Source organism: Psychrobacter sp. CAM01 (genome assembly GCF_032842965.1).
Lineage (GTDB): Bacteria > Pseudomonadota > Gammaproteobacteria > Pseudomonadales > Moraxellaceae > Psychrobacter > Psychrobacter celer.
The window spans coordinates 1-55103 of record NZ_JAWJBL010000007.1 but is presented as its reverse complement, the minus strand read 5'-3'; the positions used below and the strand labels follow the sequence as shown (position 1 = coordinate 55103).

General features: G+C 47.3%; 44 protein-coding genes and 1 tRNA gene. 17 read left to right on the top strand and 28 right to left on the bottom strand.

Annotation, left to right across the window (positions count from 1 at the left end; genetic code table 11):
* Positions 1-216: 216 nt before the first annotated feature.
* Positions 217-1323, top strand: a complete 1107-nt coding sequence (locus R0I52_RS03690; RefSeq protein WP_317053211.1) for a metallophosphoesterase — start codon at positions 217-219, stop codon at positions 1321-1323.
* 12 nt (positions 1324-1335) lie between these two features.
* Here the strand turns inward: R0I52_RS03690 and R0I52_RS03685 are convergent, their stop codons facing one another.
* On the bottom strand, positions 1336-2736 hold the full coding sequence (locus R0I52_RS03685) for an alpha/beta hydrolase (RefSeq protein WP_317053210.1): 1401 nt from the start codon (positions 2734-2736) through the stop codon (positions 1336-1338).
* 529 nt (positions 2737-3265) lie between these two features.
* Here R0I52_RS03685 and grpE point away from each other — a divergent pair.
* Positions 3266-3865, top strand: a complete 600-nt coding sequence (gene grpE / locus R0I52_RS03680; RefSeq protein ID WP_317053209.1) for a nucleotide exchange factor GrpE — start codon at positions 3266-3268, stop codon at positions 3863-3865.
* 197 nt (positions 3866-4062) lie between these two features.
* A complete protein-coding gene (gene dnaK / locus R0I52_RS03675; RefSeq protein WP_317053208.1) occupies positions 4063-6000 on the top strand; it encodes a molecular chaperone DnaK in 1938 nt (645 codons plus the stop codon).
* 85 nt (positions 6001-6085) lie between these two features.
* On the opposite strand, the gene bioC is transcribed toward dnaK, so the two are convergent.
* Positions 6086-6910 (bottom strand): malonyl-ACP O-methyltransferase BioC, encoded by an 825-nt coding sequence (bioC, locus tag R0I52_RS03670; protein WP_317053207.1) that lies wholly within the window; start codon positions 6908-6910, stop codon positions 6086-6088.
* Between the two features lie 130 nt (positions 6911-7040).
* Positions 7041-8291, bottom strand: coding sequence for an 8-amino-7-oxononanoate synthase (locus tag R0I52_RS03665; RefSeq protein ID WP_410524031.1), 1251 nt, complete (start codon positions 8289-8291; stop codon positions 7041-7043).
* A 415-nt stretch (positions 8292-8706) separates the two neighbouring features.
* Here R0I52_RS03665 and R0I52_RS03660 point away from each other — a divergent pair, with 415 nt between their 5' ends.
* From R0I52_RS03660 to R0I52_RS03645, 4 genes are all read left to right on the top strand, one after another.
* Complete coding sequence (locus R0I52_RS03660) at positions 8707-9252, top strand: porin family protein (RefSeq protein ID WP_207969947.1); 546 nt, start codon at positions 8707-8709, stop codon at positions 9250-9252.
* A 144-nt stretch (positions 9253-9396) separates the two neighbouring features.
* Positions 9397-9939: a porin family protein gene (locus R0I52_RS03655; protein ID WP_317053205.1), complete on the top strand. Its 543-nt coding sequence runs from the start codon at positions 9397-9399 to the stop codon at positions 9937-9939.
* Positions 9940-10172: 233 nt separating this feature from the next.
* Positions 10173-10670, top strand: a complete 498-nt coding sequence (locus R0I52_RS03650) for an NfeD family protein (RefSeq protein ID WP_317053204.1) — start codon at positions 10173-10175, stop codon at positions 10668-10670.
* 39 nt (positions 10671-10709) lie between these two features.
* Positions 10710-11570, top strand: coding sequence for an SPFH domain-containing protein (locus R0I52_RS03645; RefSeq protein ID WP_075101278.1), 861 nt, complete (start codon positions 10710-10712; stop codon positions 11568-11570).
* A gap of 87 nt (positions 11571-11657) precedes the next feature.
* Here the strand turns inward: R0I52_RS03645 and hemN are convergent, their stop codons facing one another.
* Positions 11658-13121 (bottom strand): oxygen-independent coproporphyrinogen III oxidase, encoded by a 1464-nt coding sequence (gene hemN, locus R0I52_RS03640; protein WP_410524030.1) that lies wholly within the window; start codon positions 13119-13121, stop codon positions 11658-11660.
* Positions 13122-13474: 353 nt separating this feature from the next.
* A complete protein-coding gene (locus tag R0I52_RS03635; RefSeq protein WP_317053202.1) occupies positions 13475-16012 on the bottom strand; it encodes a penicillin acylase family protein in 2538 nt (845 codons plus the stop codon).
* A 294-nt stretch (positions 16013-16306) separates the two neighbouring features.
* Here R0I52_RS03635 and R0I52_RS03630 point away from each other — a divergent pair, with 294 nt between their 5' ends.
* Positions 16307-17905: a YifB family Mg chelatase-like AAA ATPase gene (locus R0I52_RS03630; protein ID WP_317053201.1), complete on the top strand. Its 1599-nt coding sequence runs from the start codon at positions 16307-16309 to the stop codon at positions 17903-17905.
* A gap of 71 nt (positions 17906-17976) precedes the next feature.
* On the opposite strand, the gene R0I52_RS03625 is transcribed toward R0I52_RS03630, so the two are convergent.
* Both R0I52_RS03625 and R0I52_RS03620 read right to left on the bottom strand, forming a co-directional pair.
* Positions 17977-18660: a phosphoglycolate phosphatase gene (locus R0I52_RS03625; RefSeq protein ID WP_317053200.1), complete on the bottom strand. Its 684-nt coding sequence runs from the start codon at positions 18658-18660 to the stop codon at positions 17977-17979.
* A 228-nt stretch (positions 18661-18888) separates the two neighbouring features.
* On the bottom strand, positions 18889-19389 hold the full coding sequence (locus R0I52_RS03620) for a DUF4385 domain-containing protein (RefSeq protein WP_317053199.1): 501 nt from the start codon (positions 19387-19389) through the stop codon (positions 18889-18891).
* Between the two features lie 190 nt (positions 19390-19579).
* Here R0I52_RS03620 and R0I52_RS03615 point away from each other — a divergent pair, with 190 nt between their 5' ends.
* Positions 19580-19936 (top strand): hypothetical protein, encoded by a 357-nt coding sequence (locus R0I52_RS03615; protein WP_317053198.1) that lies wholly within the window; start codon positions 19580-19582, stop codon positions 19934-19936.
* Positions 19937-20019: 83 nt separating this feature from the next.
* On the opposite strand, the gene R0I52_RS03610 is transcribed toward R0I52_RS03615, so the two are convergent.
* Positions 20020-20095, bottom strand: a tRNA-Phe gene (locus tag R0I52_RS03610).
* 134 nt (positions 20096-20229) lie between these two features.
* The gene (locus R0I52_RS03605) at positions 20230-20652 is read right to left on the bottom strand and encodes a hypothetical protein (protein WP_207969955.1); all 423 of its coding nucleotides are present in this window, start codon (positions 20650-20652) and stop codon (positions 20230-20232) included.
* Positions 20653-21024: 372 nt separating this feature from the next.
* Between R0I52_RS03605 and hisB the strand changes: the two genes are divergently transcribed.
* From hisB to R0I52_RS03585, 4 genes are all read left to right on the top strand, one after another.
* Positions 21025-21684 (top strand): imidazoleglycerol-phosphate dehydratase HisB, encoded by a 660-nt coding sequence (gene hisB, locus R0I52_RS03600; RefSeq protein WP_317053197.1) that lies wholly within the window; start codon positions 21025-21027, stop codon positions 21682-21684.
* Between the two features lie 145 nt (positions 21685-21829).
* A complete protein-coding gene (gene hisH / locus R0I52_RS03595; protein WP_317053196.1) occupies positions 21830-22465 on the top strand; it encodes an imidazole glycerol phosphate synthase subunit HisH in 636 nt (211 codons plus the stop codon).
* Between the two features lie 127 nt (positions 22466-22592).
* Entirely contained in the window at positions 22593-22982 is a 390-nt protein-coding gene (locus R0I52_RS03590) for a hypothetical protein (RefSeq protein WP_317053195.1), read from the top strand.
* Positions 22983-23258: 276 nt separating this feature from the next.
* A complete protein-coding gene (locus R0I52_RS03585) occupies positions 23259-24197 on the top strand; it encodes a DJ-1/PfpI family protein (RefSeq protein ID WP_317053194.1) in 939 nt (312 codons plus the stop codon).
* A 74-nt stretch (positions 24198-24271) separates the two neighbouring features.
* Here R0I52_RS03585 and R0I52_RS03580 read toward each other — a convergent pair whose 3' ends face one another.
* Positions 24272-25594 carry a valine--pyruvate transaminase gene (locus R0I52_RS03580; protein WP_317053193.1) on the bottom strand — a complete coding sequence of 441 codons (1323 nt, stop codon included), beginning with the start codon at positions 25592-25594 and terminating at the stop codon, positions 24272-24274.
* A 242-nt stretch (positions 25595-25836) separates the two neighbouring features.
* Between R0I52_RS03580 and R0I52_RS03575 the strand changes: the two genes are divergently transcribed.
* Positions 25837-26784 carry an NAD(P)-dependent oxidoreductase gene (locus R0I52_RS03575; RefSeq protein WP_317053192.1) on the top strand — a complete coding sequence of 316 codons (948 nt, stop codon included), beginning with the start codon at positions 25837-25839 and terminating at the stop codon, positions 26782-26784.
* A 297-nt stretch (positions 26785-27081) separates the two neighbouring features.
* On the opposite strand, the gene R0I52_RS03570 is transcribed toward R0I52_RS03575, so the two are convergent.
* The 14 genes from R0I52_RS03570 to R0I52_RS03505 all read right to left on the bottom strand — a co-directional run bounded on the left by R0I52_RS03570 (position 27082) and on the right by R0I52_RS03505 (position 43343).
* Complete coding sequence (locus tag R0I52_RS03570) at positions 27082-28317, bottom strand: hypothetical protein (protein ID WP_317053191.1); 1236 nt, start codon at positions 28315-28317, stop codon at positions 27082-27084.
* Positions 28318-28321: 4 nt separating this feature from the next.
* On the bottom strand, positions 28322-29182 hold the full coding sequence (gene yhdJ, locus R0I52_RS03565) for an adenine-specific DNA-methyltransferase (RefSeq protein WP_317053190.1): 861 nt from the start codon (positions 29180-29182) through the stop codon (positions 28322-28324).
* 392 nt (positions 29183-29574) lie between these two features.
* Positions 29575-32223 (bottom strand): ABC transporter permease, encoded by a 2649-nt coding sequence (locus R0I52_RS03560; RefSeq protein ID WP_317053189.1) that lies wholly within the window; start codon positions 32221-32223, stop codon positions 29575-29577.
* Positions 32220-32906 (bottom strand): ABC transporter ATP-binding protein, encoded by a 687-nt coding sequence (locus R0I52_RS03555; protein ID WP_317053188.1) that lies wholly within the window; start codon positions 32904-32906, stop codon positions 32220-32222. Before R0I52_RS03555 ends, R0I52_RS03560 begins: the two co-directional genes overlap by 4 nt.
* 67 nt (positions 32907-32973) lie before the next feature.
* Positions 32974-33762, bottom strand: coding sequence for an arylesterase (locus R0I52_RS03550; protein WP_410524029.1), 789 nt, complete (start codon positions 33760-33762; stop codon positions 32974-32976).
* Positions 33763-33858: 96 nt separating this feature from the next.
* Entirely contained in the window at positions 33859-35109 is a 1251-nt protein-coding gene (locus R0I52_RS03545; RefSeq protein WP_192995126.1) for a CynX/NimT family MFS transporter, read from the bottom strand.
* A gap of 376 nt (positions 35110-35485) precedes the next feature.
* A complete protein-coding gene (gene nqrM / locus R0I52_RS03540) occupies positions 35486-35731 on the bottom strand; it encodes a (Na+)-NQR maturation NqrM (protein WP_075101264.1) in 246 nt (81 codons plus the stop codon).
* A gap of 121 nt (positions 35732-35852) precedes the next feature.
* Positions 35853-36938, bottom strand: a complete 1086-nt coding sequence (locus tag R0I52_RS03535; protein ID WP_317053212.1) for an FAD:protein FMN transferase — start codon at positions 36936-36938, stop codon at positions 35853-35855.
* Positions 36939-37228: 290 nt separating this feature from the next.
* A complete protein-coding gene (gene nqrF, locus R0I52_RS03530) occupies positions 37229-38464 on the bottom strand; it encodes an NADH:ubiquinone reductase (Na(+)-transporting) subunit F (RefSeq protein WP_317053185.1) in 1236 nt (411 codons plus the stop codon).
* Positions 38465-38585: 121 nt separating this feature from the next.
* Positions 38586-39194, bottom strand: coding sequence for an NADH:ubiquinone reductase (Na(+)-transporting) subunit E (nqrE, locus tag R0I52_RS03525; RefSeq protein ID WP_075101261.1), 609 nt, complete (start codon positions 39192-39194; stop codon positions 38586-38588).
* A complete protein-coding gene (locus tag R0I52_RS03520; RefSeq protein ID WP_075101260.1) occupies positions 39194-39865 on the bottom strand; it encodes an NADH:ubiquinone reductase (Na(+)-transporting) subunit D in 672 nt (223 codons plus the stop codon). The genes nqrE and R0I52_RS03520 overlap by 1 nt, the downstream gene beginning before the upstream one ends.
* 1 nt (position 39866) lies before the next feature.
* Positions 39867-40769: a Na(+)-translocating NADH-quinone reductase subunit C gene (locus R0I52_RS03515; protein ID WP_317053184.1), complete on the bottom strand. Its 903-nt coding sequence runs from the start codon at positions 40767-40769 to the stop codon at positions 39867-39869.
* A complete protein-coding gene (locus tag R0I52_RS03510) occupies positions 40750-41985 on the bottom strand; it encodes an NADH:ubiquinone reductase (Na(+)-transporting) subunit B (protein ID WP_201585297.1) in 1236 nt (411 codons plus the stop codon). The genes R0I52_RS03515 and R0I52_RS03510 overlap by 20 nt, the downstream gene beginning before the upstream one ends.
* 5 nt (positions 41986-41990) lie before the next feature.
* Positions 41991-43343 (bottom strand): Na(+)-translocating NADH-quinone reductase subunit A, encoded by a 1353-nt coding sequence (locus R0I52_RS03505; RefSeq protein WP_317053183.1) that lies wholly within the window; start codon positions 43341-43343, stop codon positions 41991-41993.
* 1131 nt (positions 43344-44474) lie between these two features.
* Here R0I52_RS03505 and hisA point away from each other — a divergent pair.
* The 3 genes from hisA (at position 44475) to R0I52_RS03490 (ending at position 47661) form a co-directional block, all read left to right on the top strand.
* Positions 44475-45212 carry a 1-(5-phosphoribosyl)-5-[(5-phosphoribosylamino)methylideneamino]imidazole-4-carboxamide isomerase gene (hisA, locus tag R0I52_RS03500; RefSeq protein ID WP_192995118.1) on the top strand — a complete coding sequence of 246 codons (738 nt, stop codon included), beginning with the start codon at positions 44475-44477 and terminating at the stop codon, positions 45210-45212.
* A 238-nt stretch (positions 45213-45450) separates the two neighbouring features.
* Positions 45451-47103: a mechanosensitive ion channel family protein gene (locus R0I52_RS03495; protein WP_317053182.1), complete on the top strand. Its 1653-nt coding sequence runs from the start codon at positions 45451-45453 to the stop codon at positions 47101-47103.
* A gap of 270 nt (positions 47104-47373) precedes the next feature.
* Positions 47374-47661: a hypothetical protein gene (locus R0I52_RS03490; protein WP_317053181.1), complete on the top strand. Its 288-nt coding sequence runs from the start codon at positions 47374-47376 to the stop codon at positions 47659-47661.
* A 79-nt stretch (positions 47662-47740) separates the two neighbouring features.
* Here R0I52_RS03490 and rnr read toward each other — a convergent pair whose 3' ends face one another.
* The 4 genes from rnr to thrS form a co-directional block, all read right to left on the bottom strand.
* A complete protein-coding gene (gene rnr, locus R0I52_RS03485) occupies positions 47741-50017 on the bottom strand; it encodes a ribonuclease R (protein ID WP_317053180.1) in 2277 nt (758 codons plus the stop codon).
* A 142-nt stretch (positions 50018-50159) separates the two neighbouring features.
* A complete protein-coding gene (locus tag R0I52_RS03480) occupies positions 50160-51404 on the bottom strand; it encodes a toxic anion resistance protein (protein ID WP_317053179.1) in 1245 nt (414 codons plus the stop codon).
* Positions 51405-51884: 480 nt separating this feature from the next.
* Positions 51885-52388, bottom strand: coding sequence for a translation initiation factor IF-3 (infC, locus tag R0I52_RS03475; protein ID WP_289055297.1), 504 nt, complete (start codon positions 52386-52388; stop codon positions 51885-51887).
* A 23-nt stretch (positions 52389-52411) separates the two neighbouring features.
* Positions 52412-54346, bottom strand: a complete 1935-nt coding sequence (gene thrS / locus R0I52_RS03470; RefSeq protein WP_317053178.1) for a threonine--tRNA ligase — start codon at positions 54344-54346, stop codon at positions 52412-52414.
* Positions 54347-55103: the final 757 nt, after the last annotated feature.

Here is a 55103-nt window from a genome sequence, read left to right as displayed (position 1 = left end):
TCTTAGTCTTGTCCAGTGTTCATCTTTGAGCATGGTGCGAGGCATAGCGAACGATATCTTTTTTGTGTGAGAACTTAAAGATTAACCGTTCGCTATTTTTTTTGCCATTAATTTGTCGCCAATGTTCAACACGCCCTAATGAAAGAGCGTCTAAAGGCCAAAATTGGCTCGCTTTTCGCGTAACATAGCTCCACTGTTATTTGATTAGATTTTATTATGTGGGCATTTATCGTTTTTACGCAGCTGCTTACCTTGTTGACCAGCGCGATACTTTATTGGTTTATAAGACCGTATCGCAAGGTTAATAAGGCTGCGGTGCTTGCCGCGGTTTTTGTTGTCAATAATGCAGCGCTGATATACGGGTTGACGGAGTTTTGGTATGAGCGCTTTCATGTATATCTGGTTATTGGTATATTGCAAGGGTTTATGCTCTATGCCGCTGCATTAACAGCGGTAGGCTGGCTGCTAAACGCCCAGCTATTTAAGTACGTATGGCAGCCAAAACAGGCACGAGGTGCGGTGAGTATAATTTATGTCTGTATCGTGGGGCTGGCGGTATTTAACGCCTACTCGCCAGTCGTCCATCACCTAACGGTTATGACCGACAAACCACTTGCTGAGCCAATGACGATTGCGCTGCTATCAGATACGCATCTGGGCAGATGGTTTGGCAGTCGCCAGCTCGATAAGCTGGTGCGCCTAGTCGATAGCGAGCAGCCAGATGTGGTGCTCATCGCTGGCGATATTATGAATGATACCACCATCGCTTACGACCATCATAATATGAATGAGCATTTATCAAAGCTCGACGCGCCGCTTGGCGTTTATGCCACGTTGGGCAATCACGACTACCGCGGCTATGATAAGCAAATCGCACAAGCAGTAACGGCTGCTGGTATCACCGTGCTTGATAACCAAAGCGTGCTATTAGATGATTTGGTGTGGCTCATCGGCCGCTCAGATGATGTGGATCAAAGCAGACTATCAGCACAGGCGCTACTGACTCAGGTAGATACCGAACAGCCTATAGTCTTTTTAGAGCATCGCCCGTCTATGATGGATGAAATCAGTTCTTTACCGATAGATTTGCATGTAGCAGGGCACACGCATGGCGGCCAGATATTTCCATTGACGTTATTGATGCGCGGGCTTGCGCCCCTACATTATGGCGCTAAGGTGGTAGGGGAGACGCAGTTTTTGGTGACATCGGGATACGGCTTTGGGCCGGTACCGTTTCGACTGGGGACGCGCTCTGAGATCTGGATGATTACCCTGACGCCCAGTGATGCCATGGCTAAGCCGTCGTCACAGTCAGCGCACTAAGGCGGTCAGTCATTAGGCTGCCAACTGCCCCTGCTCACGAATGACCTCACGGACAAAACTGGCAAAACCGTGGATGATTTTGCGGGTTTCTAGTCCTAGCCCCTGATGAATGCTCATAAAGTGAATAAAACCATGCGGCGCACCAAGTACCGTATAGTTTCTCACCGATATGCTATGTGTCTTTAGTTGCTCTGCATACGCAAACGCTTCATCACGTAAAACATCCAGCTCTGAGGTGACGATATAAGTGGGGCAGACGTGGCTGTTGTCCCCCAGCATAGGCGAGTTGAGAATGTGTTGCCGCGGTAAGGGGCTGTTTTTTAGACATGCCGCGTCAAACACCGCCACATCGTCATGATCTAACAACAAGCCTTCGCCGTATAGCTCCCAGCTTGGATAGTCTGTCTCGATATCGGTAACAGGATAAAGCGGCATTTGTGCAAGCGGCTGAGGCAGACGCTCTAACAGCGCAAACATATCTTGCCCCGCTTCGCCTAGGTCTGCCCAAGCTTGTCTGGCAGGGGCGGTGAGCTGCTGAGCAATAAGGGTCGATAAGCCGCCACCTGCGCTGTCGCCTGCCAGAACGATACGTGATGGCAGCGCGCCAAATATATGACAGTGCTCGGCCAGCCAAGCATAAGCGCTGATACAGTCTTTTAGCGCGGCTGGGGCGGGGTGCTCAGGTGCCAATCGATAGTCGACACTGACGACAGGCCAGCCCGTCTGTTGGCTCAGCGCATGACAAAACTCGTGATGCGTATCGATACCGCCGATACAAAACCCGCCACCATGAAAAAACAACAACACGGTCTCATCAGGATTGTGCACGCTGCCTTTTTTGATTGTCTTTCTATAAGTACTAGCGTCTGGCTGATAGCAGCGAATGGTCATATCGCCATCATCAGCATTTGCAATCACCTTATCAGTCCAACGAACGCTGACCTCACCTTTTTTGCGAAAGCGCTTTATATTACTCATCAGCGTATCGCCCGTCTGTTGCCATACCTTTGGAGACTGCATGGCCACGGCATCGGCAGCGAACCTCTCACGCAGCTTAGGCATCGGCGTCAGCTCAAGCGGGGTTTTTAGCTTACTATTTATCGCCAAAATCAGCCGTAGATGGGCATCGGCATGCAAGTATTGCTTAGAAGTGGGGCCGCCAAGGTAGCTGACCAAACTTTCTAATAGCGGCAATGGCAAATAGCCTAGCCCTTTTATTGCATAATGTAAGGTATGCGCTTGATGATGAACGACTTGCTGATAACCCACACACGTGCTTTTTAACGCAAAGCACTGACGCTTAGCGCTATCTTTTGGTACAGCTTCTATCTCAGGCGCTAGCTCGTTTGAGCGCTTTAGATTGATCAACGCTCTATTTAATAAGGTGTTGAGCGATACGGTTGAATGAGACATAACACCTCGGATACATGATGGTTAGTGTTTGAAACAATAGATGTTTTTGGCCATAGTAAAGTAAAAGAAAACAAAATTGAGTATATTTTGGTAATGGATTGAATGAAAACAGTAAAAATTTTGGAATAAACCAAAGGTTTGGTAGCGAGTGTGAGCTATAAAGGTAAATCAATACCAGTAGGACGGCGCCTCTTTTAAAATAGATTGGCTAGATTTGCCTGTTTTTTCCAACGTTTTATTTCAATGTTTAGCCTCATCGTTTATGCCGTTGTCATCACCATGTCTCTAGAAGTCCCACGCACGTTGGTACAGCAATTGTTGTAAATGGGAAAAAATCCTCAGCTCAAGGCTTGAAATTTGTCCTCATCACCTTTATCAATCAGCTATCAAAGCATATTCGCAAAAAATCAGTGATATCTGTTGATTATCTAATAAAAGCGCAGACTAATAAGAGCACAGCAAGACTTGCTGCCAGCAGGTTTGTCGTGCCATACCTCAATCGTCATTATTAAAATTCTAAGGAGCTATCATGAGCGAGCAAAACAATAACCACAAGTCCCCTGAACACAATGTGGCGCACGACAATGTCGAGCATAATGACAGTATTTTAGAAGAAACCATGCAAGAGTTTGATCCAAAGAAAAACTCAGGCGAAGAAGCCACAATTGAAAACGAGATCAACCTTGATACATTCAAAGCGCGCATCGCTGAATTAGAAGGCGAAGTGAAGCAGGCCCGTGAGACCACCGCCCGTGCCAATGCCGAAGCTTACAATGCGCAAAAACGCATGGAGCAAGAAGCCGATAAGAGCAAAAAATTTGCCCTACAAAAATTTGCCAAAGAGCTATTGGAAGTCGTCGATAATCTAGAGCGTGCTATTGAAAACGCTGACGCCAGCGATCCGGTTGCCGAAGGCGTGCAGCTGACGCACAAAGCTCTGCTGTCTGTTCTTAACAAAAACGGTATCGAAGTGATTGACCCACAAGGTGAAAAGTTCAATGCTGATGTCCACGAAGCGGTGGGTATCGATGCCGAAGCCGACGCTGATGTGGTCGGTACAGTGCTACAAAAAGGCTATAGCTTAAATGGTCGCCTACTACGTCCAGCGATGGTACGCGTGGGTCAGTAGGATTTTTTACTTGATTTTAAGCGTCTAAACCTTACTTATATAAAGGGTTTTGACAAAAAATCACACAAAAGACAATTTTTGCTTGATGATTGCCTTGAAAAAACCGAGAGGCAAACCGATATATAGCAACAAGTGACCAACTATGGTCTGAAGATATAAGTAGTTATATTTAAAATATACATTAGGAGCATTTGATTATGGGTAAAGTAATTGGTATTGACTTGGGTACAACCAACTCATGTGTGGCAGTGATGGAAGGTGACAAAGTCAAAGTCATCGAAAACGCTGAAGGTACCCGTACCACACCCTCTATCGTCGCTTATAAAGACGACGAAATCCTCGTTGGTCAATCGGCTAAGCGTCAAGCGGTCACCAACCCAAAAAACACTTTGTTTGCGATCAAACGTCTGATCGGTCGCCGTTTTGATGACAAAGTGGTACAAAAAGACATCGGCATGGTGCCATACAAAATCGCCAAAGCGGATAACGGTGATGCTTGGGTAGAAGTAAACGGTAAAAAACTAGCGCCACCACAGGTTTCTGCCGAAATTTTGAAAAAAATGAAAAAAACAGCAGAAGACTATTTGGGCGAAAAAGTAACAGAAGCGGTCGTAACGGTACCTGCTTATTTCAACGACTCACAGCGTCAAGCAACTAAAGACGCCGGTAAAATCGCGGGTCTTGATGTAAAACGTATCATCAACGAACCAACTGCCGCCGCTCTTGCTTATGGTATGGACAAAAGGCAAGGCGATAGCACAGTTGCTGTATATGACTTAGGCGGTGGTACATTTGACGTATCAATCATCGAAATCGCTGACGTCGATGGCGAGCAGCAGTTTGAAGTACTAGCGACCAATGGTGACACATTCCTTGGCGGTGAAGACTTTGACTCAGCATTGATTGATTACTTGGTCGATGAATTCAAAAAAGAGCAAGACGTCAACCTAAAAGGTGACTCACTTGCAATGCAGCGTCTAAAAGAAGCAGCCGAAAAAGCAAAAATCGAGCTATCAAGCGCTCAAAGCACTGAAGTGAACTTACCATACATCACCGCTGACAGCAGTGGTCCTAAGCACTTGGTCATCACTATCAGCCGCTCTAAGCTTGAGAGCCTAACCGAAGATCTGGTGCAGCGTACCATGGGTCCTTGTAAGATTGCCCTTGAAGATGCTGGCCTAAAAGTCGGCGACATCAACGACGTGATCTTGGTCGGTGGTCAGACTCGTATGCCACTTGTACAACAAAAAGTACAAGAGTTCTTCGGTCAAGAGCCACGTAAAGACGTAAACCCTGACGAAGCAGTAGCAGCGGGTGCCGCGATTCAAGGTGCGGTATTGTCTGGCGACAAAACTGACGTCTTATTGCTTGATGTGACACCATTGACCCTTGGTATTGAGACGATGGGCGGCGTAATGACTCCAATCATCGAGAAAAACACCATGATTCCTACCAAGAAATCACAAGTGTTCTCAACAGCAGAAGACAACCAGCCTGCGGTAACCATTCAGGTTTATCAAGGCGAGCGTAAAATCGCTAACCAAAACAAACTGCTTGGCCGCTTTGACTTAACAGATATTCCACCAGCGCCGCGCGGTCTGCCACAAATTGAGGTGACTTTCGATATCAACGCTGATGGTATCATGAACATCTCAGCGACTGACAAAGGTACTGGTAAAGCGCAAAGCATCCAGATTAAAGCAGATTCTGGTTTGTCGGATGAAGAAGTTGAGCAAATGGTACAAGACGCTGAAGCCAACGCAGCTGAAGATGAGAAATTTGCAAATCTGGCACAAGTTCGCAACGAAGCGGATGGTCGTATCCATGCGGTACAAAAAGCGCTAAAAGAAGCGGGTGATAAAGTCACTGAAGAAGAAAAGTCATCAGTAGAAGCAGCGATCTCTGAGCTAGAGACAGCGACTAAAGAAGATGATCATGACGACATCAAAGCCAAACTTGAAGCGCTAGACAATGCTTTCTTGCCTGTCAGCCAAAAAATCTATGCTGATAGCGGCGCAGGCGCAGAAGGTATGGATCCAAGCCAGTTCCAGCAAGGCGCGGATGCAGCAAGTAACAACCAAGCCGACGATGATGTTGTCGATGCTGAGTTTACAGAAGTAGACGACAAAAAATAAAACGGCTGATAAGCTGACCGTTGATTAATGTGATATAAAAGCGTACCTTTCGAGGTGCGTTTTTTTATGGCAGTTACTCATTTGATCAACGATCGATATTTGACCCAATAAACTGGGCACTAATAATCAGTGCCTCATAAGTGAGTACGACACAAGCGTCCCCTGCTTTGTCTATTGCCGAAAACTGCTGCCAGTAGCGCCGCTCAAACTGCTGTAAGCTCGATTTGTTCCAGATAAAAGCCACGCGCGGGCTGGCTTTTTTTTGCGTTTGATTGGTCGATACCCCAGTGAGTTTCATATGTTTGAGTACCGCATAAGGACTAGAAAACGTCACATCAAAGCGCCGTGTCGATAGTGTTATGTCGTCAAACCCAGCTTGATGCAATGCCAAGCGCCATTGCTGCATATCAGGATAGTGAAGGCCTTGACCAGTCAGGGCTTTGATTTGCAAAAAATTATTGGGCGTAAAGGTGCTAAAGGCCAGTTGGCCACCTGCTTGGAGGCGAGAGGCAGAGTGGGCAACAAAGCTGAGAGGATCATCAAACCATTGCACGGCATTGGCACTGACAATCAAGCTATACTCTCCTTTGAAGTCGATAGTTTCGGCATCGCCGATGACGATCTGAGCATTTGGCAAAATGCCTTGCAGGGTAGCTGTTTGCTCGGCGCATAGCTCATTGATCAGCCAGTGCTGGCTTTGAATGTGCTCGGCCAATAGGCGGGTCATCTGACCTGTACCTGCGCCAATCTCTAAGACGCTATCTTGCGTTTTTTGGGGGATGGTCGCCAGCAGGTCGTGACAGATCTTTTGCTGGATAGTGGCGTGCTCATCATAATGACTGGCATTGGCAAAATGGCGCGCGATGGTTTGCTTTCTGTGATCTAGCTTGAGTGCGGCTGGGTGTGTCATCTATGCTATTACATCCTGTCGGTGAGCCATTTTTCCTAAACCATATCATCGTCTTTACCTGATCGTAAGGTACCTGTACGTCAGTCATCGCCAATAGCGATTCAACCTATATTTACTATATTTAAGACAACTACAGCTGCTGAATTAACTGCTCACAGTTATCATAGGTCAGTTTGGCATTCATCACGAGACGAATGCGCGCGCTGTTGGCAGGTACGGTAGGCGGCCTAATAGGCAGTGCATAAAACCCAGCGGCCTGTAGCTGCTGAGCTTTGGCCAGTGTGCGCGCATTATCGCCCAATATATAAGGGACGATAGGCGAGGCGTAGGCGCTACTGGGTGCGTTGGTAGAGTGCTTGCGAGCAATGGCCTCGCTCAGCTCGATAGACAGTAGCGCCAAATGCGTCCGCGCCGATGTCAAGCTTGGCATTTTGGCCAACACAAAACGCGTCCAAGCATGGTTGATGGGCGGCAATGCGGTACTAAAGATAAGTGAGCGCATGTGATTGACCAGCCAGCGCTTGATGATTTCATCACACATGATATAAGCGCCAACGGAGGCAAATGCCTTGCCAAAGGTGCCAACCAAATAATCAATCTGCCCGAGTGTCTGCGTTTCCTCTGCCAGCCCAAGCCCTGTCTCCCCTAGGACCCCGATGGCATGAGCCTCGTCGACATACAGCTCAATGCGCGCATCTTGGGCTTTTATTTGTACCAGCTGTTGTAAGTCTGCGCGATCACCATCCATACTAAACACGCTTTCGGTCACGATAATGATGCGCCTAATATCGTCATCAGCTTGCTCGATAAGCCGAGCCAGATGCGTGTAGTCATTATGACGATAACGGCGATAGCCAACGGTTTTGTTTTGGCTAAGGCGCAGCCCATCGATGATACTGGCGTGTACCAGCTTATCTGCTAACACCAGCGTTTTGATGGGTAAGGCGGTCAGCGCAGGCAAAATGCCGATATTGGCATGATAGCCGCTGTTAAATACCAACACAGATTTTGGCCTACTCAGATTGCTAGGACTGCTAGGACTATTAGAGGCATCTTCTTGACCCACCGCCGTTTGATACCACGCTTGCATCTCAAGCTCTAAGGCTTGTAACTGCTTGTCGTTTCCTGTGAGTAGCCGTGAGGAGGTGGCACTCATCTTAGGGTAATGCGTGTCAGCCAATTGATCCATCTGCTCAAAAAAAGCCCTTTGCAGCGCACCATCGCTGCCCAAGCCCAGATAGTCATTACTGGCGATATTTAATAAGCGTTTACCTTGATAAACAACATAGCGCCCATCATGCGCCAGCGCCGGTATCTGCCGATACTGCTCATTTTTCTTTAGCGTCTGTAATGCTTGCTCCAGCTCATCCTTGAGGCTCATCATCTATTTTTTCCTGTCATTTTGATTAAACAAAGTGGTTTTTCGGCTTTTTCGGTCTCTTTGTCCCTTGCGGCTAGGGCATGTATTCTATCAAGCGATAATTGTCTAACTGGGTGAAACATGAGGATACGCTCGGTAAAACCTAGTGCTCAGACAAACGCGCTGCCATCGCTTTCGATGAAATAAGTAGGGATTATTGCACAAAAAAGGAGGTTGTAACAAAAGATTTCATATCTTTGCCTTTGTAACCCACACGCTGATAAATACTTGCAAATCTTAACTCTCACACCATCAAACACTGACAGAGAGTTTGAAATAGTTTGTTACTATATATTCATCGTTAGCAAACAAGGCGATAAGGCCAAAAGCCTATATAAATAAATAACTTGTTTGTCACAGTTTTAAGGAGCTTATCATGAATACTCTGCAAAAAACCCTGCTTGCGCTAGCTACTGGTTCATTGTTGACAGTCAGTGCTCAAGCCGCGACAACTTATAGCAACGGCTACACAGGTCAGCCTTATGTGGGCGTAAAAGTCGGTCAGTTCGACTTGGATATCGACAATGCTGATGACCCAACAGCTTACGGTATATATGGTGGTTATAACTTTGACCAAAACTTCGGTATCGAAGCAGAATATGTCGGCTCAGACGATGCTGACTACAGAAACGGTGACCTAGATGCCAAAACGTATGGTGCTTATGGTACGGCCCGCTACCAGTTTCCAAACACCGGCTTATACGCCAAAGGTAAACTAGGGGTAGCCAAAACTGAGGTCGAAGGTGACTACACGGTTGGTCCATTAAAAGTATCAAATTCAACCAGTGATACTGGTATCGCAGGTGGCGTGGGCCTTGGTTATTCAGTAAACCCAAACTTTGGGGTTGAAGCCGAGTATGCCATGATGGATAGCGACGTCGATGCCAAACTATTGACAGTGGGCGCTCATTTAAAATTCTAAATCGATGATGAGATGACTTAAAGTCTACCGGATTAGAAATTTATAAGAGAAATGTATTCATTGAGAAACGACAGTTGTCTATCTCGTTTCTCAAACCCATACTCTATATAAGATTAATAAATAGAACTATCTTAGGAGAATATTATGAAAACTTTACAAAAAACACTATTGGCTTTAGCCGCAGGTTCACTACTCACCGTAGGCGCGCAAGCGGCCGTCACTTATGGTAATGGTTATACAGGTCAAGCCTACGTCGGTGCCAAAGTTGGTCAGTTTGATTTAGACCATGCTGGTACTGATGATCCAACAGCTTATGGTATCTATGCAGGTTACAATTTTGACCCTAACTTTGGTATCGAAGCTGAGTATGTCGGCTCAGATGACGCTGATTATACTAGCTTGGGTCAAAAAGGCGAGGTTGATGCTAAGTCTTATGGCGCTTATGGTACATACCGCTATCAGTTCCCAAATACAGGGTTATATGCCAAAGGTAAATTAGGTATTGCTAAAACTGAAGTGGAAGGTAAAGGTACTTTGACACAGAACTTTTCAGATAGCGATACGAGCCTAGCAGGCGGTGTTGGTCTTGGTTATTCAGTAAATCCGAACTTTAGCGTTGAAGCTGAATACGACAAGTTGGGAAGTGATGCTGATCTAATGACTGTTGGTGCTCAGCTGAAGTTCTAAGATATTGATTAATCACACCTTGTATTTATATTTTAGACAAAAAACGATCGCTTTGGCGGTCGTTTTTTTCATGTAGCAAAGGTTGTTTGGCGCTTATTGGTTTCAACTAAGGTATGTGCGTTGTGTTATGAGCGTTGTCCATTGATGATTTTTAAGAAGTTATAAACGCTAAAAGTATGCTACATTGAAAGCTAAGGTAGCAAGCTAGGATGATTCAGACAGGGTAGGTGGCAATGATGGAGATGTTTTTGATGATTGAGCCTTGGCATTGGTTGGTACTGGGCTTTTTGTTGCTGATTGTTGAGATGTTTGTGCCGACATTCGCCAGCCTGTGGTTTGGTGCCGCTGCTATTATTGTCGCAGCATTGGCTTGGCTCTTGCCGATTTCTCTTTTTGTACAAGTTGTCATTTGGTTGGTGCTGTCGGCAGTGTTTTTAATCGCATGGTTTAAGTTTATCAAGCCTTTATCCGTGGACCGTACCAAAGCTGGATTGGGCGGGAGTGTGATCGTGGGCGAGACAGGAATGATTGTGCTATCACCGCAGCCCGAGCGCGCAGGTATTGTGCGCTTTAGCGTCCCTATCGTAGGCGCGGCAGAGTGGATGTGCCGCACCACAGGAGAGGAGATTGCAGTTGGTGAGCGGGTGGTGGTGACAGATATCGTGGGCAACGAGCTGATCGTCAGAAGTATGCAGTCGCCTACGCTGAGCCAAAAAAATAGGCAAGTTTGACTGCCAGTCAAATACAGTTATCAATTATAGGGATGAGTTATGGAAAGCTTTAGCATTGTGATGGTGGTGTTGATTGCGCTGGTAGTCTTTACCGTGTTTAAAGGGGTGCGTATCGTACCGCAAGGTTATAAGTGGGTGGTGCAGCGACTGGGTAAATATAGCCAAACGCTAGAGCCTGGGCTCAATCTGATTATCCCTTATGTCGATGATGTCGCGTATAAAGTCACCACCAAAGACATCGTACTTGATATTCCATCGCAAGAAGTCATCACCCGTGATAACGTGGTAATCATCGCCAACGCGGTGGCGTATATCAATATCGTCCGCCCCGATAAGGCGGTCTACGGTATCGAAGATTATGAGTATGGTATCCGTAATCTGGTACAGACTTCCCTGCGCTCGATCATCGGTGAGATGGATCTGGATAACGCACTATCTAGTCGTGAGGAAATTAAAACCAAGCTCAAGCATGCCATCTCAGAAGACATCGCTGATTGGGGAATCACACTCAAAACAGTCGAGATTCAAGATATTAACCCCTCAGATACGATGCAAGCATCAATGGAAGAGCAGGCCGCAGCAGAGCGCCTGCGCCGTGCGACAGTGACGCGTGCCGATGGACAAAAACAAGCCGCTATCTTAGAAGCAGATGGCCGCCTAGAAGCCTCACGTCGTGACGCTGAAGCGCAAGTGGTGCTGGCCAAAGGCTCTGAGGAGTCCATTCGCCTGATTACCGCCGCAATGGGCGATGAAGAGATGCCGATTGTTTATCTGCTCGGTGAGCAATACATTAAGTCGATACGTCAGCTTGCAGAGTCCGATAACTCAAAAATGGTGGTACTGCCTGCCGATATCTTAAGCACGGTCAAAGGTATGGTCGGTGATAAGTTCAAGGTGTAATAACGCTACAGTTGAGCGCTCATATTGACATAACAAAAGACCTCAAAACGAGGTCTTTTTTGTGCATAAAGCATTTTTAAAAGTCTGTTAAATTACTTTAGAAAAGCGGTTTTTGTGCTTTTTGTCCAGATACTCATCAAACACCATGGCGACGTTGCGACCGAGTAGGCGGCCTTTTGGCAGCACACGGATACCAGCGGCATCCATATCGATAAGCTTGTCCTCTTGCATCGCGCCTAACTGCGCAATCTCATCAATAAAATAGGTGATGGCGTCGATACCAAATTTTTGATTGATGTCTTTAAAGTCGATGTAGTCGTGACACAGCAAATTCATGATCACATACTCGCGCAAGCGATCTTTGATAGAGGTTTTGATAACTTTGACCGCAGGCATGATGGCCAGATTGTGCTGCGCGGCGTCGATGGTGGCATGATAGGCTTGCAGGTCGGTATCGTTTTGTAAGATATAGCGGCTATTGGCATTGGCGATCTGACTGATCGATGAGACCCCAAAGCCGAGCAAATCACAGTCGCCCATGATGGTATAGCCTTGAAAATTGCGATGCAATGTGCCCTCGCGCTGTGCCACAGCCAGCTCGTCATCGGGCTTGGCAAAGTGGTCGATGCCGATGTATTGATAGCCTGCCTCGGTGAGCGTGTTAATGGTATTGCCCAGCATGGTCAGTTTGGCCGCAGGGCTCGGTAAATCCGCCTCTTTGATTTGACGCTGGGCTTTAAAGCGCTCTGGCAGATGCGCGTAGTTAAACACCGACAGCCGATCGGGCGCCATCTCGATGATGCGGCGTACGGTTTGCTCCAATGTCTCAGGCGTTTGATGCGGCAGACCGTAGATCAGGTCGATATTGATAGAATGAAAGCCCAATTCGCGTGCTTCAGTAAGTACGTTTTCGATCAATTCCGCTGAATGCACGCGATTGACGGCGATTTGGACGCTTTCGTCTAAGTCTTGTACCCCTAAGCTGATGCGGTTAAAGCCCAGATCGCGTAGAACCTTGAGGGTGTTGCCGCTCAGCTCACGCGGATCAATCTCGATAGAGTAGTCACCTTCATCATCACTTAAAAACTCAAACTGCGTCTGTAAAAATTGCCAGAGCTGAACCATTTCCTCATCACGCAAAAAGGTTGGCGTACCGCCGCCTAGATGTAGCTGCTTGACGACAGGCTTGCTACTGCCCTCTGGCGCCGACAATAAGCGGCGCTTGTGCGTAACCTCTTTGATTAAGTACTGTAGATAGTCGCCTGAGTCGCTGTTTTTTTTGGTGATGATTTTATTGCAAGCGCAGTAATAGCAAAGGTGGCGACAGAACGGAATGTGAAAATATAAAGACAGAGGCGCCCGCGCTTCGCGATTTTTTAAAATTTTGGTCTCTAACTCTACTGCTATCGGGGCAAACTCCAGCGCTGTTGGATAAGAGGTATAACGTGGCCCTGAGCGATTGTATTTTTGGATCATCGCTTCATCAAACGCTGGCAGCTGTTTGCTGGTGATACTGCCGCGCGTACTGGCATATGGGTTGTCAGGCTGCATGACAGGGCGCGTGGTCGTCGGCTGCTCGTCAGCGCGATTGTAGGGCTGCTGAGTATCTGGTTGTGAGTATTCTGTCATACGGCATTCCTCGGGTTGACCATACAGGCTGCGGTTTTGGGTATCGCTTTTGGTTGTATAAAGATGACTGATTTGCTGCCGCTAGTATAACAAATCCCTACCAGTAGTGGGGAGACGAGTTATAGCAGTGAGGTAAGGACTGGGATGTGGAGAAGTGATAGCTGGGGTATAAAGGCTTAGAATTGCTACGCTCTTGAAACGGCGCTTGCTCAGCAGAAAAAAGACCTCAGCGGTGTGATCTAAGGTCTTTTGATAAGGTTAAACAGTACTCAGTCTTACTCGGTTAATTGTAGCGTATCACCCACTGTTTGCGTTGCAATCTCACCGGCACTAAACGGCAGGCGAATCCAGTCTTTTGCAGAGTAACGCCGCGTCTGGTCACGGTGATAAGGGCGCGTGCTATCCGCGGATTGCGAATACGCCAGTAAGGCGTTGACCACAGGGCCTTTGTCATCAAACGTCACCGCTTGCATATATGTCGGGCCGTTATTGATAAAGGCATACTCGCTGGCATCGGCGTTTGGTGCTGGGCCGCGCGCTACGTTAAAGACGCCTTCACGTCCTTGGCCGCCATGCATTGGAATACGCTCGTTGTTTTTGCTGGCATCAAGGGTGTATTGTAGCTCACCCAATGTGGCATCGAGCGCCACGCCATTGTTTTGAAAGTAGGCTATCGCATCTGCCAAAGCGGTACGGGTGCCCGCTGTGATTTTAAGATCGCGCGGTGTGTTGATAGGGTCAGACTCATCAAACGGCACATCAAAGGCTTCATCAGTGGTTTCGGTAAAGTCGACATTGCGCCAAAACTCTCTAAAGACATGAGCGCCTCTGCTGTCTAAGTTATTACGGCGGTCCCAATTGCTTAGCACTTTGCAGGCTTGGGTCGCGTCGATACTGCCACCGCTCGATAACGTCAGCACCGGGTTGGCGGCGCAGTCAGCGAGGACATCGTCAAGCACCAGCTCCGCGACATAACTGCGGTTGCCATAGACCACTTGTTGGAGGTTTTCTAGAGTAAAGGTGTCGCCGCCTAACCCATCTGAATTGTCCAAACGGTCAAATATCTGCTGAAAACCCATACGCGTGCGCATCAATAATGGTACGCCATCTGGTGGATTGGCCGAGATAAAGGGGGCTAAGCGTCGACGCAGTAGTGGCGAAAAATCAGTCAATGGCTGGTTTGGATTGCTAAACCAATAGCTGTCATTGGAGTTGGCCACATAGTCATCACGTATCAAAAAAGGTAGGTTTGATGCGCCAAAAATCCCAGCTTGCGGCGAATCTGCATCATTGCCCCATTCACAAGCGGCCTTGCTACCATTGAGCGCGGGTAAATCAAAACTGACAATGCCTTGCAAAAACGGTTGTCCTGCGATGCAGCTCTTTAGCTTGTCTGCGGTCACATGAGGGACAGTTGAGATATCAGCGTACAAGGCTTTGCCATGTCTATCCGCAGCGATGGTATTGACAAACCCAAGCCCGACGGTGTCTTGCATACGCTCTTTTAGATCTTCGACGCTATCGGCTTTATTCATACTAAGCCATTGGTTAAGTGAGCGCGGGTTTTCTGAAGCAGCATCACGAATGGTAAAGGCCAGATTGTTACTGCCCCATGCTGGCAGGAGACCATTGACGGTGTTGACCGCGAGCATCGGGCCATAGTGCGACAGATAGATGGGTTGAGTCAGGCTGCCATTGTCAGGCAGCTGGATCGTCACATCGACTTTTTTGATATCGCGCTCCTCAACAGTACCTTCAGTATTTTCATAGGTATATTTCATCGGATTGCCATCGACTAGGTTAAGCTGATAGAGCGTAAAGCGTTTGGCAGTAGAGACGGTATGGCTCCAAGCGACGTCTTTATTAAACCCAATATTGGGAAATGGCTGACCTTGCTGCGCGGCGCCCATGACGTCTAGCTCGCCCGGCAAGGTGAGATGAAATTGATAAAAACGCTGTACGCCATTCCACGGCTCGTGCGGGTTGCCATAGAGAATGCCGCGCTGGGTGCCGGTGACCTCACTGCCCAAGGCATAAGCATTACTGCCGCCATCCATCACATTGATGGTGGTCATATCAAAATCAAAGCCCGCCGCCAGCTCTGATGCTGAAGCCGATGAGGATGAAGATGAAGAAGAAGATGAGTATAGCGATGTCTCTGATGCCGCACCTGAGCTGGTAGGCAGCCTACGGCTCGTCATAGCAGCATTTACTGCAGGCGGAGCTGCTGCGACGATGGGCGCAACAAAATTGGCAAGACCGCCGCGCAAGTTGGCCTTGCCATAAAGCGCAAGCAAGTCATCGGTATCGATTTCTTGTACCCAAGGCGCGCCTGCACACTCAGGGTCGATGTTGTCCACCCCTGTATCGCGCAAGTAGCGGCTATAGCCTGCCGCATAGCCTGCTACGGCATCAAGTACTTCTGGCTGTTGGGCGGTCAAAAACTGCTGGCGTTTGGCAGGCGAGTTGTACCAGGTATAAAACACATCGCTGATGACATCACCGTCCTCGCCCAGATAGAGCATACTCTGACCACGAGCGACCACGATTTCGCGGGCCAGCGAGCAGATATTGTCTTCGGCAAAGGCATAACCAACGCCGTATCCTAGGCTTTTATAGTCTTTTGCGGTGATATGCGGGATGCCAAACTCGGTGCGCTGGATGTCCACCTCGTAGGTGGCTGTGGGCTGGGCGGTATCATCGTTATTAAAACTGTTGTCACTATCCGAACAACCGAATAGGGCTAAGGAGACGGCCACTGTCAGTAGCGTAAGGGTCGGCACACGCCGATGATTAAGCACATTGATGCTCATAACTTATCCATCCTTGGTTGGTTAAAAAAAGCGTGGTACATAAAGCTCGACTCAATCAGCTTTATGAGGCAATAACATCCTTTTATTGCTCATGCGTTTAAGACTGGGGTTGAGAGTAAGACGCATCTACTCATCATATAACAATATGGAAGCGTGATGCTAGCGCTTACGCTTTATTTAATGCATCGGTATGAAGTGACATTAAAATTGAAAATAAAGTGAGTGAGACACGACATTTGCGCACTGATAAATAATGTTTTATTATCGATTGATTCCCTATATTAGGAAGTACTGATGTCGTTTGCCCAAGTCTATACCCGCTCAGTCGTCGGGCTGCATGCCCCCAAGGTCATCATTGAAGTGCATTTATCGCAAGGCCTGCCTGCACTCACCATTGTGGGTTTGCCAGAAGCGGCTGTCCGTGAGAGTAAGGATCGCGTACGCTCCGCCATCTTAAACTCGGGCTTTCAGTTTCCCAATCGTCGTCTGACCATCAACTTAGCGCCAGCGGACCTGCCAAAAGATGGCGCGCGGCTGGATTTACCGATTGCGATTGGTATCTTAGCGGCAAGTGGTCAGCTCGAGCCTGAGGGTTTGTCCGCGTTTGAGTTTATCGGCGAGCTGGCGCTAAACGGCGAGCTGCGCCAAGTCAGCGGCAGTCTGGCAGTAGCTCGGGCGATAAAAGCAGAGGGGGTGACGGCGCGGTTAGGGCAGATGACAACGATAGCTGCCCCAAAAGGCGGCGCGCAAAAAGAAGAGCAGAAAGAAGCTAGCGCGCAAAAACTGCCGCAGTTGATCGTGCCCATGGACAATGGCACTGAGGCCAGCCGCGTCGAGAGGGTAGATGTATTGGCCGCCGAGAGCTTGCAGGCTGTGTGTGAGCACTTACAGTCACTGACTGACCCAAGCGCGACCTCTCAGCGTTTGCCTATTGTCACGCCCAGTACCGTGCAGCGGCATGTCGGCTATCAGGTAGATTTGGCTGATGTCAAAGGCCAACATCATGCCAGACGGGCATTGGAAATTGCGGCAGCAGGTGGTCATTCGTTATTGTTTACAGGGCCGCCTGGCTCTGGCAAGACGCTGATGGCATCGAGATTGCCAACCATCTTGCCAGATTTGAGTGATGAGGAAGCACTGGAGGTGGCCAGCACTTACTCGGTGGCAGACAGTGATTATAACTATGGTACACGGCCCTTTCGTCAAGTGCATCACACCATATCGGCGGTGGCACTGGTGGGCGGTGGCTCACGTCCGAAACCCGGTGAAATAACACTTGCTGATAAGGGGGTTTTATTTCTCGATGAGCTACCAGAGTTTGATCGTACTGTGCTCGAGGTCTTGCGTCAGCCGTTGGAAGCCAAGCAAATCACCATCAGCCGTGCCAACTCACAAATGACCTTTCCGGCCAGCTTTCAGCTCGTAGCGGCGATGAACCCTTGCCCATGTGGCTATGACGGCGATGGCTCGGGACGCTGCCGCTGTCGACCTGAGCAGATCAAGCGCTATCAAGACAAACTCTCAGGGCCATTACTCGATCGTATTGATTTGCACATCACCGTGCCTGCACTACCCATCGCAGACTTGCAAAGCGCGCAGACAGGCGAAACCTCCGCCCAAGTCCGCGAGCGTGTCGCCGCCGCGCATCAACGCCAAATAACGCGGCAACAAAAGGTCAATAACGCACTGAGCCCAAGCGAGATCGATAAGTATGTGCCACTGGGCGAGGGTGAGCAGCAACTGTTGCAGTTGGCGCAGCAGCGACTTAATTTATCGGCGCGCGGCTATCATAGAGTCTTACGTGTCGCCCGTACCATTGCCGATCTTGCCGCTAGTCATGATGTCACCAGCGCTCATTTGTCCGAGGCACTCAGCTACCGAGGCAAAGCATAACAGCAAATCAGGCTTGCCTAAGTTAAAGGTCTATAGGCTGTATTATCAATATATAGATTGTGTTTTATCGCTTACGCGTCGTTTTGTAGGATCCATTGCACCAAGGCGGCAAAGTCATCAAACGCGTGGGTAGGATTTAGCTTGCGAATATCTTGTCCATAGTTGTAGCCATAAGACAGCCCCAGCGTGTCCATACCGGCGTTTTGGCCGGCCAAGATATCGTTTCTAGAGTCGCCTATCATGATGGCTTGTGCTGGCGTGACGCCCAGCGTCTGGCAGACATGTAGCAGCGGCGCGGCATCTGGTTTTTTTTGCGGTAAGCTATCGCCGCCGAGCACAGCACTAAACAACTCTTGCCAGCCAAAGGACTGTAAGATTTTTGGGACAAAACCAATGGGTTTGTTGGTGACTAAAGCCAGTGTATAGCCTGCTGCCTTGAGTTGTTTGAGGCCATCATCGACGTCTGGATAGGCGACTGTTTTGCTACCGCTGATGTCTTTGTAAGCCGTAAAAAACACCGCTTCGGCGTGATCCAGAGTGTCTGTATTTAGCTCGTCTTCTAGCACCTCTATTTTGCCGACCAAGGCACGTGCCACCAGCATGCGTGAGCCGTTGCCGACCCAATTACGTATGGTAGCAATAGGGTAGGTGTCTTTGCCAAGTGTGCTCAGCATGGCGTTTACGGCATCGGCCAAGTCTGGCACGCTATCGATGAGCGTACCATCAAAATCAAAAATCAACAGTTGCTTATCCATTATTCCTCTCGGTTTTGTGTTGCTATGGCGGAGTTAAGATAGCTTCGATGCCAAGCAATACCAAACAATACAAGGCAAAGCAGGCAAGTGACAGTGTGCGATGAGTTGGAGCACTGCAAGCGAGCCGAACGCTGTATCGATTTTATACAAGGATAGCTATCTTTATCGTCTGTGCTACCATAGCACAGCTAAGCTTTTGCACCCACTTTTATGCGGACTTGAATATCGCTAGTCGACATCTTTATAGCGCTCGCGGTGCGCTTTTTTCATTTTTAGATAGGTGTTATTTTTACGGCACGCGTCCCATTTTTGCTTAAAAATACGAGCGGACTCTGCTTTGATAGGGTCCTCTTGCTGACGCGGTAACGCTTCGCGCCCATGCGCGCCGCTTTGGCCTTTTTTATCGTCAGGTACCGGCCCTTTGTATTTTTTGCCGCCTTTGTGATTGGCGTAGCGCCGCGCGCGTGTGTAGCCCATTTGGATAAACTTGCGCGCCATGTCAGCACCGACAAAATCATCCTTCGCCAAGTAATCCAAAAACATCTGATAAATCGTTTCGCTACTTTGCTTGGCAACCTCAGGGGTAGCAAAGCGCCAGTGCGGCAAAATCTCAGACTTATAAGGCTCGACCAACAGCACTCCTTGCTCGCCACGCCCGACTCGGTATAGCTCAGGCTGCGCGCGCAGGTCTAGGTTTTTATAATCTAAGTCATAATCAAACTCTCTCATCGTGTGCCCTTATCCTTTGTATGATGTTTACGGCTACTATCGAGTATACTGAGCGCAGCTGTCTAAAAAACAGCGCAAAAGTGTTATACAACCGTGACAGTGAGTGATTACTATATGAGTCACCGCTGCTGGCCTTATCGCTAAGACCAGCATTAGATAGCGTTTGATGATTATTGAGTAGGTCAAAACTATGACAATAAAACGTATAAAACCATTTGGCATCACCTCGATTTTATGTTCAAAATATAGGCTGGGTGTCGCGGCGCTACTTATCAGTGTGCTCAGTAGCGCGGCGGCATATGGCGCGTGGTTTGAGCGCTTTATCCCGCAGGGTGAGACCTATACCGTACGTGAGATAGACCGTGACCTAGCCTTTGTGATTGATGGCTTTATCTATGATGCGCGCACGTCGTGTTTTTTGGCGGTGGGGGATCGGGTGGTGTTTTTTGAGGGGCGCCATGGTATTGATTACCGCGCGACGGTGTATGATTTGGATTCGCGCGAGCGCTGTGAGCTGTTATTGCGTGGTAGGCTATACCAGCGTTAAGTTAATATTAATCCATAAAAATCAGCCATAAAAAAACCCCAAACATTTCTCAATGTTTGGGGTTTTAGAATCTAGTAAACGAATGGTGGCTCGAGGCAGGATCGAACTGCCGACACACGGATTTTCAATCCGTTGCTCTACCTACTGAGCTATCGAGCCGTCTTCGTTGAGGCGCTATTAAACTAAATATCGCCGCTGCTGTCAAGGGGTTTTTGCATTATATGTGATAAAAGTCTCTATATCCGTCAATATAAGCGAAATAATCGGGTTTTATCTTGATATAAGTGATTGGTTTAGTCTTTGACGCGCAGTAGCTCATACTCGCTCATGATACGATGAATAGCATCATCGGCAGGGACGAACTCTCGCACGCCTTTTTTGACCTCGGCATCATAGACCAGCTTGATAAACTTGGCATCAATCGCGCGTTTGCGGTTTTCTGGATGTACGGTGAGGTACTGCAGGCGTTTGGCATTGGTTTGCCCGTCGTCGAAGCAAGCCACCGCGGCGATGGGCTTATCATTAAACATACCGACGTATAGATATTGCCCACGGCTAAACCCTTGCTCAACGAGCCGAAGCACCTCTGCCCCACTAGGCTGGGTTTCATCGCTGTCATATAGTGCCGCCAAGCGCTCGGCCAGCTCATTGTCGCGTGCAGGTTTTTTGATCAGCGGGGCATCTAAGCGGTTGATGGCAATGGCTTCTAAAGGCATGGCAGTTGTTCCTATCGAAAATGGAAAGTCATAAATAGACAGTGATAAGGTCAGGTCGGTATAAACAAGATAGCACGCGGCATCACAACGTCACAGCATTGATGATTGATAAAACTCAATGCACCATTTTAGCAGAATGCGCAGATTTTGTGCGTGGTTTGGCGCTTGGCCGTGGCGGTCGTGGTTAGGGTTTGCTATGATGCAGGTAGGTCGCGTATTGTCTCTGGTAGACAGACTGCATTTAGCCCATGCGCGCCAGCCATATTTTAGTCTTTTTAATCTTTTGTAATTGACAGACTTTGTTGACACCGCTCGCAACGTACGAGTGTTTATTGGACGTTTGCCGTCCTATTTTATTGATAGAGAGTAGCCATGACCGCCAATTCGACCACCCATACCCCTGAACAATCCCTGCCACAAACCTCAAACCTACATGGCCGTCCAGCACGCACCGCCACCGTCGAGCGCAATACCGCTGAGACCCAAGTCAAATGTACGGTCAATCTCGATGGCACCGGTCAAGGCGTCGTCGATACAGGGGTGCCGTTTTTGGATCATATGATCGATCAAATCAAGCGTCATGGCTTGTTTGACTTAGATATCAAATGCACAGGCGATACCTATATCGATGACCATCACAGCGTCGAGGACACCGGTATCACCCTTGGGCAGGCATTTGCCAAAGCGCTCGGCGACAAAAAAGGCATTCGTCGTTATGGGCATTTTTATGCGCCGCTCGATGAGTCATTGACTCGCGCCGTTGTCGATCTCTCAGGGCGTCCAGGTCTGCATATGGATATTCCATTTACCCGCTCACATGTCGGCAAGTTCGATGTCGATCTGTTTAGCGAATTCTTTTACGGCTTTGTCAACCATTCATGGATGACCGTGCATTTGGACAATCTTAAAGGCAAAAACAGCCATCACCAGATCGAGTCGACCTTTAAAGCCTTTGCTCGCGCCCTGCGTATGGCCTGTGAATATGATGAGCGCGCGCTAAATACCTTGCCGTCGACCAAAGAGGCGTTTTAAGGATAGGTGCGGTGCTGCTACGGTCACAGCCGCGCTTATTGCACGGCTTGTACCGTTGGCGCTTTTGCTCGTAGCAGGATTTTATCTGTACCTCATCCGCTGTTATCAAATATAATAAAAACGATTCAAAAACGAGAACCAATCAATGACCAAAATCGCCTTATTAGATTACGGCATGGGTAATTTGCACTCAGCTGGCAAAGCATTGTCAGCGGTAGGGGCAGACGTCTCTATCACCAATGACCCAAAAGTCGTCGCCAGTGCGGACAAGATTGTCTTTCCCGGGGTCGGTGCCATGCGCGATTGCATGGCTGGTATGGCCGATGCGGGTATCGATGATGTCGTACGCGACGCGATCTTTAACAAACCTGTGATGGCCATCTGTGTCGGTATGCAAGCGCTGTTTGATCAATCGGCAGAAAATGGCGGCACAAATTGCCTAGGCATCCTAAATGGTAGCGTAGAGGCCTTTGATCCGGCGTGGACAGACGAGCAAGGCGCTACGATTAAAGTGCCGCACATGGGCTGGAATACCATTAGCGGTATGGACTTTCACCATCCATTGTGGCGCGGTATCGATGACCATGCGTATTTTTATTTTGTGCACAGTTATTACTGCGCGCCTGCCGATAGCGCACAAGTGGCTGCTGTCTGTGATTATGGTCAGCCATTTTGTGCCAGTATCATCAAAGACAACTTGTTTGCCACCCAGTTTCATCCAGAAAAAAGCCATACCGCAGGCTTGCAGCTATTAAAAAACTTTGTCGAATGGGATATATAGCCTGACAACGCTGTCTTTTTCATCAGTAGTCACGCTGAACAGATATCAGCTTGAAAGGTGAGTCGACGGCGTTGCTCACTTTTTATAGGCCGCAGCTATTGCTTGCTGTTATATACGGAAAACACCAGTGGATTTTACCGCCTTTAAAATCAATATCATCGACGTCACAGGCCTAGCCAAAGATGCGCTGCACATCTATGTCGGTGTCGGTGTCTATCTGCTGTGCCTACTGATACTGCGCCCTCTTATCAAAAACCAAAATCTCAGAGCTTTTATGGCCCTGCTGGTGGTAGTGAGCGTGGCGCTGCTCGGAGAGTATCTGGATAATCGCCATATCATCATTCCAAAAGGGGTGTTTGCGCTGGGAGTCTTGGATATCAAAGCCAGCCTACACGACCTGATAAACACCTGCCTGCTGCCCGTGGTTCTGTATGCGGCCAATAAATGGCTAAAAATATTTCAGCCTACCCCCCATACCAAAGCCTTACTCAAGCGCTATAAAAAAATGGACGGCTAGCTTCTGCTGTCGCCCGTCACGATAGTCAATCCGATATAAAAACGTTACACCGAGAAGAAACGTGGTTTTTCTTAGTCTTGAGCGGCGTAGGCACAGCACGCAAGAAAAATTTGTACCAGTTGCAGGTTTATAAGCGGCCTTATCTTTACAAAGCTTACGAAACATAAAAAGTCTCGTCTATTTCACGTCTCCTTATTTTGCTACTTTACAGGTGTCATCTTTTTTGATGAGGCCAATACAAGTCATAAAACTATAAGCAATAAAAAAGGAAGCACTATGAATATCCAAGAGCTATTAGACACAGCCAAAGATACGTTAGACAAGGCCAAAGACACCTTGGGGTTAGAGCCGCAAGAGACAGAGACAGGCGTTTTTATACCCTCCCCATCCTCGCTAAAAATAGCCGCACCGAGTAAGACCAACTACGATCATACTAATTACGATAATCCCTATACGGGCGATAAGAAAATCATGATGGTCTGTACCGAAGAGCAGTATATGACTATGGAGAACGGCAATAAATTTAAGACCGGTAATCACCCTGTAGAGATGATGGTGCCGTTATTACACTTTAAGCAAGCAGGTTTCGATGTCGATGTATTTACCCCAACCGGTGAGTCTGTAAAAGTCGAGCAGTGGGCGATGCCAGACGATGATGACGACGTCAAACAACTCTATAGCGAGTACGAGACCAAGTTTGAGAGTCCAAAAAGTATCACGGATTTTGTCAAAAATGACATGGCTGATAGCGATGCCAGTGACGACTATGCAGCGATTTTTATCCCTGGTGGTCATGGCGCGATGCTCGGCCTGCCGGAGGATAAAAATCTTGGTGAGTTGCTACGCTGGGGTCATGAAAAGGATCTCTTTACCTTAGCGATTTGTCACGGGCCTGCAGCGTTATTGGCGGCTGACCTTAATAGTCCTGACAGTTCTGATGAAGGCAATTCCGAGCGTGACTTTATTTTTAAAGGTTATAAGATGGTAGCCTTCCCGACGGTTATGGATAAGCAAATGCCAAAAATTGGTTATCTGCCGGGAACTATGCCGTGGTACTTTGCGGATAAGTTAGAGGATTTAGGCGTTACCATTGACAATAAACTGGCTTCAGGGCAAACGCATCAAGATCGTAAGCTAATCTCAGGTGATGGGCCACTCGCAGCCAATGACTTTGGTAAACTAAGTGCCAAAGCGTTGCTAAAAGCGCTTAATTAACAGGTTTTGATGCGTTTAATTCAAAAAAACGGACTATTTATTAGTCCGTTTTTTATATTCAAAAAGAGATGGTTTTACTTAGCCTCATCATATAGCTTTCGCACCACCTCACCTATCACCGCAATGCCTTTGGCCAACGTGTCCTCATCCGCCGCGATACTCATCCGAATACACTCATGTGCGTGTTGATAGTCACTGACATCGACACCAGGGAAGAAATACTGACTTGGGACGATAAGTGTGCCTTTTTCTTTGAGAATATCGTAAAGCTCAAGTGTGGTAATCGGTAAATCCTTAAACCACAACCAAAAGAATATCGCCCCCTCAGGCTTATGAATCATCAATGGATAGTCGCCCAGCTCGTTCTTTAGTAGGGCAACCGCGGTTTTCGCTTGCTGCTGATAAAACGGCTTAATCTCGTTATCGGACAAGTCTTTAATTGCATCGTTTTCGACCAGAGGCGTGGCGATAGACGCCCCAAAACGCGTGGGCGAGAGATTCACCACCGCATTCATGGCGCTGACCGCTGCGATGACCTCAGGCGCGGCCACGATAACTCCCGTACGCACCCCCGGCAAGCCGATCTTGGACAGGCTAAAACACAAAATGGTATTGTCATCCCAATTGAGCGTGACGTCTGAATAAATAATATTGGGGAAGGGCATACCATAAGCGTTATCAATGATCAGTGGTACCTCATAGCGACGCGCAATCTTGGCCAAGCGCGCCATTTCTTCATCGGTCAACACATTACCCGTTGGATTGGTCGGGCGCGAGCAGCAAATCGCGCCGATACGACCTTCGGTCAGCGCAGGCAAGCTCTCTAACGCCTCAAAGTCCACGCGATATTTAAAGAAGCCCTCTTCGCCCTCATGCGTTACTTCTCCAATATGCGGCAACACAGCGGTAAAGTGCTGACCCTCGATATGCACGTCACTATAGCCGATATATTCAGGCGTCAGCGGCAATAAAATGGATTTATCGATAGATTCGTTTTTTTCGTCAACGAAAGCGCCACCAAACAAATTAAACAAAAAGAAAAACGCATTTTGTGAGCCATTGGTCAGCGCGATATTGTCCGCCGTGAGATTCCAATCATAATGGCGATTAAAGAAGCCCACCAGTGCCTCGATAAAGGCGGCATCGCCTTGCGGGTTGGAGTAATTGGCCATGCTACTCGTCGCCGTGCTATTGGCCTCCTCACAAAAGCTACCGTCGCTGCCTAGCGCTTGATACGTCTGCAGAAATAACTCATTGACCGCATCGATCCGCGCCGGATTACCACCGCCGAGCATATTGACTGGCTGATCGCTTTTGAGCGCATTGCCTAGATCATCCATAAGCTGAGAGATGCCCGTCGGCTGGGTAAATTTCTGACCAAACTTGGAGAATTTCATAAGGTTACCGTGCTGTTTTAGAGAAGTGTAAGGGAGGATTTAATCGATAAAGTTAGGCTAGTATAACAAATGTCGACGGTAAGGGGAGTAAACAACCTGGCTTGATACAGCGCTTACTATACAAGAGCTTGTCCGAGACCCAACAAACGCTAACACACCATCAGCCGCAATCCTTATATAGTACTTGCTAAATAATGGACCACTACTAAATGGATCACTACGATTAAAAAAAGGAGTCTTTCATGAAAGCCGTATTGCTCGATGAAAAAAGATTTATCGCCGACCTTGCGCGACCTACCCCCGAAAAAATAACCGACTACGTCACCTTTGAAGAAACCCCACAAGACAACCAAACCATTATTGAGCGCTGTCAAGATGCCGACATTATGATGAATGGCTCCCTACGTATCGAGCGTGAAGTGATTGAGGCGCTCCCCAATCTCAAACTCATCCAGCTCCTCTCTGTCGGCTCCAACCATATCGACAAACAAGCCTGCGAAGACAATGGCGTCACGCTCCTTAACGCACCAGGTTTTGCCAGCGCCACCGTCGCCGAGCACTCCATGATGCTACTACTTAGCGCCATGCGTGCCAGTATCAATTACCACAACAAAGTGAAAAGTGGCGAATGGAAGCAGAAGGGGCGAGCCGATATCATCGATGCTGAGGCCATTGATCTCGAGGGCTTGACCATCGGTATGATAGGTATCGGTGACATTGGTAAGCGCATCACCAAGCTTGCCAAAGCCTATGACATGAACGTCCTATGGGCAGAGCGCCAAGGTCGCAAGCCTCGTAATGACGACTACACCGACTTTGACACCGTACTGAGTAAGTCCGATGTCATCACCATACATTGCCCACTCACTGAGGAAACCAAGCATCTCATTAACCAAGATACCCTCAGCAAAATGAGCAAAAAACCGCTACTGGTCAACGTCGCCCGTGGCAAGATTGTCGATAGCGAGTCCTTAGCGGAAGCGGTCAGACAGGAGCAAATACTCGGCTATGCTACCGACGTATTTGAACAAGAACCTGCTGGCGAAAACGACCCGATTGTCCAGCTCGCCAATGAAGGTCATCCTCGCATCATTCTAACCCCGCATATGGGTGCCGGCAGCCGAGCCTCGCAAGTCAAACTATGGAAGATAATCACTCGGCAAATCAATGATTTTATTGAAAATAACTAGAGTTAAAGTGGCTGGGGTATGAATTGAGAGGATTTTGGAACTGATGCAGCAGAAACCTGCTTTTCGCTTGTAGTTGGCAGTCTGCGGCGCACAGCACCTAAACACAGTAGCGTTCCAACGTCCGAGCGATCACTCCTGTGCGAGGTGCTGTAAGCGCCACAGCCCACCAAGCTACCGCTGCAATCAGGGCTAAAAAGCGTCTCAAGGTGACTGCTAATAACTGAACAAATAACGAATAGATGCAAGGTTTGGCGTAGGGTGCTTGACGATACTCTAGGCGTTCCTTACAACTAAAAACTAGAGATCTTCGTCAACTATTATGTCATTCTCCTCGGCTTCAACATTAAACTCTACTCTACTTTGTAAAACAATTTCATCAATTACATTTTTTGCATTACCTTCTTTAAGTATCGATTCAAAAATTTGCATTAGTTTTGGAATATTGATTACTTCTTCAACAGAAGATATATATTTATCTACTATAGCTTTTACAGGATATTGAGATTCGGCTTGTGCTTTAATTTTATCTTTAATATCATTATTAGATTCATTTGTTTTAACAACAAATGTCACAGGATATCTTTGGACTTTATCTATGTCTAAAAAGTATTTACCAGCATCCACTGTTTCTGTCACTTGAAAAAAGCGACCAAGTGGTCTCATCACAAAATCAATACCTCCATCATTTGCATTAGTTCTCCCAGTTTTATACAGTGTTAGTGGTTCTTTAAGTAATTTTTCTGGTTCCCAACCCCAATATATTGATTGATCTGAGTAATAGTGTTTCAATACAGCAAAACTTGCAATTTCAAAAATTCTTGCGTCAACATTTGGCTCAAATAAACCTTTAATGAATTCAACAGCTTTTTGTGGAGATTCCTCTTGTATATCAATTATCTCTTTACAGTAAGCCATAAACTCAGTAAATGAACTTTGTCTCACCTTTACATATTCATCAATTATTTTAAGTATTGGTATAGCTAGATTATGGTTTTTAACTATTAATAGATTCTCGTTAAACCAATATCTACTCGTGGTAGCATCTCGCAAAACAGGAATGTAATTAGAATTTGGAAAGTATTTAGCAAACTCTTGATTTAACCGATGGTTGAGAGCGTGGTTTTGTAGCTTACTACCAAAAGGTAAGCTGCGTTGGCGCTGAAGAAGATTGCTATAAATAGCACCCTCATACTCTGAATATAATTTACTAGAGTCAAAAATAAACAGATATGGCAAGTGATAGTTTATCGAAGTTGTTTTAAAAATTAAGTTGGATATATTCCGATTGCTACTTAAATTTAAGAGCTTTAAATTATCGAAGCCATTATTTAAATAGTCTTCTACGAGTACATAGATCGCATATAAATTAGCAAAACTCCCCCTTGATTTGGAACCTCGATTAGCAGCCTTTGTTTTAGTATTAATATATTGTAATATTTCGCTATTTCTCAATAAGACTTTCCCATTATCTTGCGAGTACTTATCAAGTATCGAAACTATTTTTCTAGTAAATCCATGGTTGTTTATTGCCATTAAACTAATTCCTCGTATCAGTAGCTTTTATCTTTTTATTCTTGTGCTTTGTGTTTTTTACAACTGAAGCTAGGGCTTCACCTTTAAAACTTTCCCAACCTAAAACTCTACGTAATCCGATTTTCAAATATTCTTCTTGTAATTCAATGCTTATACTTCTACGGTTTAATGCTTTTGCAACTGAAGCTGTAGTAAATGTACCTGAGAAAGGGTCTAGAATCGTATCTTCTTCGTTGCTGCTGGCACGTATTATTCTTTCAAGTAAAGCTCTAGGCTTTTGAGAAGGATGTTTTTCATATTCTGGCATCCTATATCGAACTCTGGGAAACTCCCAGACATTGCCGGGTACTTTTTTAGTATTATAAGGTTTTGGTGTATCACCACGATAATCGATCAGTTTGCGTTTCGCACCTGTTTTTGCTTCAACAAGAATATCATCGGAATTAAAGCAATAGTCTTTAGAGTTTTTGACACAATATAATATAGGTTCATATAAGGAACCGTAAAAATTCTTGGCTTGCATTCCTGAGCTATCATATGACCATACAATTCTGCTTAATACTTTAAGCTTATTTCTAATATACAAGTCTAAATAAGGCATAGCTTGAGTACTAGTCATTAGATACATAGAACCGTTAGGTTTGAGAACTCTAATACATTCATCAATCCATTGATAAGCCCATTCAGCATACTCTATGTCTGAGGACCATTTATCATCAAAGCCTGCAAAGTTTTTACCAATATTATAAGGAGGGTCGAGGAAGATTAAATCTATACTTTCATCACTAATTTCCTTTTTTATAACATCTAAAGCGTTACCATGATATATAGTATGTTCATTATCTTTATCTTGATATACTTCCATTTCTTTACCTTTTAAGTGTCATGACAATTTATTTCTAAGCATGAAAATTATAACAATAATCTAAATAGGTTAGGAATAAACATGAGTTTGAAATAAGATTTAGCAGTTTAACTCGGCTCATACTACAAAAGCGGTTTAGCCCTGATAGCAGCGGATATCCTGACGGGCTAGGCGAGTTGCGGACGTATCGTTTTGAGATGGTCTCGAGGTAACAGGAACGGCTCAAACGATAACGACCGCCTTGCCTAGACTGGCAGATAATAGCGGATAGCAGGATTAGCTACAACTAACACGTTATTTACCTTTACTAAATCAACAATCAAAAAATTCCCTTTAAGGAATTTTTCCTTGCGAAGCTAAAATTGCACTGCAATTTTTTAACGCTTTTCACCTCAAATCATAGCCCGAACCCTTGCCATAATCCCACGTCCAATCACCAATCGCACATAGATAATAGCAATACCAAATAACAAGACAACCAATGCTGCACCGCCAATGCTTAAGCTCATCCACGGCACACTATAGCGTAAGTCAAACCACTGAGTAATCACAAACCACGCACCAACACTAGCGATAGTCATCGCAAACACCGCCGCGCTCACCCCTAGTACACCAATCTCCAAGATATTAAGCATATATAAATCGCGCTTTTGCATCCCCAGCAAGCGAAATGAGGCGCTCTCGGTCATACGGTCCTGTGAGGTTGAGAGGAGCGAGCTGATCAATACCATGACGCCTGTTAGCAATGCCAGTAGGGTGAAGACATAGACCAAGCGGCTCATTTGCACGACCAAATCTTGGACTTGCTCGGCGATAGCGGTACCGTCAATGGTGGTGACAGCAGGGAACTTGCGTACCAGCTGACCTTGTACCTCGGCGATACGGTCCTCAGGGATATGCGCGGTGGCAAACTGGATTTGCGGCGCGCTGGACAGCACCGATGGCTCAAACAAAAAATAAAAATACGGACTGGGCCCACGCTCAAAGCGAGAGCGAATACTGGTGATCTCACCGGTCAGCTCGATACCCTGAATATTAAAGACGATCTCATCACCCATACCGACATTTAGCAGATCGGCAGCCGTATCCAAGATAGAGAGCGGCTTTGTTTGCTGTAATGGCGATACCCCCTTATCTTGGTCCGCATCTTGAGGGGTGTTTTGATCAGCGATCGGTGTGTAGAGCGTGTCTTCGGTTACCGCATCGACGATATACTCAGTATCCATGACACTATCGGCATAGCTTAAGTTGAAGACCCGTGTGGGATCATCGCCACCGCCACTCGTGTCAATATCTTGTGCAGTCACGCCATCAGCGCTGACCACTCTTGCCCGCACTACAGGATAATAACTGACAGGCACTTTAAGAATGTCATTAATACTGTCGTGCTGATCACTTCGTACATCGAGTAAAAAGATATTGGGCGCATCTTCAGGATAAGCATTGATAAACTGAGCATTAATACTGTGATTTAAAGTGGTAATCATCGTCAGTACCGCCACCGACAGCGACAAAGTCACAAAAAACAACGTCGATTGATTGCCTTTACGGGCCAAGTTATGAATAGCAGTACGCTGCATCCAGCCGACCTTACCCGTCTTTGATAGACGTGATAACAACCACAGCCAACCCCGTGCCAGCGCCCAAAAGATAGCGACAAAGCCGATAAGGCCGGCGAGCAGTTGGGCGGAGAGCACCCACGAGCCAACCTCAAAGGTAAAGAATAAGTACAGTCCAATCAACATCAGTCCATACCAAAGAACAGGCACACGCTGATACCAAGATTGAGTGCGTGACGACTGACCAGCGCCTTGATTGAGCAAGGTGGCAGGCTTGGTGGTCTTTAGCGAACTGAGACCACGCTGGGTAATGACCAAGGTAAGTATGATGGCGATAACTAGAGTTTTAATTACACTAATAGTACGGATACTCAAACCAATATCAGCAGGCAAAATAGCCGATAGATAAGGTTGCCCGACTTGCAGTAGTCCAAAGCTGAGCACCACAGCGACGACACTGGCGATCATGGCAGTCGTGAGTAACAGCCGATAATAGCTGATTTTAACCGCATCAAGGGGCTCGCCCAATGCCAGTCTTATGGCGTTATTGGCTTGCTGTCTGGCGACAAAGGCACTAATCACTCCATACATAGCGACAGCAGAGAGCAGCAACACCGCAATGACCAGCAGCTTTAAAAACATCAACACATTATCAGAGATGTTGGAGACTGCCGTATCAGCTGACTGGGCATCGGACAGCTCGATATCAGGGTGGCTGTCGAGTAGCTGTTCAAGCTTTACTTGCTGCGCCGCTATCGTCTCGGCATCTCCCGCCATCTCGATACGATAGTTAATGCGACTACGCTGACCGAGCAGCTCGGTTGCTGCAAGGGCATCGGCCGCCATGAGAACACGACCACCAAAACCAAAGGCAGTCAAGGGGCGATCCGGCTCTTTAATGAGCACGTCGCTGATGGTGAATTGCGCCTCACCGAGGGTGATGACATCACCGATCTCTGCTTCGAGACTTGTGAGTACTTCAGGAGCAACCACCACGCTGTCAGTCGTCAGTTGCCGCCATAGTGATTGCCCTGATGCCAGCTCAACTTCGCCATATAAAGGATAGCTTGGCGTTACCGCTTTGACCCGTGATAATAAAGTTTGCTCATCAGTGACCACCATAGCGCTAAACTGATAGTCATAGACAACCTGAGTGTCCGCTAGCGTCTCTACTTGAGCGGTGATATCGCTTGACCAGTCTTGCTTGCTGTTTAGGATTAAATCGCCACCGACCAGTGCCCGTTGATTGTCATTGATATAGGTATTGACCGATTGCTGAATCGAATCCAAAGTCAGATAAGTGGCCAGTGATAGCGTTAGCGTCAATAAAAACAATACCGGATACACCCAGCGTCGCCACCAGCTACGGGTGAGGGCTTGCGTACCTAAATTGCGAGTAAACCATTGACCAATAAGACCAGCCGAAGGTGTTGATGGATTATGAGCAGAGGCGGTAGGCTTGGTAGAGGGGCGATGAGTCATGATGATAAAACCCTGCCATCTTGCATGGTGATGACACGGTCAGCCATCTGGGCAAGCGCTGGGTCATGCGTTACTACCACCAGCGCGGAACCGGTTTGCTGCCGTAAATCTAACAATAATTGCATGACTTGGTCAGCGTTTTGCTCGTCCAAATTACCGGTTGGCTCATCAGCAAAAACGATTTTGGGGCGCGATACCAAAGCGCGGGCGACGGCGGTACGCTGCTGCTCACCGCCGGATAGTTGACTGGGCAAGCTATCACGTCGATGGCCGAGCCCGACTGCTTCGATTAAGGTGTCGACCCGGGTCTTATCAGGGCGTCTGGCGATATCTAGCGGAAAAGCGATATTTTCGCACACGCTCAAGGTCGGCAGTAGATGAAAAGACTGAAAGACAAAGCCCATCTCGCGCTGACGAATCACCGCTAGCGCCTCTTCATCAAGAGCGCTTAGCGTTTGTCCAGCCAGCGTAACCGAGCCACTATCGGGATAATCAAGCGCGGCCAGTAGACCCAGCAAGGTGGATTTACCTGAGCCTGATTTGCCCATAATCACCACAAACTCGCCGGCATCGACATGGATACTGACGTCTTTGATGATGGCCAGCGATTGCTCACCGACTTGCACGGTTTTATGTAAATGCTCGGCACTGAGTATGGCGTTACTGGTAAGTGTGGCGTTCATGGGCAGTTCCGGTTGGTTGGTTTAAGGCCATAGGGCATCGAAGTGAAGCAGCTATAGATAAGCGCCTTTAATTACGCTCACTTTCGACTATTTTTTCTAGCTTGGGCGTAAGCACTGGCAAAACATTTTCATTAACGATCATGCGATAGCCCTCTTTAGTCGGGTGAATGGCATCCGCTTGGTTGAGAGCGGCATCACCGCCCACCCCGTCCAAAAAGAACGGAATCAGCGTAACCCCCGTGTCTTCGGCGATGCGCGGATAAATCGCGGCAAACGACTCTACGTAGTCTGAGCCAAGATTGTCATAAATCTGCATGCCGCCCAAAATGACTTCGCTGCCACCTGCTTGCAAGCGTTTGATGGCGGTACGGATGTTATTTTCGATAGTGGCGACTTCTATACCGCGCATGGCATCATTAGCACCGATGGTCAGTATGGTGATATCAGGTTTGGTCTGTAGCACCCAATCCAAGCGATTGACCAGCCCTGTGCTGGTCTCGCCGCTCAAGCCGGAATTGACGACAGTGATATTGGAATAGCCCATTTTTTTTAACTGAGCTTCTAGTTGGGCAGGGTAGTTATCTTCAGGCGACACGCCCAAGCCTTCGGTCAAGGAGTCGCCCAGCGCCAAGATTGTCAGCGCTGCTTGCTGCTCATCCAACCGTGAGGGGGATGATGTGTCGGCAGTCTGACTGGTTTGAGTAGTTTGGCTGATAGGCGGGGTTGGTTGTGTGCTGTCGGCTGGCGTGGTATCAGCATTATCAGGCGATTTTTGACAACCAGTGGTGGCCATCGTCATGGCTAAGAGAGCCGCCACCGGTAGGTGCGAAGTCAAACGAGAAGATGGTTTCATAATACGTAGTCTATCCTATAAGCAATCAAACCAGTGTAGCAAAATAAGATCGCGACCAATATTATGATAAGGTTACCGTGATTTGGGGTTAAGCCGATGTTAAACGTGCTTACCATCGACCATGATTGGGCGACTGACCAGCCATGCCATCACGACGTTGATGATCATCAAGATCAGCAGCATAAACAGCGCCAAGTCCCAACTGCCTGTGGCATCATGGATCCAGCCAGTACCAAGCGGACCAAAAAACGCCAGTAGATACCCCACTGCCTGCGCCATACCAGACAACTCGCTGGATTGGTTGGCGGTATAAGTGCGCATCGAAAACAGCATCATACTTAAGGTAAAAATCGCCGAACAGCCCATGCCCATGAGCCCAGACCACAGCCAAGCAAGGTCGGTCGATAGGTACATGATGCCCAATACACCAAATACGTTTAAGGCGGCGGCAAAGACGGCCAGTGCCTGAATCGGTCGACCGCGATTGACCAGCCACGTCAGGCTCAAAATCGCCACCGGTGCCATAAACTGAAACACCGATCCCATTTGTCCAGCACTCACCGCAGACAGCCCCTTACTGAGCCAAATCGACGGTAAAAAACTGGCAACGGTATAAAACAACAAAGACTGCAGACCCATAAACACCGCAATCTGCCAAGCAAATGCTGAGCGCCATACCGAAATGTCTGATGAGCCGGTAGCGAGCGGCGCCACTACCCGTGTCGATGAGCCTAGCCGCACCCGCAAAAACACCCACAAAACCAAGGCAAAAAAGCCCAAAAGCGCCCAACCGCCAAGCGCCCACTGCCAACCAAACTGCTCAGATAACGGCAGCACCACGCCGGCGACGATGCCTGCTGCGACGGTCAAGGTCAAGCTAAAGCAGCCTGTTACCAGCGGTATGTGATTGGGCGTGCGCTGTTTGATGACAGGCGCGGCCAAGGTATTGGCAAAACCGATGGCCAGCGTTAGTAATACCGTCCCGCTCAAAAAGCCAATCCAAGTCGGAATCACCGAGCGGATGACCATGCCAATCGTCAGCAGGGCAATCATCGCAATCAAGGTATTCTCAAGCCCAAAGCGCTTACTGATGGCAGGCGAGATAAGCGCGCCCAAGGCAAAAGTCAGCATCGGCACTGCGCCCAGCCAGCCAAGCTCAGTCTCAGAGATACCGAGCGCTTCTTGCACCACAGGTGCGATAGAGCCAAGCGCCACGATAGGTGCGCGCATGTTGGTCGCAAGTAATACGATCGCACATAACACCAGCCAAAAAGTAAAGCGTGATGATGGCGGGATGGAGGATTTTGACGCTTTCGTTTGAGAAGCAGACATATTTGCGGAGGTAGACATGGCAGCACGACTATTATATAAAATAAAAAACACGTCATTAGATAGCGTCGCCGCAGCGCCGCTTACCAAATAACACCAGAAAAGTCTCATTAAAACGATGAGTTAGAAAAGCCGTTAGGGCTTTACAACACGGGCAGAAAGCCTGTCATATGAACTTGCTGCCCTCTCAAGCAGGGCAAACTTAGTATATGGATGATAACGATGAAGGTTTGATTCTAGATTTATAAAACATCAGCGGCTTATAAAGCTAACAAAACGAATATGGCACAAGAAAAATAGCGCCAACTCTATTTTGTAGAGTTTGACGCTATTATAAGAACAATTGATGACTAAATACTACCAGCGTATGGTAACAGACGCGGTATTTATATCTACTCTAGACAGATTTGCCTAACTGAGCGGCTTTAAGCGCGGTTTCTTGCTGCTCGGCGATGAGTGAGTCGCACTTGTTTGGGTCGTTGCCACAAAATGAGCAATGCTCGTCGCCCATCAGTTTGGCCACCCCGCCGCAAGAGCCTTTTAGGGGCTTTTTTTTCACCATATATCCAATACCCATAAAGACAAAAAACAGCACAAATACGGTAAAGGTAATCGCAAGCATGGGGAGCAATTGAGTAAACATAGAGGAAACCTCGTATTAAAAATAGGGCTGTCATCTATAAAGACAACACCTTTATAGTATAGCAGATTTTTGCAGATGCCGCTTGAGTGTATCAAGATGTTTGGCGCATGCAGCTGGCAGTTTACAAGGGTTTGTCGGCGCGTAATGCTTGCATCGCTGGTGTCTGTACCACTTGCCATTTCCCAATATTGTCAGCGTCTTTGGTGGTTTTTTTATCACTATCACGATCGGTATCGGCTAATACCACAAACATCGCCGCTAGGTTTTGCTTTTGAGCGACGTCTAGCGCCTGCTGATACGGCATGGCAGTCAGCGCCGTCGCCCACGCATCGGCCAGCGCCACAGACTCTGCGGCGACAGTGACAGAAGGCGCGCCGCCCGCGATGGGAGTGCCCGTGGTGGGGTCGATGGTATGGCTATAGCGCTCGCCATCGAACACCACAGAGTTGCGGTAGTTGCCAGAGGTCGCCAGATGCATTTGATTGGCCGTGCTGATAGGTTGGCGAATCGCTGATATGGTCTCGCGCTCACTGACGGTGCTGTCTTCGATAGGGGCGTCGATAGCGATTTGCCAAGGTTGTTTTTGTTTGTTGACACCAGAGGTCGCAATCTCGCCGCCTATCTCCACCATATAGTTTTTGATTTGATAGTCTTTTTTGAGCACATCAGCGATGACATCGACGCCATAGCCTTTTGCCACCGCAGAAAAATCCAGCCCCACGCCTTCTTTGGTTTTGTAGATGCTTTGCTGATCTTGTACGATACTGTCAAAATCGACCAAGGCTTTTGCTTGAGCGATCTCGAGCGCAGTGGGCGGATTTTGTAAGCGCTCGACGGTCATGGTACTACCAAAACCCCACGTCTCTACTAGGGGCATCACTGTTGGATCAAAGGCACCGCCGGACTGCTGATAGACGGTGCGCGACACCTCAAGCACATGCGCAAAGTCGGCATCGATCGCTATGGGTGTGTCTTTTCCTAGTTGGTTGAACTTAGAGATAGTAGAGTCAGATTGATAGGTCGACATGCTATCATTGATCTGTTGCAGCCGCTGATCAATGGCTGCTTGTATGGCCGCTTCATCCGACCCTGCTGGTAACTGATAGCTAATATGATAGCTGGTGCCCATTGTTTCTCCGCTTAGGTAGTCATAGTCAGGGAGCTGCTGGCAGGCACTGAGGCTCAGTATAGCGCCTACAGTGGTCATCGTCAGTAAGGTCGGGCGTATGGATTGAGGCGCGGCAAAAAACGAGGTTACATTTGTCATATGAGTCATCACAGCTTGATAAGGCAAAGGGGTGAATGGAGCGTCAACGAATAACGGCGCTAAACCTCTCCTATTTTACACCCCTTATCACCTATAAGGCCAATAGCGTTGCCTCAGATTTTAGTTCAAGTTTTGAGTCAGTGCTTTTCTTAGCGGTAAATCTTTTGACAAAAAAAAGAGCCTCACTTGAGACTCTTTTTTTACTATCGCTTTTAGTGTTGCTTTTTTACTTAACCACCGAAGTCATCAAGTAGGATGTTTTCATCCTCCACGCCCAAACTATGGAGCATGTCAATTACCGCCGCGTTCATCATCGGTGGCCCACACATGTAGTATTCACAGTCTTCTGGGTTTGGATGGTCTTTTAGGTAATTTTCAAGTAGCACATTATGGATAAAGCCGGTCGGACCATCCCAGTTATCTTCTGGTAATGGATCAGATAGCGCCACATGCCACTCAAAGTTATCGAACTCTTCTTCGAGCTGATCGTAATCTTCGACATAGAACATTTCACGAATCGAGCGCGCACCGTACCAAAAGCTAATTTTACGCTTAGAGTTTAGACGTTTTAGCTGATCGAAGATGTGCGAGCGCATCGGTGCCATACCAGCACCGCCCCCAACGAAGATCATCTCAGCATCGGTATCTTTGGCAAAAAACTCACCATACGGGCCTGATACGGTCACCTTATCGCCAGGTTTTAGGCTAAATACCCAAGACGACATCTTGCCCGGCGGGATACCTTCAGGGCCACGCGGCGGTGGACTGGCGATACGGATATTAAACTTGATGATACCTTTTTCTTCTGGGTAGTTGGCCATCGAGTACGCACGAATCACGGGCTCATCGACTTTTGAGACGTATTTAAAGACGCCGAACTTTTCCCAGTCTTCACGATACTCTTCGCCGATATCAAAATCTTTGTAGTGCACTTCGTGCGGCGGCGCTTCTAACTGTACATAGCCACCAGCGCGGAAGTTGACTTCCTCGCCTTCTGGAATCTTAAGTACCAGCTCTTTGATAAAGGTTGCCACGTTATCGTTAGAGATAACTTCACATTCCCATTTTTGTACATCGAAAAACTCAGGGTCGATCTCGATTTTCATGTCTTGCTTGACAGCTACCTGACAGGCTAAGCGCATATGATTGCGAATCTCGCCTTGCGTAAAGTAGCCTTCTTCGGTGGGCAGGATAGAACCGCCACCTTCAATAACGCGGCAACGACACTGCGCGCACGTACCACCGCCACCACAAGCTGAAGATAAGAAAATACCTTCGCTTGCTAGGGTTTGCAGTAGCTTGCCGCCCGCTGGTGTCACAACGTCATTATCGGGATTATCATTGATATGGATGGTAACATCACCTGAACTGACCAGTCTTGAGCGCGCCGCCAAAATAATGGCGACAAGGCCCATGATGATCAAGGTAAACATAGCAACGCCACCAATCGCCGTAGCATAATCCATGATATGTATCCTTAATCTATGGAGTAGGGGAGTAACAGGACGCCCAGCGTCTACTGCTACCCCTACCGAATAAATGAATTAAATAGGTCAAATCGCTAACTAGGCTTTTCAGCGTAGCGGTTTAGATTGACATACCGCCAAAAGACATAAAGCCAAGTGACATCAGACCAACCGTGATAAAGGTAATACCAAGACCACGTAGCGGTGCTGGGATGTCTGAGTATTTGAGCTTTTCACGGATGCCAGCCAATGCGGTAATCGCCAATGCCCAACCAAAACCTGCGCCCACGCCATATACGACCGATTCGCTAAAGTTGTAGTCACGCTCCACCATAAACAGAACACCACCCAAGATGGCACAGTTAACAGTAATCAGCGGTAAGAACACCCCAAGCGCGTTATACAAGCTTGGAACGAACTTATCTAAGAACATCTCTAGAATCTGTACCGTCGCAGCAATCAGACCGATATAACTGAGTAGGCCTAAGAAGCTTAGGTCAATATCAGGAAAACCTGCCCATGCCAGCGCCCCACTTTTTAGGATAAACTGAAACAACAGATTGTTTAGCGGTACGGTGATGGCCATCACGACAATGACCGCGACCCCAAGACCTATGGCCGTTGAGACTTTTTTGGACACCGCCAAAAAGGTACACATACCTAAGAAGTAGGCTAGCGCCATATTCTCGATAAAGACTGAGGTTATAAATAAACTAACATAGTGTCCCATTAGTGACCGCCTCCATGTACCATGCCTTTAGATTGCGGCTTCATGACAAACTCAGCGTCTTCAACTTGTTCTGGTTTCCAGATACGCACGATGGCGATAAACAAACCGATGATAAAGAATGCTGACGGTGGTAGTAATAACAAACCGTTTGGAATATACCAGCCGCCATCAGTGACAGGCTGCAAGATGGTGATACCAAACCAGGTACCGGCACCGAGTAGCTCACGGATGGTTGCGACAAATAACAATACCGCTGAATACCCAAGACCGTTACCGATCCCATCCAAAAAGCTGGGGACAGGCGGATTGCTCATGGCAAAGGCTTCGGCACGGCCCATCACGATACAGTTGGTAATGATCAAACCAACGAAGACCGATAGACCTTTACTCACATCATAAGCCACCGCTTTTAGTACCTGATCGACCAAAATAACCAACGAGGCAATAATCGTCATCTGAACGATAATACGAATGCTCGATGGGATTTGCTTACGGATGATAGAGATAAAAAAGCTCGAAAACGCCGTTACCAGTGTCAAGGCCACACACATCACCATGGCGTTGGCCATGCTGGTGGTGACTGCCAATGCCGAGCAGATACCTAGGATCTGTAGGGCAATGGGGTTATTGTCAAAGATAGGCGTGGTTAAAATACTTTTGGTGTCAGCCATGTTATGCCTCCTTGCCGTTTGCTACTGGCGGCAGCGCTGCCAGTTCGGTGTTCGGTTCAGCTGTCAGCGTCGCTTGACTGGCTTGCGTGTCTGCATTGTCAATCGTTTGACCACTATCTTGGCGCAGCTTATCTAGATAAGGCTTATAGCCTTGCTCACCCAGCCAAAACTGAATCATATTGCTGACACCGCGACCCGTTAAGGTTGCACCGCTGATGCCGTCGACCCAGTTGTCTTTTGGTGTGCCAGCTTTGGTCACGCCAGTGGCCACATTGCCATTTTCGTCATACGACTGGATGCCGCTCCATTGGGCGCGCCACTCTGGCTCTTCGATACGAGCACCGAGCCCTGGGGTTTCTTTATGCTCATAAAAACTGATACCTTTGATGGTATTCATGTCGCTCTCGAGCGTTAAGAAACCGTAGATCGTGCCCCATAGGCCATAGCCTTGAATCGGTAGCACCACCATTTCAGGATTGCCAGCGTCGTCGCTTTTTACGTAGACTTTGGCATATTTTGGCTTACGGCCAATACCAGCAGGATCGTTGTCGCCCAAGTCTTCACTCAAGGCTTGGTTTTTGGTCGCTTGACTGGCGTCATAGGCGTTGCGATCAGGGATGCCAGCGGCTTTTAGCGCGTCATCATCGAGATAGTCGCCTTTGTTTAGGTCGATGATCTCGACATCAAAATCTTTAAAACGCTCAGCCACATCGCTTGCAGTATCTGACTCAGCATTGTACATGCCAGCGGCAACGAGGATGTTTTTGTTACGGTCTAAGCGAGCATTTTCGATTTGTGCTGGTTTTAGACCAACAGCAACTGCCGAGACCAATACAGAGCACACCAAACATAGCGTCAGTGCAACGCTGATGGTTTTTGCGTTATTACTTTTGGGCTTGGACATAACGAACCCTCCGAGCAGTTTGACGTTTGATGTTTGCCTGGGTAACAAAGTAATCAAACAATGGAGCAAATAAGTTGGCGAATAAAATGGCCAGCATGATGCCTTCTGGGAAGGCTGGGTTGACGACGCGAATCAATACGGTCATAAAGCCAATCAAGATGCCATACGCCCAGCGGCCTTTATTGGTATGCGCAGCAGAGACAGGATCGGTTGCCATAAATACCGCACCGAAAGCGAAGCCACCAATGACCAAGTGCCAATAAAACGGTAAGTTCATCATCAGATTGTCTTCTGAGCCGATCATGTTAAAGACCAGCGAGGTGGCGATGAGGCCGACCACACAGCCTGCCATGATGCGCCATGAGGCGATACGCGTCCACAGTAGTACGGCCGCACCCATGAGGATCGCGAGCGTAGAGACTTCACCGATACTGCCTTGCATGTTGCCCAAGAACGCATCACTCCAAGTGATGGCATTACCATAGACATCGACGAAATCTTGTGGAGAGACGCCAAGCGCTGCAAGACCAAGCGGTGTCGCGCCAGAGAAGCCGTCCACCGCCGTCCAGATTGAGTCACCAGACATATACGCTGGATAGGCAAAGTAGAGGAAGGCACGACCTGATAGGGCAGGGTTTAGGAAGTTTTTACCCGTACCACCGAAGACCTCTTTTGCCACGACCACACCAAAGATGATACCCAAGGCGACTTGCCATAATGGGATATCTGGCGGTAGACAAAGCGCAAAGAGCACTGAGGTCACAAAGAAACCTTCGTTGACTTCATGGCCGCGCACCACGGCAAAGATAATCTCACAGAGAATACCAACCGCGAAGGTGACGATATAAATGGGTAAGAACTGCATGGCCCCATAGACAAAGCTGGCCCAAATACTATCAGGGTTGTAGCCTGCCATGCTGGTGATGACCGTGCGCCAGCCTTCAGGCTGCAAGCCTAGCTGAGCGATGGCAGTTAATGCTTGGTGGCCGATATTGTACATACCCCAAAACATCGCAGGGAAGGTACAGAGCCAGACGGTAATCATGATGCGTTTGAGATCGATACCATCGCGCACGTGTGACGAGGCGTAGGTAGTGGTACCTGGCTGACGCAAAAACGTATCGAACATCTCAAAGATGGCATAGTACTTTTCGTGTTTGCCACCCTTGGTAAAAGACGGCTCCATACGATCGAACATATTGTGTAAAAATTTCATCGTGGTTAGCCCTCCAGCTCAATGCGCGTTAAGTTATCACGCAAGATATCACCGAATTCATATTTGCCAGGAGAGACGAAGGTGCATAATGCCAAATCTTCTTCGTCCAATTCGAGTGCGCCCAAATCAACGGCGCTAACGATGTCCTCAACAATCAAGGCACGTAGTAGCTGTGTTGGCAGATAATCTTGCGGCATGACTTCTTCATAGACACCGATGGGTACCATCGCACGCGGTGAGCCGTTGCTGGTGGTGGTGAAGTTGTATTTTTTACCACCAAAAAACTGCGAGATATAGATCGGCAGTTTAGAGAAGCGGTTTTTACCAGCGGTAAAGAAGTGAAATGCTGGGCGCTCACGGCCTTCAGGTAGGGCACTGACTTGGTTGTGAAAGCGGCCAAGATAAGCGATGTTGCTAAACAGCTTGCGTCCTGACAGCACTGAGCCTGAGATGACACGGTTTTCACCAGCGGCCAGTTGGCCTTTGGTCAATGCTGTGATGTCAGCACCGCGCTCGGTTGCGATCAGATGTGGAGTATTAACTGCAGGGCCTGCCAAGCTAATCATACGGCGCGTGTATAGGCGGCCAGTGGTAAATAGCTTACCGATAGCAATCACGTCTTGATAGCCAATCGTCCAGACGGTAACACCGCGCATGATTGGATGCAAAAAGTGAATGTGCGTGCCGGCCAGTCCTGCTGGGTGCTTACCTGCAAAACTATGGTACTCAGTGACGTTATTTGCCGCGGTTTTTGCAACGGGCGTCAGGCTAGCATCACCATGATGACAGACGAAAGTCTTAGGGCTGAGGGTAGATAATACTGCGAGACCGTCATTGAACGCTTGCAGCTCCTCATTGATCAGCAGCATCGGGTCAAACGCAAGTGGATTGGTATCCATGGCGGTGACAAAGATGGCATGCGGACGGGCACCGATTTCTGGTGTGCGGCTATAGGGACGCGTACGAAACGCAGTCCATTCGCCAGAGGCCAGCAGTTGGGTTTCAACGACCTTCGAGTCTAGGTCAGCAAGTTGCTGGGAGTCATAGCGCTCGAAGTCTACTTCTTCACCGTTTGGGTCGACCGCAATCACAAGGCTTTCAAACACTCGGCGCTCGCCGCGATTGATCGCGACGACCTTACCAGCAGCAGGGGCAGTGTAGATAACACCAACACGTTTTTTGTCTTCAAAAACGGGCTGGCCTTTAGCTACGACATCACCTTCTTTGACATTCATTGTGGGCTTCATACCCACATAATCATAGCCAATGACTGCTACATGTGTTGGTTGGTGCTCAGATATCTCGCGGGAGGGTTCACCGGTGATGGGCAAATCCAAACCTTTTTTGATGGTAATCATAAGCGAAAACTTAGTCCATAGTCTAAAACGATACCAGACGTCCTGTTTGGTATATCGGCAGCATGAACATCTGCGTCATTTAATAAAGCCCTCAACTCGCTATTCCTATAGTAGGATAGAGATATATAAGGCTTTGAAAACAACGCAAGAGTATCACTGCTAGTAAGAGTATTAACGCTGACCTTAGACTCCTTAACAACACGTTAATGTCTTATTCGAATTACCAAAGTTGGCGACTGGCTACCAAGGTGTATGCTAAAACCATCAAACCAAACGCACTCACTTTGGGCGTTGGCCAAAAGCGACTGCATTGATCGTAAACAGCTCCATCATACGTTTCATTGAAAATTAAAACCTGTAAACCAGCACGATTGTCGCTTTATGAACTGGCTTTTTGTTGCAGAGCCAATGACATAAAAACGCAGCCAAGTAATCTACAAAGATAGATAAACTGGTCAAAGCCACACTAGTCCTGCCGCTGGTAGACATACGGTGTATGACCATCTGCCGCTGGTAATCTAGAAGTGACTTTCTAAGGCGTTATCTCATGATAGGGATGTAAGGGAGATATATAAAAAGACGTCTCAAGGGTAATGGCGCAGCGCAGTCTGCTCTCAGACTGGCATTGAAGATTGTTACGTTAACCCTTTTAGCCAACTGTCAGCCAATATTGTACTGGTTCATTTAGCTGTTGCTCGATTCATCCTGACCGCCATGAGCACTTCAGTGATGGTTAACTGAAAAAAGTGTGGCGCATGGTTGCTATCATATAGAAACAAATACAAATTTACCTAGGATTATACGCTAAATTGACCTAAAATTGCCAGCCGGTAAGTGAATTTACCTAATGTTTCCAGTGATTCTGCCTGCTAAAACTTATGGTTATGATTGTTAAGTTTTTGGCATTATTTGTTGTTTGAATTATTCAGATTTGAGCCAACACGAAGAGAATTTACTGATACTATATTCTGACTGATTTTGTTAGCCACTGATTTCAAAACGCTCTGCGGTATAGCTCTGTCATCAGCGATATATCAAGTGGCTGTCTAGATGGTATTTCGATATCAGTCATATTTTGATTCAGTGATATATTGATTACTTATTTTATTTGTGCGTTATAAGGAATGTCCTATGTGTGCTGTGCCTGTCATTATTCCGGCGATTGATTTAAAAGATGGTAAATGTGTGCGCTTAAAGCAAGGCCGTATGGAGGATGATACGGTGTTTTCTGACGATCCTGTGGCCATGGCGGCGCGCTGGGTAGAAGAAGGTGCTCGCCGCTTACATTTGGTGGACTTAAATGGCGCGTTTGATGGGGTACCAGTACATAGACAAGTGGTCAATGACATCGCCAAGGCTTACCCAACCCTGCCTATCCAGTTGGGCGGCGGTGTGCGTAATATGAACACCATCGAGCAGTACATCACCGCAGGCTTGACGTATATTATTATCGGCACCAAAGCAGTCGAAGATCCCGACTTTGTCACTGAAGCTTGCCGTGAGTTTGCAGGTCATATCATCGTGGGTATCGATGCCAAAGATGGCATGGTGGCAACCCATGGCTGGGCAAATGTTACTGATACTCGCGCCACTGAGCTGGCCAAGCGCTTTGCCGATGTAGGCGTATCGTCAATCGTCTATACCGACATCGCCCGTGATGGCATGATGCAAGGCGTCAACGTTGAACAGACAGTCAATCTAGCTCGCGAAGGTGGCCTGCCTGTGATTGCCTCAGGCGGCGTGACCGACATAAAAGATATCGAGCTACTAAAACCCTATGGTGACTGTATCGAGGGTATCATCACTGGCCGCGCTATCTACGAAGGCACACTCGATTTGCGTGCTGCTCAAGCATACCTAGACAGCTAAGCTCACCGAAAATTTGCTAAAAAATTACTTGCTAGGCTCAGCGCTCAATGGTGAGGATAGGCAACGCGCTATGGCTATCTGTTTGCTGCGCCATAGCCGCGGCGTCAAGCAAATAGCCGTATGTTTACTTTATCGTAGATAGACTTACGTCTAGCTGATAAGGTAAGACAAAGAGCAGGGATCACGCTTGCATGAGACCTTGAGGTTTTGGCAATGATGCAACAAGCAAAGGATGCTTATGTCGATTTATCTAACGCAAAAAATGCCCACCATCATCCGCCGTCTGGCCAGTATGTGCGGTCAGCTGCTGTTGCTATTGGCGCTGCTTAGTCAGCTGCCAGCTCATGCAGTTATTGAAGACGCCGCCTCCATTAGCGCTGTGCTCAGTGGTGACAATGTTGACAATGCAGAAGCGCTTGATGAAGGCAATGCCGAGCCAGCACCTGCTACCTCTGACAGCATAGCTGAGACGCCAGAGATCCTAGAGCCGTCACCTGAGCCTACCCTGCCGCCCATCATCAGTGGTGAGAGCACCAATAACGCGCAAATCGAGACCACGCCAACTCCGCAAACAGACAATGATATCCGCCAACGTATCACTGGCATATTTTCAGAAATAAACGGGCTGCAAACGGTCAATGTCAGCGTGACGCAAGGGGTGGTTACCCTGACAGGAGAGACGCCCAATGAAAAAAAGGCGCAGCAAGCCATTAACTTGACCAATCGCTTGACAGATGTGGTCACGGTCGAAGACCGAATCAATCGCACCCTCGATGTACAAGACAACGTCACTACTGTCTATCAAGGCCTAAAAGCACAGGTGACCAATCTAGTGAAGGCATTACCGCTACTATTGGTCGGTATTGTGCTGTTTGCCTTGGTGGCTTGGTTTGGCAGCTGGCTCTCTAATCGCAAAAACATGTGGCAACGTCTGACGCCAAATCCATTTGTGGCAGAGCTACTGGCCCAAACCATCAAAGTTATTTTTATCATCTTTGGTCTGATTTTGGCGCTGAGTCTGATCGGCGCAGAGACTGTTTTGGGTACGCTACTGGGCGGGGCAGGCGTGATCGGTATCGCGGTTGGTTTTGCGGTCAAAGACACCATTGAAAACTATATTGCCTCACTCATGCTTAGCATTCGTCAGCCGTTTCGCGCGCGTGACCACATTGTCATCAATGGGCAAGAGGGTATCGTCGTGCGCCTGACATCGCGGGCGACTATTTTGATGACTTTAGATGGCAACCAGCTACGCATTCCGAATGCCGAGGTCTTTAAAGGCACTATTTTAAATTACACCAAAAACCCTGAGCGCCGCTTTACTTTTGAGCTGGGTGTGGACGCCAACGATGACCCACTGGCAGCCATCAAGGTTGGGCTAGATGCGATACACCAGCTAGCGTTTGTCTTAGATGAGCCAAAAGCGATTGCCGTCATTACCAATGTCGGCGACTCAAATATTATTTTAGAGTTTCAGGTATGGGTGGATCAATCCGAGACCGATTTTTCTAAGGCGCGTAGTATCGCTATTCGCGAGACCAAGCACGCGCTAGAAGATGAAGGCTTTAGCTTACCTGAGCCCATTTATCGACTGCGTTTTAACCATAAATTAGAGCAAGCTTTTGAGCATATGCCACAAAACAACGTCACCTCGGGTACCCTCACGACCACCGTGCCCAGCGCTACCTCAAGCAATCAAGTGCCAAGCTCCGCCGATGATAAAGATAAAGAGCAAGCAAAAGCCCGTGCCAAAACTATCCTGCAAGGCCGCAGTGCCAGCGATGTCCTCGATGCCCGCCCCGATGATAAGCTGATGGAAAAGGTTGAGCAAGAAATTGCCGAAAACTCAGATGAGACTGATTTGCTAAATAACAATAGCCCGCAAGAATAATCAGCTTAACGCCTGTCTTCAATTCAATCGATAGCCACCTACATGAGTGAAAAATGGCTAAATCTGACCAAACGGTGTCAAATAGCCGACTAATATCTCGAGATTATCTGTGCTATCTTTTTTATTTAGTGGCAATGTTTGGCTGTAATGTTTAGCAGCAATTTATCTTATTTTTATCACCATTCTTAAAATGCGAACACGCCCTAAAAAACGGCATAAAAAGTGCAATAAAATAGATATTTGATGATTATCTAGAGACGAGACACTTTTATGCAAATGAAACATCTGATTATTTTCGCACTTGTGGGCATGGCGGCATTATTGGGTTTTAATCTGATAAGCGGGCATCAGCGTGATAAGCACAGAGAGATGCTAGTAAGTAATAATAGCGCTGAGGCGGAGACCGTGATAGGTACAGGTGCAAAGACTGGAGAAAATATCGCCAGTCAGCCGTTAGGTCAGCAGCCCAAGGCCATCTTGGATGATGCCACCACGCAGATAGAGCACGCACAGCGAGCCGAGCAGCAGCGAGTCGCGCAAGTGGCTAATGCCCAGTAGCGTAGCGGGCACAAAAAAAGGCTAACACTGGGTTAGCCTTTTTTATCAATACGTCTTTATCTACCAAATCTTATGTAGCTTAGCTTTTTTTGCTTGAGCCTTTGCGATTACTGCTCTTTTTAGCTGATGATTTTTTGGCTGGTGGTTTTTTAGCTTGGTCTTTTTTGGTTTGGTTCATCTCACTGGCTTGTAGCTTGGCTTGTAAATCAAAGTCAATTTGTAGCAAGTCCATATTGACGCCTGCGACTTTGACTTTGACCAAATCGCCCAGACCAAACAGTGTGCCTTTGTCTTTACCGATAAGCTGCTGCTGCGTCTCATCATAGACAAAGAAGTCATCGCCGACGTTTGAGATATGCACCAGACCGTCGATATACAAATCAGTCAAGGTGACAAATAAGCCAAAACTCGTCACGGTGGTTACCACACCATTGAATTCTTCACCGACATGATCTTTCATGTAGTGACATTTGAGCCATGACTCCACAAAGCGCGAAGCTTTTTCGGCACGGCGCTCGGTATCTGAGGTTTGCGTGCCTGCGCCTTCGAGTGAAAAATCCATCACTGGCTGCTTGCTACCCGTGACTTTTGCCTTGATCGCACGATGTAGCATCAAATCAGGGTAACGGCGGATAGGCGAAGTAAAGTGACTATACTCGTCATATGCCAAGCCAAAGTGACCGATGTTGTCAGGCGCGTAGTTGGCCTGCATCATCGAGCGCAGCAGCATGCTATGGATGCTAATGGCATCGGGTCTGTCTTTGGTGGCTTCGATGATACGCTGATAGTCGGCCTGCGTTGGGCTCTCTTCTGGGAAGCTTAAGCCAAAGTTTTTGGCGTACTCATGGATACGCATGGATTTTTCGCTATCTGGCTGATCGTGGTTGCGATACAAGACAGGCAGCTCATGCTTAAGAGCAAAGTTTGCCGCACAAGTATTGGCCAGTAGCATACATTCTTCGATCAGCTTTTGCGCATCGCCGCGCGTACGTGGCAATATTGCTTCGATGCCACCTTTTTCATCAAACTTAATGTAGGTCTCTACTGTCTCAAACTCCATCGCATGGCGCTCTTCGCGTTTTTTCAAAAGCAGCTCGTAGAGTTGATGCAGTGTATCAATTGATTTTTTGACGTCTTTATTGCCTGTCAAAGAATCAGGCACGTTTTTGTCTTTTGGATTGTCAAAATACGCGTTGACTTGGTTGTATGTCAAGCGTGCTTGTGAGTGCATCACACCTGGATAAAACTCATAGCCTGTGATTTTACCAGCACGCGATATCTTGATATCAGCCACCATACATAGCCGATCAAGATCAGGGTTTAGCGAACAAAGACCATTCGACAATACTTCAGGGAGCATCGGAATCACACGATGCGGGAAGTATACTGACGTACCGCGCTCATACGCGTCTTTATCTAATGGCGAGTTTGGCGTGACGTAGTGGCTGACATCTGCGATAGCTACTAAGACGCGGTAGTTACCACCTGAGCGTTTTTCGGCATATACCGCATCGTCGAAGTCGCGTGCGTCTTCACCATCGATGGTGACTAGGGGTAAATGACGTAAGTCAGTACGACCCTTTAGGTCTTTCTCAGTAGGCTCCTCGTAATCATTGGCTTGCTTGAGAGCCGCTTCACTAAATTCTGATGGAATATCATAATTGAGCAAAGTCGTTTCGATGATCAGCTCGCGGTCGTTATCATCGGAGAGGACTTCAGTGATTTTGCCAGTAGCAAACTCGTGCTGGTTTGGCCAGTCGATGATGTCGATTTTGACAGGCGCGCCTTGCTTAGCGTTTAGAGCCTGTACGTTGTCATCAGTAACAGTGATGGGTTGATGATGGTTTGGACTACCAAGCTCGACACAGTAGCCTTCGTCATCCCGTGTTAGCGTACCGATAAAGCTGTTTTGACGACGCTCTACGATATCGACGATGCGGCCTTCAGTGCGACCGCGGTTGTCTGTTGAGGTGCCGATTGCGGCTACCGTATCGCCATTAAATACCCAACGCATTTGTTTTTCGTGCAAAAACAAATCGGGCATGTCTTCTAATAGCACGAAGCCAAAACCTTTGGGGTGTGCAGACACAGTACCGGTGACCACGTCTTGCTTGGTCACTGTCCGATAACGATAAGGACGACCTTCACGGTTTACTTGACCGTCGCGTGCCATGGCTTTTAGGCGATTGCCCAGCGCATCAAACTGATCTGGATCTTCAATTTCAAAGATCTGCGCCAGCTGCTTGTGAGTGACTTCGCCATGCTCATTAATCGTGCTGAGTATCAGCTCGCGACTAGGGATAGGATTGTCATATCTTTTTGCCTCACTTGAGGCGTTTGGATCGTTCCAACTCATAAATTACCGTATCTATTTTTTAAAATTATTAATAAGGGTTATCTTAACACGAACGACGATACAATATCTTGCGTCAATCGCCTAATCTGTATTAAGTCGCAACAAGCTGTCTGCTTTTAGAAAAGACAGCTGAAAAAACCCATCAAATATCAATATCTACCGAACTGGACTTATCGGTGATTTTTTTGCTGTCTAATTCTGTTGAGACTTCTAGCACCGTGGTCTGATTGGATTTATCGAGATACTTTTGCGCTTTATCGACTTCAGTGGTTAAGGTATTGACCGTTTGCTTCATATTTTCTAGCGCTTCAACTTTATAATTGCCAATCATGTCCATCGTATCGTAGACATTATTGAAGGCGTTTTGCAGTTTATCAAGCTCGATACTGCTACTGGTCGCCTGCTCATGGATCTCACCCGATTGACGTTTGAGCATCGCAGAGGTCGATTCGATCAAACTGCTGGTGGTTTTATTCAGCGCAGTGATTTGATCAAGTACCAGTTTTTGATTGGTCATCGCTTGTGCGACCACCACCGCCGTGCGTAGTGCTGAGATGGTCGTCGTAGTCGCACGATCGACACCTTTGATTAGCTCCAGATTGTTTTTGCGAATGGTATCAAGTGCCAAATAACCTTGGACGTTGACGGCCAACTGCGTCAAAAAGTCGGTGTTTTTTTGGCGCACATAAAACAGCATCTCTTCTTTGATGATGCGCGCTTTTTCTGGGTCAGTCGCCTCGATGGCATAGACTTTTTGCTCCAACTGCTCATCGATTTTTTTGCCCACATAGATGTACTGACGAATCGATTGCATCAGTTCCCACATATTGACTTTTTCTTGCTCAATCATGGCATTGTCTTTGAGCAGCTCGTCTTTGCCGTTATAAAGACTGGTCACTACGGCATTGATATGTGACTGCGCTGACTCGTACTGACGAAAGTAATCTTGTACCTTGTTGCCAAAAGGAATAAGGCCAAACAGCTTGCGTGAGCTGGTCAAATCTTTTTTACTGGGGTCCAAGTCTTCGACGATACCGCGCAGCTCTGTCAGAGATTTGGCGATAGGGGAGTTATCAAACAGATTGTCGTTGATGCTCTTTGCTGGTAGCTCGAGCATACGATTAGAAACTTGCGCGGACTCACGAATCTCTTTATTGCCTAAGTTGTGTATGGACTGGACATTTTGCTGAAACTCAGGGCTATGTACAGAGTTGGTGATGACATGATCGACAAAAGCATCAACTTTAGCATCGAGCTCTGGTATTTGGCTTTTATCGAGGGTCACCATCTGGTCGGCTTCACTCTTTTGTATTTCTTTGACGGGCTCAGGCGGCGTCAGTGAAATGCTTGGCGCAGCGGCATTTTCTGGTGGTGTCAATTCTTGCATAAAGCTTCCTATAATATCTAAAGGGAAAAAGTCAGTCATACATCCGTGCTGATTTATGTAGTGTCGACTATATCGGGTATTGTTGTATTTAAAAGACAAGTCGCGGCCTGTATGTCAAGGCCGGTGTTTTTATAGAGACGAATAAATATAGGACCGTTAAGATTTAGACTAACTGGTAATAAAAAACTTGAGAAGATAGGTTTTGTAAAATAGCGTTAGCTTGTGATACCAAAAACAGCGTTTAAAAACGCTATGACTGATAAAAGTTATAGGTGATAAAAGCTATAGCTGATAAAGACAATGTCGCCGCTTACGATAAAAAGGCAGGTCAGCCTATATATGAAAAAACCATCAATATCCCGAAGCATATTGATGGTCAACAGTATAAGTATCCATATTAACCAATATCGACAGTATCTAACATCGACGGATTAGCATGCAATTGACAGCCGCCACTAACATAGTAATCTGGTCAATCGATTACTTTTTCTTAGTTGGGCCGAGCAGCATACCCATCTGACGACCTTCCATCTTAGGATATTGTTCGACGTTTGAGATATCAGCGGTATCTTCAATGATACGGTCTAGTTGCTTGCGACCAATCTCTTGGTGCGCCATTTCACGTCCACGGAAACGAATGCTAATCTTAACCTTATCTTGGTTTTCTAAGAAACTGATGATTTTACGCAGCTTAACTTGATAATCCGCCTCTTCAGTACTAGGGCGTAGTTTCATCTCTTTAAGCTGAGTCTGCTTTTGGTTTTTCTTAGCTTCTTTCGCCTTTTGCTTTTGATCATATAAGAAATGCTTATAATCCATGATCTTACATACAGGCGGTTTTGCTTCGGGAACCAATTCGACCAAATCTAAGTTTTCATCACGCGCCGCTTTCATCGCGGTTTCGATATCGACCACGCCCATTTGTTCGCCGTCTTCTTTAACGAGTCGGACTTCTTTAGCTTTGATATCTTCGTTGATGTTCAAACGGTTGGACTGTTTAATAGGTATTACTCCTCATCTGTTTTTGGGGGCTGTCGGCCTTTTTTACCAACAGCGGTCTGTACTAATGTCATAAAGTCAGAGATGCTCATCACGCCAAGGTTTTCACCTTCACGCGTCCGGACATTGACGCTGCCCGTTTCGATCTCTTTATCTCCTAATACTAGCATATAGGGGATACGTTCTAATGTTTTCTCTCGTATCTTAAATCCAATCTTTTCGTTACGCAAGTCGCTAACGGCTCGAATACCGACGTTTTTCAGCTCATTAACCACATTTTCACAAGCCTCTGCTTGCTTATCAGTGATATTCATCACCACCACTTGCTTGGGTGCAAGCCATACTGGCATCCAGCCTGCATAGTGTTCGATTAAAATACCGATGAAACGCTCGAACGATCCTAAGATAGCACGGTGTAGCATGATGGGGGTTTCACGCTCGTTTTGCTCGTTGACAAACTCAGCATCAAGACGCTCTGGCATATTGGGATCGACCTGAATGGTACCGCATTGCCAGACACGGCCTAGAGAGTCTTTTAGACTAAATTCAATCTTCGGACCATAAAACGCGCCTTCACCCGGCAAGTATTCCCAGTCGAGACCTGAGCTATCGAGAGCATCGGCCAAAGCTTTTTCGGCAAAATCCCAAGACTCATCAGAGCCGACACGCTTTTCAGGGCGGGTGGAGAGCTTCATGATGATGTTATCAAAACCGAAGTCTTCGTAGACTTTTAGGGTCAGTTTAATAAAGTCAGCGACCTCTTGCTGAATTTGTGCTGCGGTACAAAAGATATGCGCATCATCTTGAGTAAAGCCGCGTACGCGCATCAAGCCGTGCAATGAGCCTGAGGGCTCGTTACGGTGACACGAGCCAAACTCTGCCATACGCAGTGGCAAATCACGATATGATTTTAGGCCTTGGTTAAATACTTGCACGTGACATGGGCAGTTCATTGGCTTTACCGCATAATCACGGTTTTCGCTGGCGGTGGTAAACATATTGGTGGCATAGTTGCCCCAGTGTCCTGAGCGCTCCCACAAGCTACGATCAACGATTTGCGGCGTTTTGATTTCTTCATAGCCGTGATCGTGTTGGACTTTGCGCATGTATTGCTCAAGCACTTGATAAATCGTCCAACCATTAGGGTGCCAAAACACCATGCCCGGCGCTTGCTCCTGCATATGAAACAGATTGAGCGCTTTACCGATTTTACGGTGGTCGCGTTTTTCTGCTTCTTCAATACGCTGGATATAGGCTTTTAGATCTTTTTTATCAGCCCACGCCGTACCATAGATACGTTGTAGCTGCTCGTTTTTGGCATCACCGCGCCAGTATGCGCCTGACATTTTGGTCAGTTTAAATACTTTTAAGAAGCGCGTGTTTGGCACGTGCGGGCCACGGCACATATCGACGTATTCTTGATGGTGATATAGGCCAAAAGCTTCTTCGCCCGGCATATCGTTGATCAGTTTCAGCTTATAATCTTCGCCGCGCGCTTCGAATATCTTGATGACTTCATCGCGCGGTGTCATTTTTTTGATGACATCATAATCTTGTTTGATCAGTTGCATCATGCGTTTTTCGATGGCTGCCATATGCTCAGGGGTAAACGGCGTCTCGCTATAGATGTCGTAATAAAAACCATCTTCGATGACCGGTCCGATGACCATTTTTACCTCTGGATAGAGCTGCTTTACTGCATGACCTAACAAGTGGGCGCAGGAGTGGCGAATGATATCGACACCATCAGCGTCTTTTGGCGTCACGATTTCAACTTTGGCATCATGGGTGATCGGATCGTGTGCATCGACCAAGTGACCATCGACGCGCCCAGCGACCGTTGCTTTGGCAAGTCCTGCACCAATACTCTGCGCCACTTCCATGACGGTTGTATTGCCTTCAAAGTTTTTCACGCTACCATCTGGTAAAGTAATCGCTACCATAATCTATTCACCTTTTTGGGTCCGTTGGCAGTGATGATTGCAACCATCAATCATATAACCGTAAGACCACATCAATTATATCTAACTGCTGTGATATGTTAAGAAAAGTACCACCCAAAACACTAGGTTGAGACGATATTAAGAGCAGGCTTTTGGCCACTTTATTTAAAGTCTCACTTTAGTATTGCAAGGTAGTGTCATAAAAGCCACTATTATAGCAAACACTGCCTAGCAACTCTAGGTTAGAGACTATAGATACAAAGTGACAAAAGTATTATGACAAGCGGCGTCAGCACGGCGACTGTTTAAGTGTTGATGCAGCGCTTGATGCTTTAAAATTATCTAATTAGCGATGCTATGAAAAATAACGTTTCATCTCGCTGTATCGTGTTTATATCGGATTGACTATATAAGTATCTGTTGAGCAAATTTCAATAGGTAATAGATAACGCCAGCTTTGCTGCCCGTATATAACTAATGGAATGATGATGGTTTAAGTCATAGCATCGTTCTAAAAAGTTCGTTTTCTAACCTACTGAAAACACTAATTTATTTTGCATTTCTCAAAAACAATTAAAAAACTTATCAAAAAGCAGTTGACACCCGTCAGAAACTCTCTATAATACGCACCTCATCAGGACGAGCTAAGCATTACTAGGGTGAATTACATAGTAACAACGCAGCGAACCTTGAGAAACAAATTAGATAAAAAGCTTGACAAACCAAATCGTTATGATATGATAGTCGGCTCGCTAGA

What these genes read in the sequence shown, in the direction of transcription:
- R0I52_RS03690 (WP_317053211.1), top strand. Translation starts at nt 217, where the DNA reads ATGTGGGCATTTATCGTTTTTACGCAGCTGCTTACCTTGTTGACCAGC.
- R0I52_RS03685 (WP_317053210.1), bottom strand. Translation starts at nt 2,736, where the DNA reads ATGTCTCATTCAACCGTATCGCTCAACACCTTATTAAATAGAGCGTTG.
- grpE (WP_317053209.1), top strand. Translation starts at nt 3,266, where the DNA reads ATGAGCGAGCAAAACAATAACCACAAGTCCCCTGAACACAATGTGGCG.
- dnaK (WP_317053208.1), top strand. Translation starts at nt 4,063, where the DNA reads ATGGGTAAAGTAATTGGTATTGACTTGGGTACAACCAACTCATGTGTG.
- bioC (WP_317053207.1), bottom strand. Translation starts at nt 6,910, where the DNA reads ATGACACACCCAGCCGCACTCAAGCTAGATCACAGAAAGCAAACCATC.
- R0I52_RS03665 (WP_410524031.1), bottom strand. Translation starts at nt 8,291, where the DNA reads ATGAGCCTCAAGGATGAGCTGGAGCAAGCATTACAGACGCTAAAGAAA.
- R0I52_RS03660 (WP_207969947.1), top strand. Translation starts at nt 8,707, where the DNA reads ATGAATACTCTGCAAAAAACCCTGCTTGCGCTAGCTACTGGTTCATTG.
- R0I52_RS03655 (WP_317053205.1), top strand. Translation starts at nt 9,397, where the DNA reads ATGAAAACTTTACAAAAAACACTATTGGCTTTAGCCGCAGGTTCACTA.
- R0I52_RS03650 (WP_317053204.1), top strand. Translation starts at nt 10,173, where the DNA reads ATGATGGAGATGTTTTTGATGATTGAGCCTTGGCATTGGTTGGTACTG.
- R0I52_RS03645 (WP_075101278.1), top strand. Translation starts at nt 10,710, where the DNA reads ATGGAAAGCTTTAGCATTGTGATGGTGGTGTTGATTGCGCTGGTAGTC.
- hemN (WP_410524030.1), bottom strand. Translation starts at nt 13,121, where the DNA reads ATGCAGCCTGACAACCCATATGCCAGTACGCGCGGCAGTATCACCAGC.
- R0I52_RS03635 (WP_317053202.1), bottom strand. Translation starts at nt 16,012, where the DNA reads ATGAGCATCAATGTGCTTAATCATCGGCGTGTGCCGACCCTTACGCTA.
- R0I52_RS03630 (WP_317053201.1), top strand. Translation starts at nt 16,307, where the DNA reads ATGTCGTTTGCCCAAGTCTATACCCGCTCAGTCGTCGGGCTGCATGCC.
- R0I52_RS03625 (WP_317053200.1), bottom strand. Translation starts at nt 18,660, where the DNA reads ATGGATAAGCAACTGTTGATTTTTGATTTTGATGGTACGCTCATCGAT.
- R0I52_RS03620 (WP_317053199.1), bottom strand. Translation starts at nt 19,389, where the DNA reads ATGAGAGAGTTTGATTATGACTTAGATTATAAAAACCTAGACCTGCGC.
- R0I52_RS03615 (WP_317053198.1), top strand. Translation starts at nt 19,580, where the DNA reads ATGACAATAAAACGTATAAAACCATTTGGCATCACCTCGATTTTATGT.
- R0I52_RS03605 (WP_207969955.1), bottom strand. Translation starts at nt 20,652, where the DNA reads ATGCCTTTAGAAGCCATTGCCATCAACCGCTTAGATGCCCCGCTGATC.
- hisB (WP_317053197.1), top strand. Translation starts at nt 21,025, where the DNA reads ATGACCGCCAATTCGACCACCCATACCCCTGAACAATCCCTGCCACAA.
- hisH (WP_317053196.1), top strand. Translation starts at nt 21,830, where the DNA reads ATGACCAAAATCGCCTTATTAGATTACGGCATGGGTAATTTGCACTCA.
- R0I52_RS03585 (WP_317053194.1), top strand. Translation starts at nt 23,259, where the DNA reads ATGAATATCCAAGAGCTATTAGACACAGCCAAAGATACGTTAGACAAG.
- R0I52_RS03580 (WP_317053193.1), bottom strand. Translation starts at nt 25,594, where the DNA reads ATGAAATTCTCCAAGTTTGGTCAGAAATTTACCCAGCCGACGGGCATC.
- R0I52_RS03575 (WP_317053192.1), top strand. Translation starts at nt 25,837, where the DNA reads ATGAAAGCCGTATTGCTCGATGAAAAAAGATTTATCGCCGACCTTGCG.
- R0I52_RS03570 (WP_317053191.1), bottom strand. Translation starts at nt 28,317, where the DNA reads ATGGCAATAAACAACCATGGATTTACTAGAAAAATAGTTTCGATACTT.
- yhdJ (WP_317053190.1), bottom strand. Translation starts at nt 29,182, where the DNA reads ATGGAAGTATATCAAGATAAAGATAATGAACATACTATATATCATGGT.
- R0I52_RS03560 (WP_317053189.1), bottom strand. Translation starts at nt 32,223, where the DNA reads ATGACTCATCGCCCCTCTACCAAGCCTACCGCCTCTGCTCATAATCCA.
- R0I52_RS03555 (WP_317053188.1), bottom strand. Translation starts at nt 32,906, where the DNA reads ATGAACGCCACACTTACCAGTAACGCCATACTCAGTGCCGAGCATTTA.
- R0I52_RS03545 (WP_192995126.1), bottom strand. Translation starts at nt 35,109, where the DNA reads ATGTCTACCTCCGCAAATATGTCTGCTTCTCAAACGAAAGCGTCAAAA.
- nqrM (WP_075101264.1), bottom strand. Translation starts at nt 35,731, where the DNA reads ATGTTTACTCAATTGCTCCCCATGCTTGCGATTACCTTTACCGTATTT.
- R0I52_RS03535 (WP_317053212.1), bottom strand. Translation starts at nt 36,938, where the DNA reads ATGACCACTGTAGGCGCTATACTGAGCCTCAGTGCCTGCCAGCAGCTC.
- nqrF (WP_317053185.1), bottom strand. Translation starts at nt 38,464, where the DNA reads ATGGATTATGCTACGGCGATTGGTGGCGTTGCTATGTTTACCTTGATC.
- nqrE (WP_075101261.1), bottom strand. Translation starts at nt 39,194, where the DNA reads ATGGGACACTATGTTAGTTTATTTATAACCTCAGTCTTTATCGAGAAT.
- R0I52_RS03520 (WP_075101260.1), bottom strand. Translation starts at nt 39,865, where the DNA reads ATGGCTGACACCAAAAGTATTTTAACCACGCCTATCTTTGACAATAAC.
- R0I52_RS03515 (WP_317053184.1), bottom strand. Translation starts at nt 40,769, where the DNA reads ATGTCCAAGCCCAAAAGTAATAACGCAAAAACCATCAGCGTTGCACTG.
- R0I52_RS03510 (WP_201585297.1), bottom strand. Translation starts at nt 41,985, where the DNA reads ATGAAATTTTTACACAATATGTTCGATCGTATGGAGCCGTCTTTTACC.
- R0I52_RS03505 (WP_317053183.1), bottom strand. Translation starts at nt 43,343, where the DNA reads ATGATTACCATCAAAAAAGGTTTGGATTTGCCCATCACCGGTGAACCC.
- hisA (WP_192995118.1), top strand. Translation starts at nt 44,475, where the DNA reads ATGTGTGCTGTGCCTGTCATTATTCCGGCGATTGATTTAAAAGATGGT.
- R0I52_RS03495 (WP_317053182.1), top strand. Translation starts at nt 45,451, where the DNA reads ATGTCGATTTATCTAACGCAAAAAATGCCCACCATCATCCGCCGTCTG.
- R0I52_RS03490 (WP_317053181.1), top strand. Translation starts at nt 47,374, where the DNA reads ATGCAAATGAAACATCTGATTATTTTCGCACTTGTGGGCATGGCGGCA.
- rnr (WP_317053180.1), bottom strand. Translation starts at nt 50,017, where the DNA reads ATGAGTTGGAACGATCCAAACGCCTCAAGTGAGGCAAAAAGATATGAC.
- R0I52_RS03480 (WP_317053179.1), bottom strand. Translation starts at nt 51,404, where the DNA reads ATGCAAGAATTGACACCACCAGAAAATGCCGCTGCGCCAAGCATTTCA.
- thrS (WP_317053178.1), bottom strand. Translation starts at nt 54,346, where the DNA reads ATGGTAGCGATTACTTTACCAGATGGTAGCGTGAAAAACTTTGAAGGC.